At 73.7% G+C, this 55,769-nt stretch carries 49 protein-coding genes and 1 pseudogene (1 of these 50 running past the window's edge); 19 read left to right on the forward strand and 31 right to left on the reverse strand.

The window, feature by feature from the left end; genetic code table 11:
• Positions 1 to 197 precede the first annotated feature (197 nt).
• Together hemC and ACFC1T_RS22240 are read left to right on the forward strand one after the other, a co-directional pair.
• Positions 198 to 1,133, forward strand: a complete 936-nt coding sequence (hemC, locus tag ACFC1T_RS22235; protein WP_375891122.1) for a hydroxymethylbilane synthase — start codon at positions 198 to 200, stop codon at positions 1,131 to 1,133.
• Between the two features lie 182 nt (positions 1,134 to 1,315).
• Entirely contained in the window at positions 1,316 to 3,196 is a 1,881-nt protein-coding gene (locus ACFC1T_RS22240; RefSeq protein WP_375891124.1) for a serine/threonine protein kinase, read from the forward strand.
• A gap of 7 nt (positions 3,197 to 3,203) precedes the next feature.
• On the opposite strand, the gene ACFC1T_RS22245 is transcribed toward ACFC1T_RS22240, so the two are convergent.
• Together ACFC1T_RS22245 and ACFC1T_RS22250 are read right to left on the reverse strand one after the other, a co-directional pair.
• Positions 3,204 to 3,740, reverse strand: coding sequence for a hypothetical protein (locus tag ACFC1T_RS22245; RefSeq protein ID WP_375891126.1), 537 nt, complete (start codon positions 3,738 to 3,740; stop codon positions 3,204 to 3,206).
• Between the two features lie 54 nt (positions 3,741 to 3,794).
• Positions 3,795 to 4,352, reverse strand: coding sequence for a helix-turn-helix domain-containing protein (locus tag ACFC1T_RS22250; RefSeq protein WP_375891128.1), 558 nt, complete (start codon positions 4,350 to 4,352; stop codon positions 3,795 to 3,797).
• A 57-nt stretch (positions 4,353 to 4,409) separates the two neighbouring features.
• Here ACFC1T_RS22250 and def point away from each other — a divergent pair, with 57 nt between their 5' ends.
• From def to ACFC1T_RS22270, 4 genes are all read left to right on the forward strand, one after another.
• Positions 4,410 to 5,000, forward strand: a complete 591-nt coding sequence (gene def, locus ACFC1T_RS22255) for a peptide deformylase (protein WP_375891130.1) — start codon at positions 4,410 to 4,412, stop codon at positions 4,998 to 5,000.
• Complete coding sequence (locus ACFC1T_RS22260) at positions 4,997 to 5,665, forward strand: class I SAM-dependent methyltransferase (protein ID WP_375891131.1); 669 nt, start codon at positions 4,997 to 4,999, stop codon at positions 5,663 to 5,665. Before def ends, ACFC1T_RS22260 begins: the two co-directional genes overlap by 4 nt.
• Positions 5,666 to 5,813: 148 nt before the next feature.
• Positions 5,814 to 7,022, forward strand: a complete 1,209-nt coding sequence (locus ACFC1T_RS22265; protein ID WP_375891132.1) for a serine hydrolase domain-containing protein — start codon at positions 5,814 to 5,816, stop codon at positions 7,020 to 7,022.
• A gap of 110 nt (positions 7,023 to 7,132) precedes the next feature.
• Positions 7,133 to 7,651 carry a hypothetical protein gene (locus tag ACFC1T_RS22270; RefSeq protein WP_375891134.1) on the forward strand — a complete coding sequence of 173 codons (519 nt, stop codon included), beginning with the start codon at positions 7,133 to 7,135 and terminating at the stop codon, positions 7,649 to 7,651.
• A 58-nt stretch (positions 7,652 to 7,709) separates the two neighbouring features.
• On the opposite strand, the gene ACFC1T_RS22275 is transcribed toward ACFC1T_RS22270, so the two are convergent.
• On the reverse strand, positions 7,710 to 8,729 hold the full coding sequence (locus ACFC1T_RS22275; protein WP_375891136.1) for a hypothetical protein: 1,020 nt from the start codon (positions 8,727 to 8,729) through the stop codon (positions 7,710 to 7,712).
• Positions 8,730 to 8,860: 131 nt separating this feature from the next.
• Between ACFC1T_RS22275 and ACFC1T_RS22280 the strand changes: the two genes are divergently transcribed.
• On the forward strand, positions 8,861 to 9,451 hold the full coding sequence (locus ACFC1T_RS22280) for a TetR/AcrR family transcriptional regulator (protein ID WP_375891138.1): 591 nt from the start codon (positions 8,861 to 8,863) through the stop codon (positions 9,449 to 9,451).
• Here ACFC1T_RS22280 and ACFC1T_RS22285 read toward each other — a convergent pair.
• Positions 9,448 to 10,047: a TetR/AcrR family transcriptional regulator gene (locus ACFC1T_RS22285; protein ID WP_375891139.1), complete on the reverse strand. Its 600-nt coding sequence runs from the start codon at positions 10,045 to 10,047 to the stop codon at positions 9,448 to 9,450. The genes ACFC1T_RS22280 and ACFC1T_RS22285 overlap by 4 nt on opposite strands.
• Positions 10,048 to 10,175: 128 nt before the next feature.
• Here ACFC1T_RS22285 and ACFC1T_RS22290 point away from each other — a divergent pair, with 128 nt between their 5' ends.
• Together ACFC1T_RS22290 and ACFC1T_RS22295 are read left to right on the forward strand one after the other, a co-directional pair.
• A complete protein-coding gene (locus ACFC1T_RS22290) occupies positions 10,176 to 10,919 on the forward strand; it encodes an SDR family oxidoreductase (protein ID WP_375891141.1) in 744 nt (247 codons plus the stop codon).
• Positions 10,920 to 11,002: 83 nt separating this feature from the next.
• Positions 11,003 to 11,428, forward strand: coding sequence for a hypothetical protein (locus ACFC1T_RS22295; protein ID WP_375891143.1), 426 nt, complete (start codon positions 11,003 to 11,005; stop codon positions 11,426 to 11,428).
• 21 nt (positions 11,429 to 11,449) lie between these two features.
• Here the strand turns inward: ACFC1T_RS22295 and ACFC1T_RS22300 are convergent.
• The 3 genes and pseudogenes from ACFC1T_RS22300 to ACFC1T_RS22310 form a co-directional block, all read right to left on the reverse strand.
• A pseudogene (locus tag ACFC1T_RS22300) lies at positions 11,450 to 12,856 on the reverse strand (SDR family NAD(P)-dependent oxidoreductase).
• Positions 12,857 to 13,079: 223 nt separating this feature from the next.
• Entirely contained in the window at positions 13,080 to 14,576 is a 1,497-nt protein-coding gene (locus tag ACFC1T_RS22305; protein WP_375891145.1) for a carbohydrate binding domain-containing protein, read from the reverse strand.
• Between the two features lie 229 nt (positions 14,577 to 14,805).
• Positions 14,806 to 15,417: a choice-of-anchor C family protein gene (locus ACFC1T_RS22310; RefSeq protein WP_375891147.1), complete on the reverse strand. Its 612-nt coding sequence runs from the start codon at positions 15,415 to 15,417 to the stop codon at positions 14,806 to 14,808.
• Positions 15,418 to 15,842: 425 nt separating this feature from the next.
• Here ACFC1T_RS22310 and ACFC1T_RS22315 point away from each other — a divergent pair, with 425 nt between their 5' ends.
• Positions 15,843 to 16,796, forward strand: coding sequence for an aldo/keto reductase (locus tag ACFC1T_RS22315; protein WP_375891149.1), 954 nt, complete (start codon positions 15,843 to 15,845; stop codon positions 16,794 to 16,796).
• A 31-nt stretch (positions 16,797 to 16,827) separates the two neighbouring features.
• Here the strand turns inward: ACFC1T_RS22315 and ACFC1T_RS22320 are convergent, their stop codons facing one another.
• The 4 genes from ACFC1T_RS22320 to ACFC1T_RS22335 form a co-directional block, all read right to left on the reverse strand.
• Positions 16,828 to 17,430 carry a GNAT family N-acetyltransferase gene (locus ACFC1T_RS22320; protein WP_375891151.1) on the reverse strand — a complete coding sequence of 201 codons (603 nt, stop codon included), beginning with the start codon at positions 17,428 to 17,430 and terminating at the stop codon, positions 16,828 to 16,830.
• A 120-nt stretch (positions 17,431 to 17,550) separates the two neighbouring features.
• Positions 17,551 to 18,225: a nitroreductase family protein gene (locus ACFC1T_RS22325; protein WP_375891153.1), complete on the reverse strand. Its 675-nt coding sequence runs from the start codon at positions 18,223 to 18,225 to the stop codon at positions 17,551 to 17,553.
• A gap of 83 nt (positions 18,226 to 18,308) precedes the next feature.
• Positions 18,309 to 19,946 (reverse strand): ABC-F family ATP-binding cassette domain-containing protein, encoded by a 1,638-nt coding sequence (locus ACFC1T_RS22330; RefSeq protein ID WP_375891155.1) that lies wholly within the window; start codon positions 19,944 to 19,946, stop codon positions 18,309 to 18,311.
• 113 nt (positions 19,947 to 20,059) lie between these two features.
• On the reverse strand, positions 20,060 to 21,265 hold the full coding sequence (locus ACFC1T_RS22335; RefSeq protein ID WP_375891156.1) for a trypsin-like serine peptidase: 1,206 nt from the start codon (positions 21,263 to 21,265) through the stop codon (positions 20,060 to 20,062).
• A 545-nt stretch (positions 21,266 to 21,810) separates the two neighbouring features.
• On the opposite strand from ACFC1T_RS22335, the gene ACFC1T_RS22340 reads away from it, so the two are divergent.
• Positions 21,811 to 23,418: an ABC-F family ATP-binding cassette domain-containing protein gene (locus ACFC1T_RS22340; RefSeq protein ID WP_375891158.1), complete on the forward strand. Its 1,608-nt coding sequence runs from the start codon at positions 21,811 to 21,813 to the stop codon at positions 23,416 to 23,418.
• A gap of 9 nt (positions 23,419 to 23,427) precedes the next feature.
• Here the strand turns inward: ACFC1T_RS22340 and ACFC1T_RS22345 are convergent, their stop codons facing one another.
• The 9 genes from ACFC1T_RS22345 to ACFC1T_RS22385 form a co-directional block, all read right to left on the reverse strand.
• Entirely contained in the window at positions 23,428 to 24,957 is a 1,530-nt protein-coding gene (locus ACFC1T_RS22345; protein WP_375891160.1) for a S41 family peptidase, read from the reverse strand.
• Positions 24,958 to 25,191: 234 nt separating this feature from the next.
• The gene (locus ACFC1T_RS22350; protein ID WP_375891162.1) at positions 25,192 to 25,845 is read right to left on the reverse strand and encodes a Pr6Pr family membrane protein; all 654 of its coding nucleotides are present in this window, start codon (positions 25,843 to 25,845) and stop codon (positions 25,192 to 25,194) included.
• Positions 25,846 to 26,014: 169 nt separating this feature from the next.
• Positions 26,015 to 26,632 carry a response regulator gene (locus ACFC1T_RS22355; protein WP_375891318.1) on the reverse strand — a complete coding sequence of 206 codons (618 nt, stop codon included), beginning with the start codon at positions 26,630 to 26,632 and terminating at the stop codon, positions 26,015 to 26,017.
• A gap of 104 nt (positions 26,633 to 26,736) precedes the next feature.
• The gene (locus tag ACFC1T_RS22360) at positions 26,737 to 28,005 is read right to left on the reverse strand and encodes a sensor histidine kinase (RefSeq protein WP_375891164.1); all 1,269 of its coding nucleotides are present in this window, start codon (positions 28,003 to 28,005) and stop codon (positions 26,737 to 26,739) included.
• Entirely contained in the window at positions 28,002 to 29,066 is a 1,065-nt protein-coding gene (locus tag ACFC1T_RS22365) for a hypothetical protein (RefSeq protein WP_375891166.1), read from the reverse strand. The genes ACFC1T_RS22360 and ACFC1T_RS22365 overlap by 4 nt, the downstream gene beginning before the upstream one ends.
• Before the next feature lie 87 nt (positions 29,067 to 29,153).
• On the reverse strand, positions 29,154 to 29,693 hold the full coding sequence (locus ACFC1T_RS22370) for a GNAT family N-acetyltransferase (protein ID WP_375891168.1): 540 nt from the start codon (positions 29,691 to 29,693) through the stop codon (positions 29,154 to 29,156).
• A gap of 74 nt (positions 29,694 to 29,767) precedes the next feature.
• The gene (locus tag ACFC1T_RS22375) at positions 29,768 to 30,481 is read right to left on the reverse strand and encodes a hypothetical protein (protein ID WP_375891170.1); all 714 of its coding nucleotides are present in this window, start codon (positions 30,479 to 30,481) and stop codon (positions 29,768 to 29,770) included.
• Positions 30,482 to 30,862: 381 nt separating this feature from the next.
• Positions 30,863 to 32,992 (reverse strand): hypothetical protein, encoded by a 2,130-nt coding sequence (locus ACFC1T_RS22380; RefSeq protein WP_375891172.1) that lies wholly within the window; start codon positions 32,990 to 32,992, stop codon positions 30,863 to 30,865.
• Positions 32,993 to 33,013: 21 nt separating this feature from the next.
• The gene (locus ACFC1T_RS22385) at positions 33,014 to 33,487 is read right to left on the reverse strand and encodes a hypothetical protein (RefSeq protein ID WP_375891174.1); all 474 of its coding nucleotides are present in this window, start codon (positions 33,485 to 33,487) and stop codon (positions 33,014 to 33,016) included.
• Positions 33,488 to 33,803: 316 nt separating this feature from the next.
• Here ACFC1T_RS22385 and ACFC1T_RS22390 point away from each other — a divergent pair, with 316 nt between their 5' ends.
• The 4 genes from ACFC1T_RS22390 to ACFC1T_RS22405 all read left to right on the forward strand — a co-directional run bounded on the left by ACFC1T_RS22390 (position 33,804) and on the right by ACFC1T_RS22405 (position 39,643).
• Complete coding sequence (locus ACFC1T_RS22390) at positions 33,804 to 34,946, forward strand: CaiB/BaiF CoA transferase family protein (protein WP_375891320.1); 1,143 nt, start codon at positions 33,804 to 33,806, stop codon at positions 34,944 to 34,946.
• A gap of 2 nt (positions 34,947 to 34,948) precedes the next feature.
• Complete coding sequence (locus ACFC1T_RS22395) at positions 34,949 to 36,091, forward strand: acyl-CoA dehydrogenase family protein (RefSeq protein WP_375891176.1); 1,143 nt, start codon at positions 34,949 to 34,951, stop codon at positions 36,089 to 36,091.
• Positions 36,092 to 36,202: 111 nt separating this feature from the next.
• Positions 36,203 to 37,417 carry an acetyl-CoA C-acetyltransferase gene (locus ACFC1T_RS22400; protein WP_375891177.1) on the forward strand — a complete coding sequence of 405 codons (1,215 nt, stop codon included), beginning with the start codon at positions 36,203 to 36,205 and terminating at the stop codon, positions 37,415 to 37,417.
• A 39-nt stretch (positions 37,418 to 37,456) separates the two neighbouring features.
• Positions 37,457 to 39,643 carry a 3-hydroxyacyl-CoA dehydrogenase NAD-binding domain-containing protein gene (locus tag ACFC1T_RS22405; RefSeq protein WP_375891179.1) on the forward strand — a complete coding sequence of 729 codons (2,187 nt, stop codon included), beginning with the start codon at positions 37,457 to 37,459 and terminating at the stop codon, positions 39,641 to 39,643.
• Between the two features lie 136 nt (positions 39,644 to 39,779).
• On the opposite strand, the gene ACFC1T_RS22410 is transcribed toward ACFC1T_RS22405, so the two are convergent.
• The 4 genes from ACFC1T_RS22410 to ACFC1T_RS22425 all read right to left on the reverse strand — a co-directional run bounded on the left by ACFC1T_RS22410 (position 39,780) and on the right by ACFC1T_RS22425 (position 44,319).
• Positions 39,780 to 40,598, reverse strand: coding sequence for a MerR family transcriptional regulator (locus ACFC1T_RS22410; RefSeq protein WP_375891181.1), 819 nt, complete (start codon positions 40,596 to 40,598; stop codon positions 39,780 to 39,782).
• Positions 40,599 to 40,807: 209 nt separating this feature from the next.
• A complete protein-coding gene (locus ACFC1T_RS22415; protein ID WP_375891182.1) occupies positions 40,808 to 41,854 on the reverse strand; it encodes an isopenicillin N synthase family dioxygenase in 1,047 nt (348 codons plus the stop codon).
• 414 nt (positions 41,855 to 42,268) lie between these two features.
• A complete protein-coding gene (locus ACFC1T_RS22420; protein ID WP_375891184.1) occupies positions 42,269 to 42,916 on the reverse strand; it encodes a response regulator in 648 nt (215 codons plus the stop codon).
• On the reverse strand, positions 42,868 to 44,319 hold the full coding sequence (locus tag ACFC1T_RS22425; RefSeq protein ID WP_375891186.1) for a histidine kinase: 1,452 nt from the start codon (positions 44,317 to 44,319) through the stop codon (positions 42,868 to 42,870). The genes ACFC1T_RS22420 and ACFC1T_RS22425 overlap by 49 nt, the downstream gene beginning before the upstream one ends.
• A gap of 271 nt (positions 44,320 to 44,590) precedes the next feature.
• Here ACFC1T_RS22425 and ACFC1T_RS22430 point away from each other — a divergent pair, with 271 nt between their 5' ends.
• Complete coding sequence (locus ACFC1T_RS22430) at positions 44,591 to 45,316, forward strand: ABC transporter ATP-binding protein (RefSeq protein WP_375891188.1); 726 nt, start codon at positions 44,591 to 44,593, stop codon at positions 45,314 to 45,316.
• A complete protein-coding gene (locus ACFC1T_RS22435) occupies positions 45,313 to 47,703 on the forward strand; it encodes an FtsX-like permease family protein (RefSeq protein ID WP_375891190.1) in 2,391 nt (796 codons plus the stop codon). Before ACFC1T_RS22430 ends, ACFC1T_RS22435 begins: the two co-directional genes overlap by 4 nt.
• A gap of 200 nt (positions 47,704 to 47,903) precedes the next feature.
• Here the strand turns inward: ACFC1T_RS22435 and ACFC1T_RS22440 are convergent, their stop codons facing one another.
• Positions 47,904 to 48,668, reverse strand: coding sequence for a MerR family transcriptional regulator (locus ACFC1T_RS22440; RefSeq protein WP_375891191.1), 765 nt, complete (start codon positions 48,666 to 48,668; stop codon positions 47,904 to 47,906).
• Between the two features lie 269 nt (positions 48,669 to 48,937).
• The gene (locus ACFC1T_RS22445) at positions 48,938 to 49,828 is read right to left on the reverse strand and encodes a LysR family transcriptional regulator (protein ID WP_375891321.1); all 891 of its coding nucleotides are present in this window, start codon (positions 49,826 to 49,828) and stop codon (positions 48,938 to 48,940) included.
• Between the two features lie 153 nt (positions 49,829 to 49,981).
• On the opposite strand from ACFC1T_RS22445, the gene ACFC1T_RS22450 reads away from it, so the two are divergent.
• Entirely contained in the window at positions 49,982 to 50,935 is a 954-nt protein-coding gene (locus tag ACFC1T_RS22450) for a DMT family transporter (RefSeq protein ID WP_375891322.1), read from the forward strand.
• Complete coding sequence (locus ACFC1T_RS22455; protein ID WP_375891193.1) at positions 50,928 to 52,397, forward strand: MFS transporter; 1,470 nt, start codon at positions 50,928 to 50,930, stop codon at positions 52,395 to 52,397. The genes ACFC1T_RS22450 and ACFC1T_RS22455 overlap by 8 nt, the downstream gene beginning before the upstream one ends.
• Here the strand turns inward: ACFC1T_RS22455 and ACFC1T_RS22460 are convergent.
• From ACFC1T_RS22460 to ACFC1T_RS22480, 5 genes are all read right to left on the reverse strand, one after another.
• Positions 52,312 to 52,692 (reverse strand): hypothetical protein, encoded by a 381-nt coding sequence (locus tag ACFC1T_RS22460; RefSeq protein ID WP_375891194.1) that lies wholly within the window; start codon positions 52,690 to 52,692, stop codon positions 52,312 to 52,314. The two genes, ACFC1T_RS22455 and ACFC1T_RS22460, sit on opposite strands and share 86 nt — an antisense overlap.
• A 56-nt stretch (positions 52,693 to 52,748) precedes the next feature.
• On the reverse strand, positions 52,749 to 53,933 hold the full coding sequence (locus tag ACFC1T_RS22465; protein ID WP_375891196.1) for an SUKH-4 family immunity protein: 1,185 nt from the start codon (positions 53,931 to 53,933) through the stop codon (positions 52,749 to 52,751).
• Positions 53,934 to 54,260: 327 nt separating this feature from the next.
• Positions 54,261 to 54,713 carry a hypothetical protein gene (locus ACFC1T_RS22470; RefSeq protein WP_375891198.1) on the reverse strand — a complete coding sequence of 151 codons (453 nt, stop codon included), beginning with the start codon at positions 54,711 to 54,713 and terminating at the stop codon, positions 54,261 to 54,263.
• A 143-nt stretch (positions 54,714 to 54,856) separates the two neighbouring features.
• On the reverse strand, positions 54,857 to 55,447 hold the full coding sequence (locus ACFC1T_RS22475; protein ID WP_375891200.1) for a DinB family protein: 591 nt from the start codon (positions 55,445 to 55,447) through the stop codon (positions 54,857 to 54,859).
• An 88-nt stretch (positions 55,448 to 55,535) separates the two neighbouring features.
• On the reverse strand, positions 55,536 to 55,769 hold the 3' portion of the coding sequence (locus ACFC1T_RS22480; protein WP_375891202.1) for a DUF6191 domain-containing protein. Its footprint extends 75 nt past the window's final position; the window shows 234 of its 309 coding nt (coding positions 76-309); the start codon falls outside the window, past its right edge — the gene reads right to left on this strand; the stop codon is at positions 55,536 to 55,538.

Below are 55,769 nucleotides of genomic sequence, written 5' to 3' on the forward strand. Positions count from 1 at the left end.
GGGGGGGGGGGGGGGGGGGGGGGGGGGGGGGGGGGGGGGGGGGGGGGGGGGTGGGTGGGGGGGGGGGGGGGGGGGGGGGGGGGGCGGCGGGGGGGGCCCCCGCCCGCCCCCCCCGCCGTGGGCGGAACCGCCGCGCCGTTACGCCGAGTACGTGACGCGGTCACGGCCGTGGCCGTAGGGGCGCCTATCATCGCGCCATGGCCACCGCTGAGCTGATCCGCATCGTGTCCCGCTCCTCACCCATGGCACTCGCCCAGGTCGACCGGGTCCGCGCCGAACTCGCCGAGCTGCACCCGGGGTTGCGCACCGAGGTGGTGCCGGTCACCACCTCCGGCGACCGCTGGACCGGGGACCTCGCCGCCCTGGGCGGCAAGGGCGCGTTCACCAAGGAGGTGGACGCCGCGCTGCTCGCCGGGGAGGCCGACGTCGCCGTGCACTGCCTCAAGGACGTGCCCGCCGACCGCCCGTTGCCCGCCGGCACCGTCTTCGCCGCCTACCTGCGCCGCGACGACATCCGCGACGCACTCGTCCACCCCGGCGGCCTGACCCTGGCCCAACTCCCGCCCGGCGCCCGGATCGGCACCTCCTCCGTCCGCCGGATCGCCCAGCTCGCCGCCTCCCACCCGCACCTGGAGTGCGTGCCGATCCGCGGCAACGCCAACAGCCGGCTCGCCAAGCTGGCCGCCGGGGACGTCGACGCGCTGCTGCTCGCCGTCTCCGGGCTGGAGCGGATCGGCGAGCGGGCCAGGATCACCGAGGTCCTGCCGGTCGAGGAGATGTGCCCGCCGATCGGTGCCGGCATCCTCGTGCTGCAGTGCCGCGAGGACGACGCGGCGACCATCGAGGCCGTCACCGGGCTCTGCCACCACGACACCTGGCGCGAGGCGGCGGCCGAGCGGATGTTCCTGCACGTGCTGCAGGGCCACTGCAACAGCCCGATCTCCGGCTTCGCCAAGGCGGAGGCGGACGGCCGGCTCTCGCTGCGCGGCCGGGTCTTCACCCCGGACGGCAAGCGGGTGCTGGACGCCCACGAGTGGGCCGGCGCGCTCACCCCGGAGGACCTCGGCACCTCGGTCGCCCTCGCGCTCAAGCGGCAGGGGGCGCACGAGCTGATCTCCTCGATCCCGCACTGAGGCCCGTGCGGGCCGCTCCTCGCCCCGAGTGCCTTTCCTTCGGTTCTTTGCCTTCGTGATCTGGCCCCGCAGGCGTGCTGCTGAGATGATTCCCCGTGCGGGGCACGGCAACTGACATGTGCTCAACTGCCGTCGTCCCCGCGGAACGTGGAACGCGCACGCCGGGGGTGGACGTGGAGGCGTTGAGACCCACCGACCCGAGGACGGTCGGTGGCCGCTACCGGCTGCTGGCCCGGCTCGGCAGCGGTGGGATGGGGACCGTGTACCTGGGGCGCTCGCCCGGCGGGCGGCTCGTCGCGGTCAAGTGCGTGCACTGGGACCTCGCCACCGACCCCCACTTCCGGCTCCGCTTCACCCAGGAGATGGAGGCCGCCCGGCGGGTCGGCGGCTTCCACACCGCCCAGGTGGTCGACGCCGACCCGGACGGTGACCCGCCCTGGCTGGTCACCGCCTACATCCCCGGCCCGTCCCTGGAGTCGGCCGTCGCCGCCCACGGCCCGCTGCCCGAACCCGTCCTGCGGGTGCTCGGCGCCGGACTGGCCGAGGCCCTGGCGGCGATCCACGCGGTCGGACTCGTCCACCGCGACCTCAAGCCCTCCAACGTGCTGCTCAGCGACGACGGGCCGCGGGTCATCGACTTCGGCATCGCCCGCGCCCTCGACGGCGCCTCGATCACCCGCACCCAGACCGTCATCGGCACCCCCGGCTACATGGCGCCGGAACAGATCGCGGGCGAGCCGCTCAGCCCCGCCTGCGACCTGTTCAGCCTCGGCCGGGTGCTCTGCCACGCCGCCGGCAGCGCCCCGTACGGGCACGGCGGCAACCCGCAGGTGCTGCTCTACCGGATCATGCACACCGAGCCCGACCTCGGCGAGGTGCCCGAGGCGCTGCGCCCGCTGGTCGCCGCCTGCCTGGCCCGCCGCCCGGAGGACCGGCCCACCCCCGCCGAGCTGGTGGAGCGGCTCGGGCCGCCCGGGTACGAGGGGCCGACCGGCTCATGGCTGCCGGAGGCGCTGCGGGTGCGGCCCGCCGTCCCGGAGGCACCGCTGCTGGCGCCCGGCCCGGGCCCCGGGGTGGCGCCGCCCGGGCGGGTGCCGTCCACCCGGGTGCCGACCCTGCTGGGCGCGGACCCGTACGGCGCCGGTGGCTGGGTGCGCACCGAGCCCTCGGAGGCGGCGGCCCGGAGGCGCCGGGCGCGGCGGCTCCGGATCGTGCTGCCGAGCGCGCTGGTGCTGATCGCGGCCGCGGTGCTGGTGCCGGTCTACCTGCGGCACGAGGGCGGCGGCGGCACCGGGCTGGACAACGGCGGCTTCGTGGTCGCCAAGGACGACGGCGGTTCGCCGGACTGCGTGACCGGCGGGTCCTCCGGCGCGTCCGGTTCCGCCGGCGGTACGGGCGGTGACGCGAGCGCCTACCAGGGCCCGCCCGCGGCGGTGCCGAACGGCACCCCGCACGCCTCCGGCCTGCTCACCCCCGCCGACCGGGACACCCTGACGCTGGGCCGCTCGCTGACGCTCAGCTGGGACAAGGCCGGCGCGGTGACCAAGGTCTTCACCCGGCGCGGCAGCCTGCCCTGGCAGGCCTCCGGCTGGCTCACCTCCGCCGCCTGCACCTTCAAGCCCACCGAAGCGGGCGTCTACCAGTGGGCCGTGGTCGGCGCCAACGCCTCCAGCGGCAGCATCGGCAGCGGCTGGAGCGCCACCCGCTACCTCAACGTGCAGACCGACCAGGACCAGGCGGCCAACCCGGTCAAGGCCGCGCCCTCGGCCCCCATCCCGGTCTTCCCGAAGGACCAGCAGGTGGTCCCGGTGGGGAAGCCGGTCGAGTTCAGCTGGGCGAGCGCCGGCACCACCTCCACGGTGAACATCCTGACGCCGGGCGCCACCGACTGGGACCACCGGCCCTGGCAGACCGCGCTGAGCATCACGTACACGCCGAAGCTGCCCGGGGTGTACATCTGGACCGTCTTCACCTCGGGGCCGGGCGACTGCACCGGCGGGCCGGCCACCGGCGGGGGCTGCGTCAGCGGCGGGAGCGAGCAGCGCTACCTGGTCGTGCAGTGACGGCCGCTCAGGGCGCCGCCGCCCGGGCCCGGGCCACCCGCCGGACCACCGGTGCCAGCGCCAGCCCCACCGCCGCCCCCAGGACGACCCCCTGCACCCCGTCCCAGACGTTCTGCACGTCGCAGGCCCGCCCGATCGACGGCACCGCGTACTGCACCGCCGACACCGCGAACGGCAGCACCGCCGCGCCCAGCAGCGCCACCACCGCCCGCCGTCTGGTCCCGGCCAGGGCGGCGGCGAAGCCGACCGGGGCGTAGGTCGCCAGCTTGAGCTCGATGTGCCGCACGTGCAGCAGCTCGTACGGCGAACGCGGCCGCGCGCCCTGGACGGTGCAGTGCCGCACGGCGTCCGCGGACAGCCGGAACGCCTCCGGCAGCAGCGTCGCCACCAGGACCCCGCCGAGCCCGAGCAGCAGCAGGAAGCCCACCACCCAATGGGCCCGCAGCAACCGCCCCACCGGCCGGTTCAGCAGCGCGGCCGGTACCAGCGAGAGCAGCAGTCCGGGCCAGAACATCGGCATCCCGCCGAGCACCGCACTGATCACGCCTCAAACGGACGCACCGAACGTCCGTCCGGTTCTGGTGCCGCGCCGGTGGCCTCAGTGCCCTTCCAGCAGGGGGAACAGCCGGGTGACGGCGGCGACCGGTCGGGCCCCGGCGGGGCGGGCGGCCGGGTCGGCCTCGCGGTCGCGGTAGCGGGCGAGGATCCGGCGCACCTCCGCGCCGACGGCGGCCAGTTCGGCCGGGGTGAGGTGGACGACGGCGCTGAACGCCTCGTCCCGCTGCCACTCGGCCGGGGCCTCGGAGCGCCGGGCCAGCCAGCGCCGATGGCTCTCGTCCTCCAGACCGCGGGCGAGTTCGCCGAACTCCTCCTCGCCCGGCTCCGGGCCCTGTGCCGGGTCCTGTGCCGTGTCCTGCTCCGGTCGGGCTCGGGGGAGGCGCCAGGGCCGGGCCCGGCCGTCGAGGGCGGGCGCCTCCTCGATCAGCCCGTAGTGGGCGAGCCGGCGCAGGTGGAAGGAGCAGAGTCCGGAGCTCTGCCCCAGGTGTGCGGCGGCCTCGGTGGAGGTGAGGGTGCCGTGTTCGGCGAGGAGTGCCAACAGGGCGGTGCGCACCGCGTGTTCGGCGAGGGCCTCGGATCTGACGACGTCTTCGGTCACTTTGCAAAGTCTGCTACTTTGCAAAGCTGACAGCAAGTCCATCGAAGGGGAGCACCCGTGTCCGAGCTGCGCGAGCGTCCGACCGTCCTGAGGATCACCGAGGTGGGGGAGGAGATCCTCCGCCGCACCTGCCGCACGGCGACCGAGCAGGACTTCGGCAGCGAGTGGCTGGCCCGGCTGGTCGACGACATGTTCGCCACCATGTACGTCGCCGACGGCTGCGGCCTCGCCGCCAACCAGGTGGACGTCGACCTCAGGCTGTTCGTCTACGACTGCACCGACGAGGACGGCGTGCGGCACGTCGGACACGTGCTCAACCCGGTGGTCGAGGCGCAGGAGCCCGGCCGCCGGCTGGTCGAGGACGTCGAGGGCTGCCTGTCCGTGCCGGGCGCCAACACCCAACTCGCCCGCCCCGCCCACGCGGTGGTGCGCGGCGTCGACCAGCACGGCGAACCCGTGGTGATCGAGGGCGCCGGCTACTTCGCCCGCTGCCTCCAGCACGAGACCGACCACCTGAACGGCGGCCTCTACCTCGACCGGCTCTCCGCCCGCGACCGCAAGCGGATGATGAAGCAGACCGCCGACCGCCGCGAGAAGGTCTTCGCCGAGCGCGCCGCCCGGGCCGCGAAGCCTGGCGCGGCACGGTGAACCACCCCACCCACCCTGACCACTCCGACCACCCCGCCCACCTCGCCGCCGTCCGCGACTCCTACGACACCGTGGCCGCCGACTACCTGCGCCGCGTCGTCCCGCCCGAGGGCATGGACCCGCTCTCGCGCGCGATGCTCGCCGCCTTCGCGGAACTGGTCCGGGAGGCGGGCGGCTCCGAGGTCGCCGACCTCGGCTGCGGACCGGGGCGGGTGACGGCGTACCTGAACGGGCTGGGGCTCCGCGCCCACGGCGTCGACGTGTCGGGCGCGATGATCGCCCTCGCCCGCGGCGCGTACCCCCGACTGCGCTTCGCCGTCGGCTCGATGGCCGCCCTGGACGCCGCCGACGGCAGTCTCGGCGGCATCCTCGCCTGGTACTCCGTCCACCACACCCCGGAGGCCGAACTGCCCGCGCTGTTCGCGGAGTTCCACCGGGTGCTGGCCCCCGGCGGGCACCTGCTGCTGGGCGGGCACACCGGCGACGAGGAGTCCCGGCCGAGTTCGGCGTACGGGCACCCGGTGACCTGGGCCTCCCACCTCGTCCCGGCCGACCGGCTGGTCGCGCTGCTCGCGGGAGCCGGGTTCACCGTCACCACCCGGCTGGACCAGGCCCGGCCGGAGCGCCCGGACCGGGGGTACGTCAGCCTGCTGGCGCGGGCGTGACCCGGGGCGCTCTCGGGGGTGCACCCCGACGGAAGATCAGGGGGCGGCGGCGGTCCGACCCTGATGATCGGGGCGCGGCGGGTCGGCAGACTCGTCGGTGAGCCGGACGCGCCGGCTCGCCGACGACCAGTCTGGAGCTGCAGAACCCGTGAACGCCTCCACGCACCGCACCCGTTGGGCCGCCGTTGCCGCCGCCGGAGCCCTGGCGGCCGTGCTGACGGTCGGGGCCGGTGCACCCGCCCTCGCCGCCCCGGCCGCCCCCACCGCGGGCGCGGCCGGGGCCGGAACTCCGGTACCGCTGGACCGGGCGGCCGTCCGGGCGGCACTCGCCGGGCGGCCGGCCGCCGACGTCTCCGCCTCCTTCGTCCGCGTCACCGGCTCCACCGGCCGCTTCGAGGGCAGTTCGGCGGAGGACGGCATGGCGGTGGACCCGCACGGCAGGTTCCGGATCGGGTCGGTCTCCAAGGTCTTCACCACCACCGTCGTCCTCCAACTCGTCGCCGAGGGCCGGATCGACCTGGACGCCGACGTCCGGCGGTACCTGCCGGACTTCCCCTACCAGGGGGTCGAGGTCGGCCAGTTGCTCAACCACACCAGCGGGCTGCCGGACGGCTCCAACGCGCCCTGGGGCGACGGGACGACCACCTGGTTCGAGGCGCACCGGTTCGACTCCTTCACCCCCGAGCAGGTCCTCGCCACCATGCACGGCTACCCGCTGGGCTTCACGCCCGGCACCGAGCAGCAGTACAACGGCATGAACACCTTCGTCGCCGGGCTGGTCGTCGAGGAGGTCACCGGTCGCAGCTTCGCCGACGAGCTGAACGACCGGATCATCCGGCCGCTCGGCCTGCACGACACCGCCCTCCCGGACGCCGACGACCCCTCCCTGCGCCATCCCGCCACCCGCCCCTACCTGACCGTCCCCGACGCCGGCGGCGGCACCCACCGGGCGGACGTGACCGAGCAGAGCGCCTGGCCCTGGGTCGAGGGCGGCATGGTCTCCAGCGCCGACGACCTGGACCGCTTCATGACCGCCCTGTTCCGCGGGCGCCTCCTCCCCGCCGCCCAGCAGGAACTGCTCTTCACCGTCCCCGACGTCCCCACCGCCGCCCACAGCACCCACTGCCCCGGCGGCAAGGCCTGCATGAGCACGGGCCTGGAGCGCCTCCAGGCCCACGGCATCACCGCCTGGGGCAAGACCGGCTCCCGCCCCGGCTCCACCAGCGGGGTCTTCGCCACCCGCGACCTCTCCCGCAAGGTCGTCTACTCCGTCGACCCGACCTCCCTGAACGGCGCCGAGTCGACGTACGTCCTCGGCCTGGTGGCCGCCTCCTTCGGCATCAGTTCCGTGTTCTGACGCCCCCGCGCCCTCCTCCCGCAGGGTGAACCGCGGTTGGCTCTCCCGGGGGAGGAGCTCCGGCCGCGCGGTCGAGGCGGGGGAGGGGCGGTGGCGGCGAGGGTGGACGCATGGTGATGAACATCCCGGTCGGTGACACCGAACGCCCCGTCCCCCGTTGGGCCCTGCGCCTCGCCAAGGCCCTGCCCTTCGTCCTCCTGCCGCACTGCCTGTGGCGGCTGCCGTTCGCCTTCGACTTCGCGATGGGCACGGTCGATCCGGACCGCCCGCCGTGGGTCTGGTGGGCGACCCCGTACGTGTTCGGACTGAGCCTGGTCACCGAGGGGCTGGCGCTGCTCACCCTGGGCCTGGTCAGCGGCTGGGGCGAGGTGTTCCCGCGCTGGGTGCCGTTCCTGCGGGGGCGCCGGGTGCCGCCGCTGGGGCCGCTGGTCGCGACGGTGCTGGGCGGGCTGGTGCTGTTCGGACTGTTCGGGCTCCAGCCGCTCGCCTGGGCCGGCGTGCTGGACGAGGTCGGGTTCAGCAACGGCTGGTGGGAGGCGCTGTGCCGGGTCTGCGTCAGCCCGGCGGCGCTGTGGGGGCCGATCACCATCGCCCTCGGTGTCGCGTACTACCGCCGCCGCACCGCCTGAGCGCCCGGTCGGCGCGGGAAGCCGGACCGGCCGGCCTCCCGCGCCGACCGGGTGGGCGTCAGTGCGTCCGGTAGTACTCGCCGACCGCGGTGAAGGCCTCCTTCGGGTCCCAGGGCAGGCCGGGGAACCTGCTGCCCGGGCGGTCCTCGTACACCTTGACGATGCCGTAGCTGGCCTGGTCGAGGTCCTCACGGGGGTCGCCGTCCGGGCGGTGGACGAAGTCGTACAGCGCGAAGGTGAACACGAAGGCGGCGTCGATGCCGCCCTCGTCGAAGGCCGTCAGCAGCTCGCGGACGTACCCGGCCTGGGCGGGCTCGTCGCGCTCGTACCTGCCGTCGAGGCGCACCGGGCCGTCGGCGTCGTACTCGACGACCTCCAGGCCGAGCGCGCCCCGGTCGCCCGCGCCGCGGTAGGTGGCGGAGCCGAACTCGGTGACGGCGACCGGCTTGCCCTGGGCCGTGAGGTCCCGGACGCCGTCGGCGAAGCGGTCGGCGATCCCGGCGGAGCGGTACAGGTCGAGGGAGATCCGGTCGAAGGGCGTCCAGTCGACCCGCTCCAGCGGGACGGCGGCGTAGGTGACGGGCCCGTCGAAGTGCGCGCGGACGGTGGCCACCGCCTCGCCGAGGAAGGCGTTGACCTCGGCGCTGACCGCCCCGAGGTGCTTGCGCACCTCCTCCGGCCGGGCGAGCAGCGCGACCCGCTCGTCCGTGGTGGCGCCGGGCAGGAAGCCGGGGTTCATCAGGCTCAGTTCGGCACCGGCCACGAACACCACCTCGGCCCCGCCGCGCCGCAGCCGCTCCGCGCGCCCGGCGCAGTCGGCGAACAGCCGCAGCATCTCCTCGGTGGTCAGCTCCAGCGGGTACGGGGAGAACCAGACCTCCAGCCCGAGTCCGGCGGCCAGCCCGGCGGCGAGCTCGATCCGGTCCGGATCGCCGCCCATGATCCGGACGGCGGTGCAGTGCAGTTCGTCGCGGATGATCCGCAGCTCGCGTTCGACGGTCTCCGGGTCGAACAGCTTGCGGGAGTACGACCCGTCCCTGACGAAGCCGGTGTCGTAGCTGATTCCCTTGGCGCGCATGGTCCCCTGCCTTCATGGCGGATCGGAAACGTACGGAATTTACGGTACGGCCAGTACCGTAGTTGCCGTCGGGGCCGGAGGGCAAGTAAGCATGGGGGCGGTACGGGCGACAGCGAGGGCGGAGCGGGAGCATGGCCGGGCAGACGCGGCGGCGCGGGGCGGCGCTGGAGGAGGCGATCCTGGCGGCCGCGGTCGCGGAGCTCGCCGGGTCCGGGTACGCCGGGCTGACCATGGACAAGGTCGCCGCCCGCGCGGGCACCAACAAGAACGCCATCTACCGGCGCTGGCCGAACCGCCTGGCCCTCGGCATCGCCGCCTACAAGCAGCTCGCCAAGGCCGCCCCGCTCCCCGACACCGGCGAACTGCGCGGTGACGCGCTGGAGTTGCTGCGCCAGGCGAACCGGCACTGGAGCTCCCCGCTCGGCGGAGTGCTGCGCGAACTGCTGGCCGCCGCGGGCGGCGCGAGCGAGTTCCTGGCGCAGTTGCAGGACCAGTCCGGCGACGCCGCGGCCGCCCCCTGGCTCACCGTGCTGGGCCGGGCCGTCGCCCGCGGCGAGGCGGAGCCCGAGGTGCTGCACCCGCGGGTGGCGACGGTGGCGGTGGTGCTGCTGCGCAACGAGTTCGTGGTGCGGGGGGTGCCGAGCGCGCCCGACGACGTGCTGGTGGAGATCGTCGACGAGGTGTACCTGCCGCTGGTGCGGCGCCGGGGCGTGCCCGGTTAGTCGTTCCCGGTGACCAGGGTGTCGGCGAGCCGCTCGGCGACGGTCGGGTCCAGCGGGCCGTGGCCGAGCAGGAAGCGGTACCAGAACACCCCGTAGACCTGGTCCACGATCAGGTCCAGGTCGGCGTGCTCGGCCAGTTCGCCGCGCTCGCGCCCCCGGGTGAGCAGCTCGTGCAGCGCGTCGCGCCGGGTGGCGGTGAAGGCCTGCATCAGTTCGGCCAGGTGCGGGTCGCGGGCGGCCTCGCGGACGAGGGTGCGCAGCGCGGAGGCCGTGGTGCTCTGCTGGGCGGCGTCGAAGGTGGTCTCGACGAAGGTCCGCAGGTCGGTGCGGAGTGCGCCGGTGTCCGGGTGGTCGGTGACGTCCTGGTCGGCGCGGTCGGTGAGGGCGTCTAGCAGGACGGCTCCCTTGGAGGGCCACCAGCGGTAGACGGTCTGCTTGCCGACGCCGGCCGCGCGGGCGATGGCGTCGATGGTGACGGGCGTGCCGTCGGATTCCGCGAGCAGGTGCAGTGCCGCGTCCAGGATCGCCCGGTGGGCCGCCTCGTTGCGGCGGCGGCCGGTGTGCGGCCGGGCGGCCTGGGGGTCGGTCTCGCTCATGGTGGTGTCCCTTTCCTCCGGTCCCCGTTCTTCCTCCCCCACTTGACAAGACTAGCAGTCTCGGCAAACATCATTACCGGAACCTATGGTCTCGACAAGTTCCTGATCAAGCCGGAAGGGCCAGAACCATGAGCACTGCATCGAACCTCTTCGCCGGACAGCGCGTCGTCGTCATGGGCGGCAGCTCGGGCATCGGCGAGGCGACCGCGACCGCCTTCGCGGCCGACGGCGCCGAGGTCGTGATCACCGGCCGCGACCGCGCGAAGCTGGACGCCGCCGTCGCCCGGATCGGCGGAAAGACCGAGGGCGCACAGCTGGACGCGACCGACCCGGCCGCCCTCGCCGCCTTCTTCACCGGCGCCGGCACCGTCGACCACCTGGTCGTCGCGGTCAGCGGCGCGGCCGGCAGCGGCCCCTTCGCCCAACTCGACCTCGCCGACCTCGCCCACGGCTTCGACGCCAAGTTCTGGCCGCAGGTGCGTGTCCTCCAGGCCGCCCTGCCGCACCTGCGCGAGGACGGCTCGGTCACCCTGATCACCGCCGCCTCGGCCCGCGCCGCCATCCCCGGCACCGCCGGACTGGCCGCCATCAACGGCGCCCTGGAGGCGATGGTCCCGCCGCTGGCCGTCGAACTCGCCCCGCTGCGGGTCAACGCCGTCTCGCCCGGCGTCATCGACACCCCGTGGTGGGACCGCGTCCCCGCCGAGCAGCGCACCGCGCTCTTCGACGGCCTGGCCGCCACCACCCCGGTCGGCCGGGTCGGCCGCCCCGAGGACGTCGCCCGGGCGATCCAGATGTTCGCCGCCAACACCTTCGTCACCGGCGTGGTGCTCGACTGCACCGGTGGGGCCAACCTGCCGACCGGCCGCTGACCGCTGACCGCTGTACGGCGCGACGGCCCGCCCGGGAGCACCCCGGGCGGGCCGTCCTCGCAGGTCGGGCCTAGGGTTCGAGCATGAACGTACCCGCACTGATCCCGATCCGGCGCGAGCCGGACTGGCGCACGGACACCATCGGCCGCTGGCAGGGCGGCCAGTTCCTGGCCTCGGCCGTCGTGGCCGAGGGCCGACCGTACGCGGTGCTGCACCGTTTCGACCCGGCGGGGCAGCACCTGGAGTCGAGCATCCGGGCCGTCGGCACGGCGGCGGAGGCCCGTCGGCTGCTGGACGAGTGGCTGGACGCCCTGCCCGAGCGCGCTTACGGGGACATCGCGATCGCGCAGTTCTCCGTGGAGGTCGACGGCGTGCTCTTCGGGCTCCTCCTCGACGAGGAGGAAGCCGACGAGGACGACGAGGAGGGCGAGGAGGAAGGGCCCTGGGTCGAGCTCCGCCCCGACGGCCTCGGCTTCCACGCGCCGTGGGACGGCTGCTACGACACCTGAGCCGTCACCGCCTGCGGGCCGTCACCACTCCGCGACCCGGTAGTCCTTGAGGAACACCCCCGACACCGGGTGGCCCGCCTCGCCGCGCACGATCGGGTCGTACACCCGGGCCGCGCCGTCCACGATGTCCAGCGGGGTGCGGAAGCCCCGGGCGGCGATCCGGGTCTTCGCCGGCGCCGGGTTCTCGTCGGTGATCCAGCCGGTGTCGACGGCGCACATGTGCACGCCCCGCGGGGCGAGTTCGGCGGCGCTGGTGCGGGTGAGCATGTTGAGCGCGGCCTTGGCCATGTTGGTGTGCGGGTGGCGCGCGGTCTTGTTGCGGACGGAGAACCGGCCCTCCACCGCCGTCACGTTGACGATGTAGCGGGCGGGGTGCGGGGAGGCCAGCAGCAGCGGCAGCAGCCGGTCGCAGAGCAGGGCCGGGGCCAGCGAGTTGACCAGCTGGGTCTCCAGCAGCTCCGCCGGGTCGAGCGAACCGAGCGTGGCGGACCAGGAGTTGGCCGGTGCCAGGTCGGGCAGCAGCCCGGCCTCGTCGGTGAGGTCCAGCAGGGAGCCCGCCCCGGACGGGAGTTGGGCCGCAATGGCGGACGGCCGGAAGCCGGGAGCGTGGGTGACGGCCCGGCGGTCGGCGCCCGGCAGGGCCGCGGCCTCGCCCGCCGCCAGCAGGGCGTAGGACTCCGGGGGGCGGCGCAGGGTCTGCGCGGCGTTGTTGACCAGGATGTCCAGCGGTCGGCCTTCGGCGCGCAACTGCTCGGTCAGGCCCAGGACTTGGCGCGGGTCACGGAGGTCGATGCCGACCACGGTCAGCCGCTCCCACCACTGCGCGCTGCCCTCGGCGGCGCGGAAGCGGCGGACGGTGTCCTGCGGGAAGCGGCTGGTGACGGTCAGCTCGGCGCCGTCCCGCAGCAGCATCAGCGCGAGCTGGAAGCCGATCTTCACGCGCCCGCCGGTGAGCAGCGCCCGTCGGCCGCGCAGGTCGGTGGAGAGGCCGCGGCGGGCGGTGTTGTCGGCCGAGCAGTCCGGGCAGAGCATGTGGTAGAAGCCGTCGACCCGGCGCTACGCCTGCTTGCAGACGTAGCACTTGCGCGCGACGACCAGTTCGCCGACCGGCCCTCCCGGAGCCGGGGCGAGCGGTGCGTCCTCGCGGCGCTGCCGGGCGCCGGTCGCGGTGGCGGCGAGCAGTGCGGCGTCGGCCTGCCGGACGGCCTCCTTGGCCTCCTGGCGGCGGCGCTTGCGGCTCTCCATCACGAAGGAGCTGAGCTGGCGCTCGGCGACAAGCCGGGTGCGGTCGTGGGAGGGGAGGCCGCGCAGCCGGCCCAGGGTGCGGCTGAAGGCGCTGAGTTCCTCGGGGGTGAGGCCTGCCGCGCAGGCGGCTTCGCTGGTCGCGGTGTTGGTGATCAGCTGTTTGTGGTCGTCCCGGACCGTCATGTCCGCCCCCTCGTTCCGTACAGGTGGGAGGGACTGTAGTTGACGGTCCGGGAGGATGAGATGCCAATTTCTTCCGGTTGCCCGAGCTGCCCGAGCTGCCCGTGCCGCCCGTGCCGCCCGTGCCGCCCGTGCCGCCCGTGCCGCCCGAGAGTGTCGGCCCTGCCCTGACGCACGGAGGCGCCGACGGCCCCCTGGCCCGTCGGCGCCCCGAATCGTCGTGGCGTCAGCCCGTGTACTTGCTGAAGATCTTCGCGAACTCGTACGGCTGCTGGGTGATGTTGGTGCACTTGGCCAGCGAGCCGGTGCAGGCGTTGGCGTCCCGGGTGGCGTCCCAGAAGGCGAGCAGGCCGAGGTGGTTCTGCTGGGCGAAGGTCGTCAACTGCTGGGCGGCGGCCTGGTTGTAGATCTGGTGGTCGTCGTTCTCGCCGATCATCGGGGTGACCCCGACCATGGCCCACAGCTGGGCGTCGGTCTTTGCCGGGTAGAGCGCCTTGAGCTGGCCGAAGGTCGCCTGCGCGGCCTGGACGGCGGCGTTGCCGTAGTCGCTGCCGGAGCGGTAGTAGTCCATCGCCATGATGTTCACCAGGTCCAGGTTGACCCCGGCGTCCCGGGCGGACTTGACGATGGCGACGCCGTCGCTGGTCAGGCCCTCGGGCAGGACGGGCAGGGTGAGCGAGACCTTGAGGCCGGGGTGGGCCTGCTGGAGCTTGGCGAGCGCGGCGGAGCGGCGGTCGTTGGAGGCGGTGTCGGCGATCGCCGCGCCCTCGATGTCGTAGTCGACGTAGCGCAGGTTGTAGGCGTTGACGACCGCGTCGTACTCGTTGAACAGCGAGTCCACCGAGGTGCAGGCGGCGGCGAGTTCGGTACCGCTGGCGCCGCCGAAGGAGAGCTTGACGTCGCCGCCGGCCGCGCGCAGCGCGTCGACCTGGTCCTTGGCCCAACCGGTGCGCGGGTCGTAGGCGTTGAACCAGCTGGCCTTGCAGCCGACGCCGGTGACGAAGCCCATGGTGTAGCCCTTGACGCCGCCGGCCTTGGCCATGTCGGGCATGGACGGGGTGGGCCAGGCGCCCATGTCGATGTACGGGGCGACGGGGAGGGCGACGTTCGGCGGCGGGGTGGTCGGACCGCCGGTCGGGGTGGAGGTCGGCGGGGTGGTCGGGGGAGTGGTCGGTCCGCCGCCGCCGGGGCCGGTGAGGGTGACGTCGTCGGCGAGGTAGGCGCCCTGCCCGTACCAGCCGTGCAGGTAGACGTTGACGCTGGTGGTGCTCGGTCCGGTGGTGAAACTGGCGGACAGCTGCTGCCAGTTGGCGCCGCCCGGGGTCCACACGGCGGGGTCGGTGACGCCGCTGCCGGTGGCGCCGAGGTAGACGTACTGGCCCTGGACCCAGGCGCTCAGGGTGTAGGTGGTGTTGGGCTGGACGCTCACGGTCTGGCCGCACTGCGCGGTGTCGCTCGCGCTCACCGCCCCCTTGAGGGCGTCGGTTCCGCTGTGGGCACCGGAGGTGACGATGCTTCCGGTGCCGGCGGAACAGCTCCACGGGGCGAGCGTGCCGCTCTCGAAGCCGCCGTTGGCGAGCAGGTTCGCGTCCGCGGCGCCGGCGTTCCCGGCGAGGGTGGTGAGGCCGCCGGCCGCGAGCGCGGTGGCGGCGGCGAGGCTCAGCAGGGTGGTCCGGCCGGCGGGGCGGCGGCGGGTGGGGGCGTGCTGGGGCGCGCTGGGCATGGGGGTGCCTCTCGGAGCGTGGGGCCGCCCGCGCCGCGAAGGGGGGAGACGCGGGGCGGGCGGCAGCATGGGGGCTGTTCCGGTGCGGGAGGAGCGCGGTGCTGAGGATCAAACTGGACTAGACCAGCTGTGCACGTCAAGCACTTCCCGGGGTTCGGGAGCCTTCCGAGAGCAGGTTTTAGGGAGGGTTTAAGGAGGGCGGGTCGGCCTGTGACGGCCCGTCAGCCGGTCAGCCGCCGCAGCAGGGCTTGCACTCCTTCACCTGGATGTCGTCGAGCACCGGACCGCGCGGGCCCGCGACGGTGCTCTCGAAGGACAGCGTGGTGGACGCGTTCTGCGCGACGAAGGTGAACTGCCGTCCCACGTAGCCCATCGCGGCACTCGTCCGGCCGGTGACGTCGAAGGTGAAGTCCTGGAAGTCCTGCCCGTCGATCAGCGCCCGCCCGGTCCGCAGCGCGGGCGGGCCGCTGGGGTTGCCGGCCAGCGCGTAGGTCACCGAGTAGGTGGCGCCGGGGGTGGTGGTGAAGGTCTGGGCGATGGTGCCCGGGCCGTTGCCGTTGAGGTCGAGCGACTGGTCGCCCTCGGCGGCCTGCCAGAACCCGGCGCCGATCAGGTCGACGCTGCCGCTGGTGACCAGCCACGGGCCGATGCTCTGGCCGGCCACCGGCTCGGTGAAGGTGTTCGGCGCGACCTTGGGGGACTCGAAGCTGCCGTCGTCGAAGCGGCTGAGCGCGCGGTGGCCGGCCGCCTGGGCCGGGGTGGCGAGGCCGGCGGTGGTCAGCGCGGTGGCGGCGGCGAGGGTGAGGGCGAGGGCGGCGGTGCGGGTGCGCGAGAGCGACATGGGTTCCTCCCCGAGGCGGGCGACGTCTTCGGTCGCCTCCGTGGTGGCGGGCCGGGTCGACCGGCCGCGGACCGAGCCTCGACCGTCGCGGCGAGCCGTGCCAAGACCGGACCGGCGGCGCCAGGTGGCGCGATGATCCCGCGACCGGGCCCCCGCGCGCCGGTTTGGCGCAGGAGGCGTCCACGGGGCGGGGCCGGACCGTCCGGGGGCGAACGCCCGGGCCGACGGCCGGGTGCGGGAGCCCGGTGGTGAAACCGGAGGCGCGCGCCCCGTTCGCGCCGCACGGCGGTCCGATGACCGTACCGGAGGCTGGGGTTGACCTCGGAAGGCTTGACCTCGAGTGCACTCCAAGGGGGAAGCTGGCGGTGTTGATCCACTTCGGCTCAGCGGAACCACAGAGCGGAACCACAGAACGGAGCACCGTCATGCGCAGCGCCTTCTTCGGCAGCGGCGGCCCGGAGGTCGGCGTGATCGGCCTCGGCTGCATGGGGATGACCCACGCCTACGACGTCCGGAGCCGGGACGACGAGAGGTCCGTCCGGGTCATCCACCAGGCCCTGGACCTCGGCGTCACCCTGATCGACACCGCCGACGTCTACGGCCCGTACAGCAACGAGGAGGTGGTCGGCGCCGCCCTGGCCGGCCCGCACCGCGAGCGCGCCTTCCTCGCCACCAAGGTGGGCATCGTCCCGGGCGGCGGCGGCCCGAACGTGCGCGACGGCCGGCCCGAGCACGTGCGCCGCTCGATCGACGACAGCCTGCGCCGGCTCGGCACCGACCACGTCGACCTGTACCAGCTGCACCGGGTCGACCCGGCCGTCCCGATCGAGGAGACCTGGGGCGCGCTCGCCGAGGCCGTCCGGGCCGGAAAGGCCCGCCGGATCGGGCTCTCCGAGGTCGGCGTCGAGGAGATCCGGCGCGCCCAGGCGGTGCACCCGGTGGCCTCCGTGCAGTCCGAGCTGTCGCTGTGGACCAGGGACGTGCTGGCCGAGGTGCTGCCGTACACCGAGGAGCAGGGCATCGCCTTCCTGCCCTTCTCGCCGCTCGGCCGGGGCTTCCTGACCGGCAGCATCTCCTCCTTCGACGAGCTGCCCGAGGACGACCTCCGCCGCCGCCTGCCGCGCTTCCAGCAGGACGCGCTCAAGGCCAACCTGGCGCTGGTCGGCCGGGTCCGGGAGATCGCCGAGCGGCTCGGCACCACCCCGGCGCGGGTCGCGCTGGCCTGGGTGCTGGCGCAGGGCCGGTACGTCCTCCCGATCCCGGGCACCAAGACGCCGCGCTACCTGGAGGACAACGTGGGCGCGGCCGCGGTCGAGCTCTCGGCGGCCGACCTGGCCGAGCTGGACACGCTGCCGGCCCCGGAGGGCGGGCGCTACTGAGCGCCCCGGGCGCCGCTCCCCCGAGTGGCCGTCACCGCTCCATGACCCAGACCAGCTGCCGTCCGGTCTCGCCCGGGGCCCGGACGGCGGCCTCGGCGACCCGGTCCAGCCGGTAGCCGAGCTTGCGCGGGACGGCCGCGCTGGCGGCGTTCGCCCGGTCGCAGCGGATCTCCACCCGGGCGATCCCGGGCAGCGCCAGCGCGGCCTGGGTCAGCGCCCCGGCCGCGGCGGTGGCGATGCCGCGGCCGACGTGCCGGGCCGCGACCCAGTAGCCGATCTCCAGCGCGCCCGGGCCGAGCCGCGCGTGCAGCCCGAGGGCGGCGACCACCCGGCCGGGGGCCTCGTCCAGGTCGGCGAGGTACATGAAGTCCGTCCCGGCCTCCCAGGCGGCGGTGCCGGCCCTGGTCCGTTCGGCGGTTCGGGCCCGGGTGGGGACCTCGGCCGCCCAGTCCAGCCAGGGCCGCAGGTGCTCCAGGTTGGCCCGGACGGCCCGGTGCAGCGCGGGTGCGTGGGCGCTGCGGCGGCGGTGCAGGCAGAGGCCGCCGGGCAGCCGCAGCAGTTCGGGCGGCCGCCCGGTGGTCACCTCGGGTGCCGCCCGGACGGGCTCGCAGGACTGCGGCAGTGCGGGGCTCATGGCGGCGATTATGTCCTTGGCCCGGACCTGCCACATCCGGACGGGGGCGCATCCCGTCCCGCCGACCGGCGGGGGCGGGCGGGAGCGGGAGAGGGGCGGGAGGAGGCGGCCTCCGGCGCGTCAGAGCCGGACCATCACCTCGTCCAGCTCCTTGCGCCGCAGGTCCGGCACCCGCGCCCCCTCGGCGGGGTAGCCGACCGGGATCACGTACGCGGCCCGCTCCTCCGCCGGGCGCCCGCACACCTCGTTGAGGAACCGCATCGGGCTCGGCGTGTGGGTCAGCGTGGCCAGCCCGGCCTGGTGCAGGGAGGCCAGCAGCAGTCCGACCGCGATCCCCACCGACTCCTTGGTGTAGTACGGGCGCGGCGAGTCGGGGCCCTTGTGCACCTCGAAGACCACGATCACGGCCGGCGCGTCCTCCAGGAACGGCTTGTGCCAGTCGGTGCCGATCGGCGCCAGCGCGGCCAGCCACTCCTCGGACGCCCGGTGGCCGTAGAACTCGCGCTCCTCCGCCTCGGCCGCCTCGCGCAGCAGCCGCTTGCGCTCCGGGTCGGTGATCACCACGAACCGCCAGGGCTGGACGTGGGCGCCGCTGGGCGCGGTGCTCGCGGTGCGGACGGCCCACTCGACCACCCCGTCCGGGATCGGTTCGGTGGAGTAGTCGCGGACGGTCCGGCGCTGCGCCATCACGTCGTGGAATGCCTTGCTGCGGGCCTCGGCCTGGTGGGCCGGCACCGTCATCGGGGTGAGCGGGACGGTCGGGTGGGGCGTCCCTGCCACTGCACTGTCAACCATGGCCGACAGCACAGCACATGACGGCCGCTCCGGGAAGAGGTAGAGACCAATTCCCGGAGCGGCCGTCCGTGTCTCGAAGGAGCCTAGAGCTCGTGCACCCGGCCGCCCCGGACCTCGATCCGCCGGTTCACCGCCACCGTGTCCAGCATCCGCCGGTCGTGGGTGACCAGCAGCAGGGTGCCGGTGTACGAGCCGAGCGCGGACTCCAGCTGCTCGATCGCGGGCAGGTCCAGGTGGTTGGTGGGCTCGTCCAGCACCAGCAGGTTGACCCCGCGGGCCTGCAGCAGCGCCAGCGCGGCCCGGGTGCGCTCGCCGGGGGAGAGGGTGCCCGCCGGGCGCAGCACGTGCACCGCCTTGAGGCCGAACTTGGCCAGCAGGGTGCGCACCTCCTCCTCGGTGAGCTCCGGTACGGCGGCCGCGAAGGCGTCCGCCAGCGGCTCGCCCCCGAGGAAGAGCCCGCGCGCCTGGTCGACCTCGCCGACCACCACGCCGGAGCCCAGCACGGCACTGCCGGAGTCGAGTGCGAGCCGGCCGAGCAGGGCCGCCAGCAGGGTGGACTTGCCCGCGCCGTTGGCCCCGGTGATCGCGACCCGGTCGGCCCAGTCGATCTGCAGGTCCACCGGGCCGAAGGCGAAGTCGCCGCGCTGGGCGACGGCCGCCCGCAGGGTGGCCACCACCGAGCCGGAGCGCGGCGCGGTGGCGATCTCCATCCGCAGCTCCCACTCCTTGCGCGGCTCCTCGACCACGTCCAGCCGCTCGATCATCCGCTGGGTCTGCCGGGCCTTGGAGGCCTGCTTCTCGGTGGACTCGGTGCGCTTCGCCTTGGCGTTCTTGTCGTTGTCGCCGCCCTTGCGGCGGGCGTTGCGGACCCCGTGCTCCATCCAGTTGCGCTGCATCTGCGCCCGGGCCTCCAGCGAGGACTTGGTGTCGGCGTAGTCCTCGTACTCCTCGCGGGCGTGCCGGCGGGCCACCGCCCGCTCCTCCAGGTACGCCTCGTAGCCGCCGCCGTACAGGTTGACCTGCTGCTGGTGCAGGTCCAACTCCAGCACCTTGGTCACGGTGCGGGCCAGGAACTCGCGGTCGTGGCTGATCAGCACGGTGCCGGCGCGCAGGCCCTTGACGAAGGCCTCCAGCCGCTCCAGGCCGTCCAGGTCGAGGTCGTTGGTGGGCTCGTCCAGCAGGAACACGTCGTAGCGGGAGAGCAGCAGCGAGGCCAGGCCCGCGCGGGCGGCCTGGCCGCCGGAGAGCGCCGTCATCGGCAGGTCGAGGGAGACCTTGAGGCCGAGCGAGTCGGCCACCTCCTCGGCCCGCTCGTCCAGGTCGGCGCCGCCGAGGTCCAGCCAGCGGTCCAGGCTCGCCGCGTAGGCGTCGTCGGCGCCGGGGCGGCCCTCGACCAGGCCCTCGGTGGCCTCGTCCAGCTCGGCCTGGGCAGCCGCCACGCCGGTGCGCCGGGCCAGGAAGCCGCGCACCGACTCGCCCTCGCGCCGCTCCGGCTCCTGCGGCAGGTGGCCGACGTTGGCGCTCGCCGGGCTGAGCCGCAGCGACCCGCCCTCGGGGGTGTCCAGCCCGGCCAGCAGCCGCAGCAGGGTCGACTTGCCGGCGCCGTTCACGCCGACCAGGCCGATCACGTCGCCGGGGGCGACGACCAGGTCCAGGCCGGTGAAGAGGGTGCGTTCGCCGTGGCCGGCGGCGAGGTCCTTGACTACGAGTGTCGCGCTCATGATGGAGCCGATTGTAGGAGGACCGGGCCCCGAGCCGGAAAAGGCGGCGGGGCCGCGGCTGCGCTCCGGCAGTCGCGGCCCCGCACGGGACCGGGGCGGGTCTCAGCCGCCGATCACTTGGCCTTCTTGGAGAAGTAGTCGAACATGTGCGCCGCGACGTCCTCCAGGTAGGGGCCCGCCTCGTAGGTGTTGGCGCCGTTGCCGACGGAGGTGTCGCTGACCAGGGCCGGCTTGCCGTCCTTGGTGGTGTACCAGCCGCCGCCGCTGCTGCCGCCGGTCATGTTGCAGCCGATCATCAGCATCGCCGGGCGGCCCGGGTCACCGGGCTTCGCGGCCGGCTTGCCGCCGTCGCAGTGCTCCAGCTCGACGCCGTCGAAGGGCTTGCCCTCCGGGAAGCCGTAGTTGGCGACGGAGGCGAGCTGGTCGCGCGGGGCGTTGAACCACAGCGGCACGGAGCCGCCGACGGTCTCCTCCAGCGACTTGCCGCTCGGGTCGGGGTTGGTGACCTTGATGATGCCGAAGTCGTACTGGCTCCACGGGCCGCCCTTCTCCGGGTCGGCCTCCTGGGTCCACTGCGGGGAGACCATGCCGGCGGTCGCGCCCCACTCGCCGTACGGCTCGGCGTCGTCCAGCTTGGACTTCTGCTTGTTGCCGTTGCTCAGCACGCCGCTGCTGTTGAAGGCGGGGGCGAAGGTGATGTCGGTGTAGTACTTGTTGCCCTTGCCGCCGTGCAGGCAGTGGCTCGCGGTCCACACCAGGTTGCTCTTGCCCGGGTTGGCCGGGTCGGAGACGACGGTGCCGGAGCAGACGTAGTCCTCGTTGCCGTCCTTGAAGAAGATCTTGCCGTTGACGTGCATGTTCTTCGGGAAGGGGTGCGCCACGGGCTTGGCGGCGACGACCGGGGGCAGCTGGTCCGGGCCGGTCGGCGGCTGGGCGGCGGTGGGCTGGGCCGGGGCCGCGCTCGTCGGCTGGGCGGTCGGCTGCCCGGTGGGCTGGGCCGGCGCCTGCGGCAGCGGCTTCGGCTTGGCGTTCAGCAGCTTCTGCAGGGTCCAGTAGCCCTTGGCCGCCGGGGTGATCACGTTGGCCTGGGCCCACTTGTCCCAGTCGTCGAGCTTCCAGGTCTTCAGCTCTTCGACCGTCGGCAGCTTGATCGGAGCCGCGCCCGGCTTCCCGGAGGCAGTGGCCGCGACCGACGGCGCGGAGGTCTGGGCGCCGGCCGGGTCGCTGTTGTCCGGGCCGCAGCCGCTGGCGACCACCATGGTGAGCGCGGCGACGGTGGCGCCGAGGACGGCACGGCTCGGCCTGGATATCGGTGACATGAGTTCAAATCCCCCTGTTGACTACCGCCATACGGCCCGGTCCTCGGGTGCGGCCGACCGGGGCCGCAGGTATGGCAGGTGAGGAGTCTGCCATGAGGATAAGGAACTCCTTACAGGCGCCCCCGGCCGGTACGAGGCCGTCACCGGATCGGCACCGGATCGGCACGGGGCCGCGTTCGGCCCGGCGCGCGGGCGGCCCGGAAAACCGGTTGCGACCGTTCGCCGACGTGCCTAGCGTGGTTCGCGTCATCCGCCAGACAAGGAGAAGGCCGTTGCTCTACTGAGGTCCCGGGACACCGCCCCCGCCACGCAGGCCCCGCTGCCGCTGTCGTTCTGACGGCCGCAGTTGTCGCCGCAGTCGCAGTCGCAGCCGTAGTCATAGCTGTAGCTGTGGCCCTTGCCGCGTGGTGTGCGAGTGTGCGACCTCAGTCACGGCCCGTGGCGCGTCATCGCGCCGTCCTGTCCTCCGGCCGTCCCGGTTCCGCACCCGCGGTGTCTCCCCGTGTTGCTCGTCACCCCTTCAGCAACCACCCGGGAGGCCTTGCATGGCACAACCCACCACCGCCGTCCTCTGCACCGACCTCGCGTTCGAGTGGCCCGACGGCAAGTCCGTCCTGGACGGCTTCCACCTCGCCGTCGGCCCCGGCCGCACCGGACTCATCGGCCTCAACGGGGCCGGCAAGTCGACCCTGCTGCGGCTGATCGCCGGCGAACTCACCCCCACCGGCGGCACCGTCCGGGTCGAGGGCGAACTCGGCCACCTGCCGCAGGGCCTCACCCTCGACACCGGCCTGCGGGTCGACGAGGCGCTCGGCATCCGGGCCGCCCGCGAGGCCCTGCACGCCATCGAGTCGGGCGACACCGACCAGCGGCACTTCGACGCCGTCGGCGACGACTGGGACGTCGAGGAGCGCGCCCGCGCCACCCTCGACAAGCTCGGCCTGCGCCGCCTCGGCCTCGACCGCACCACCGGCGAACTCTCCGGCGGCGAGGCGGTGTTGCTGCGACTGGCCGCCCTGCTGCTGAGCCGCCCCGACGTGCTGCTGCTGGACGAGCCCACCAACAACCTCGACCGGGCCGCCCGCGAGCGGCTCTACGAGACGGTGGCCGGCTGGCAGGGCGCCATGGTGATCGTCAGCCACGACCGCGAACTGCTCCGGCACGTCGACCAGATCGCCGACCTCCGGGACGGCGGGGTGACGTGGTACGGCGGCAACTACGACGACTACGAGCGCACCCTCGCCGCCCAGCAGGAGACGGCCGAGCGGCTGCTGCGCAACGCCGAGGCCGACGTCCAGCGCCAGAAGCGGGACTTGGCCGAGGCCCGCACCAGGCTGGACCGCAGCGCCAGCTACGGCAAGAAGCGCGCGGTCACCCGCAACGACCCGCACATCTTCGCCGGGATGCTCAAACGCAAGGGCCAGGAGACGGCCGGCCGGCTCACCGGAATGCACGCCGAACGCCTGGAGGAGGCCAGGGCACGGCTGACCGCCGCCGAGGAGGCGGTGCGCGACGACGCCGAGATCCGGATCGACCTGCCGCGCACCGAGGTGCCGGCCGGGCGCACCGTGCTCACCCTGCAGAAGGTCCGGCTGCCCTTCGGCGCCACCGTCGACCTCGACCTGCGCGGCCCCGAACGGATCGCCCTGGTCGGGCGCAACGGCTCCGGCAAGACCACGCTGCTGCGCACCATCGCGGGCGAACTCTCCCCGCTGGAGGGGCAGATCACCACCCCGGAGGGGCTGCGCCACCTGCCGCAGCGGCTCGACCTGCTGGACGACGCACTCACCGTCGTGGAGAACGTCAAGCGGTTCGCCCCCGCCGCCGGGGACAACGCGATCCGCGCCCGGCTGGCCCGCTTCCTGTTCCGGGGCGCCCGGGCCGAGCAGCCGGTCGGCACGCTGTCCGGCGGCGAACGCTTCCGGGCGACGCTGGCCGCCCTGCTGCTGGCCGACCCGCCGCCGCAGCTGCTGCTGCTCGACGAGCCGACCAACAACCTGGACCTCGCCAGCGTCCACCAGCTCACCCAGGCGCTGGCCGCCTACCGGGGCGCGCTGATCGTGGTCAGCCACGACCTGCCCTTCCTGCGCGGCCTGGGCCTGACCAGGTGGCTGGAGCTGGACGGCGAACTGAGGGCGGTGGATCCGATGTAGCGGCTCCTGCTACCGCTGCCGCAGGGGGCCCTGGTCGCCCCGGGCGTCCTCGGCGAGCACCCGGCGGGCCGTGCTGAGGGCGGAGTCCTTGAGCGCGGCCAGCTCCTCGGGGCTGTACACCGGGGTCCGGAGGTCCGGCGCGATGCCCGGGCCGTCGAAGGTGCTGCCGCTGCGGGTGAGGTACTCCTCGTTCGGCAGGACGACCGCGAAGTCCGGCGAGAGCGGCTTGATCAGGACGTCCGAGTAGACGCCCTGGGTGTTCTCGCCGATCCGGGTCACGTGCGGGGAGCGGCCCATCAGCGCCTGGGTGAAGGTCTCCGCCGCGCTGGCCGAGATTGAGGAGGTGAGCAGGGCCACCGGCCCGGTGAAGTGCTCGCCGTCCGAGGGCTCCACGGGGACGGGCACGGGCCGGGTGAACTTCGTCGGGTCGGCCGGGTCGTTCCGCGCCACCTTCCGGTAGGCGAGGTACGGGCGGTCGGTGAGCCGGGCGGCGATGTGCAGCCCGAGCGCGTCCGAGCCGCCGCCGTTCAGCCGGACGTCGAGCACCAGCCCGGTGAGCCCGTCCGGGTCGGCGAGCAGGGCGTCCAGCGCCCTGTCCAGCTCGGCGACCTGGCTGCGGTAGTCGCCGCCGGTGTAGCCGTCGAAGCTGCCCACCCGCAGGTAGCCGACGTCGTCGGGAAGCCGGCCCACGCCGAGCTTCCCGCCGGCGAAGAGCTGCTCCGGCCCGGTGAGCTGGGCGGCGACGGCCTCCCCGGCCCGGGTGGTCAGCTCCTTGGTGCGCACCGTCGAGCCGGGCCGCCGTCCGCCGAACACCCCGGTCGGCTGCCCGTCGACGATCCGGGCCAGCCCGGTGTGGGCGTCGCCGAGCGGCCGCAGCATGTCGACGAACACCTCCTGCAACTGGTCGGTGGTCGTCGTGGGCGTGATCCGTCGCCGCTGCTCGTCCCGGACGGCGTGCCAGTCGATCCCCTTGGCCGCGAAGAAGGGGTAGTTCTCCTCGAAGTCCTCCCAGAACCGGTCGAAGACCGCGAGCGGGTCGTTCGGTGCCGGGGTGGTGCACAGGGCCGGCAGGGCGGGGAGCCGGTACAGGTCCTTGGTGCCGACCCCGCCCTCCTCGCGGTCGACCAGCCGGTCACGGCCCTTCGGGGTGAGGGTCACCGCGTTGCTGCCCACGACGTAGCGGACGGTGCCGTCCGGTCCCGGCGGGCCGGCCTGCGTCGCGGTGATCCAGCCGGGCACGCAGCTGTGCGCGGTCACGTCGTAGGTGGTCAGCTTGTCCCCGTCGACGGCGACCACCGTGCCGTAGCCGTCCATCCGCCAGACTCCGGTCGGACTCCCCGGCCGCCCCTCGGCGGCGGCCGCCGTCCCCGCCGCCGGCCCGACCGCCGTGGCGAGCACCAGTGCCGTCGCCAGCGCCGTGGTGGTGGCCGCCGCCCTGCCGGCCTTCCGGGACCTCGCCCCCGGCCCCCGCCGTCCCTGTTCGATGTCCGGCCTCCGCCGACCCTGCTCGATGTTCGACCCCCGCCGACTCTGCTGCATGTCCGGCCTCCGCCGAGTGTCCGGCCTCCCCCGCGGAACCCCTCCGCCACCGTGCCCACGACGCTACGGTCGCCCGCACCGCCCGGTCGTCATCCGACGCGCCGCTCCCGTCCCCTCCTCCGGGCCCACTCGCACGCCCGGTCGAACCACCTCGGGAGGGATGGACGGCAAACCCTTTTGACGGCGGGTGGAAATCCGTCGTGGCGGATCCGAGGCCGGCCGCGTCCGCCTCTCCTACTCCTGCGCCTCTTCCCGCTTCCACCTGCCCGCGACCAGGGTGCCCAGCCGGTCCAGCCCGACGACGGCGGCGCCGAGCACGATGAACTCGACCGTCAGCTGGGCTATCTGGCCCCAGACGTAGCCGTAGCCCTTGGTCGTCGGGTCGAAGAAGAAGTACGGGTAGGGCCTCGGGAAGTCGGAGAACAGCGCGTTGCGGGCGAGCACGATCGCCGCGTAGCCGAGCGGGAAGGCCAGCCAGAGCGGGAGGTTCTTCCAGGCCGACGCATTGCGCGGCTTCAACGCCACCCAGTCGACCAGCACCATCACCGGCGTGACGTAGTGCAGGAAGAAGGAGGACCAGTGCGCCAGCCGGTCCGGCCCGTCGACCAGTCCGGGCAGCGGGCTGGCGCCGTGCTGGAGCAGGACGTGCGAGACCAGTCCGGTGATCAGGATGTACAGCGTGGCGGCCCCGCGCAGCCGGGGCGCGGGTGCGTCCACGGTGTCGCGCTGGAGCATCCAGTACACCGCGCCGATGAAGTAGCCGAGCACGATGACGTTGCTCTGCACGGTGAAGTACACCAGCGACGCGTCCCCGAGGGTCAGGCCGAGGCCCGCCGAGAGCACGATGCCCATGCGCCACCACAGCGCGGGACGGGTCCGGACGGTCATGCGGCCACCAGTTCGTTCCAGGCGATACGGGAGGTATCGGACGTTCGGAGGGGAAGATCGCACTCTACTCGGTGGTACCCATCGAGGGAACTTGTGTACGAACTTCCGCCGCCGAGCCGCCGCCGTACCGTCGCGGAACCGCTGCGGAACCGTCGCGGACCCCCTTCGGTCACCCCGGCAGGACGAAGCCCGACTCGTAGGCCGCGATCACGGCCTGGGTGCGGTCCCGGGCGCCCAGCTTGGCCAGCACGCTGCCGACGTGGGTCTTCACCGTCTCCTGGCTCACCACCAACTGCCGCGCGATCTCCGCATTGTTGAGTCCGGTGGCCATCAACCGCAGCACCTGGCCCTCCCGTTCGGTCAGCCGCCCGATCGGCCCCCGGTCCGCGGCGGCCTCCCGGCGGCCGTCCGCGCCGTGCCGCAGCGCGAGTTCGCGCACCGCCGCCGGGAACAGCAGCGAGTCACCGCGCGCGACCAGTCGCACCGCCTGCACCATCTCCTCGGCCCGGGCCCGCTTCAACAGGAAGCCGGCCGCGCCCGCGCGCAGCGCGTCGTACACGTGGTCGTCGTGCTCGAAGGTGGTGACCACCAGGATCCGCGGCGGCTCGGCCATCCCGCGGACCAGCTGCTCGGTGGCCCGGATCCCGTCGATGCCGGGCATCCGAACGTCCATCAGCACCACGTCCGGGCGCAGTTCGCGCGCCAGCGGTACGACCTCGGCGCCGTCGGCGGCCTCGCCGACCACGGAGAGGTCCGGTTCGGCGTCGATCACCACCCGCAGGCCCATCCGGACCAGGCGCTCGTCGTCCGCGATCACCACGCGGATGGGCCCGCCTTCCGTGCCGCCCCGCGCGCCGTCCCCCGTGCCGCCCCCCGCACCGTTGCCGTCGTTCATCCCCCAGTCCCTCCCAGCGGCAGCCACACGGCCAGCCGCCACGTTGTCCCGTCCTCGCTCGGCCCGACGGCGCTCCCGCCGCGCAGGGCCGCCGCCCGTTCCCCGATCCCGCGCAGCCCGCGCCCGCCGCCGGGGCGGCTCGGGCGGGCCGCGCCCAGCGGGTTGGTCAGTTCGATCTCCAGTCGGCCCGCGTCCAGCGCGACCCGCAGCCCCGCCGGGGCGGGCCCGGCGTGCCGGAGCACATTGGTCAGCCCCTCCTGGACGATCCGGTACGCCTCGCGGGAGACCCCGGCGGGCAGTGCGCCCAGGCCGGGCGCCAGCTCGGCGTCCACCGTCACGCCGGTGCGGGCGAGTTGGCGCAGCAGGTCGTCCAGCCCGGCCAGCGTGGGCCCGGCCGGTCCGGTGCCGCCGTCCTCCTCCTCGCGCAACAGCCCCAGCACGGTGTCCAGTTCGGCGACGGCCCCGCGCGCGGTCTCCTCGATCGCGCGCAGCGCCTCCGCGGCGAAGTCCGGGTCGGTGCGCAGCACCCGGGCAGCCGCCGAGGCCTGGATGCCGACCGCGCTGAGCGCGTGCCCGACCGAGTCGTGCAGTTCCCGGGCCAGCCGGTTGCGCTGGGCGAGCACGGTGGCACGCCGTTCGGCGGCAGCCAGCCGCTCCTCCGGGGTGGGGCCGAGCAGCCTGGGCGCCCAACGGGCCAGCAGCGCACCGCAGCCGGCGTTGCTGACGACGATCAGCAGCAGAACGGCCAGGCCCAGTGCGGGGCCGGTGAGCATCCAGCCGGGGAAGCGGTCCGTCCAGTAGCCGGAGAGGTCCTCGGACCCGATGAGGCCGAACATCAGCACCACCGCGAAGGGCGCCCCGGCCAGCGTCATCCCGGCGACCACCCCGCCGGTGAACAGGTGCAGCACGAAGAACGCGGCGGTCCGCCACCGGGCGGCCCAGGACCGGGACGGCCCGGTGGCCAGTTCCTCCGGCCGGGCCACCGCGCACAGCGCCCGGGCGGCCGCGCCCTCCAGCCCCCGGACGGTCGGCACCAGCGCGGTCACCGCGGCCATCGGCAGCGAGGTGAACAACGACAGCATCTGCAACAGCAGTTGGCGGGCGTGGCCCTGGTTCGGGTTGAGCGCCCCGAGTCCCACCGTCGACAGCAGGTAGTAGGGCATCAGCAGCGCGCCGCCCAGCACCAGGTGCACCCAGCGCAGTCGGGCCCGCCGTCCGAACAACACCTCGCCCGCCCGCCGGATCCGGCGGCCCCCCGTACTCACCCGGGCGACTTTACGTCAGCGCCGCCGGGGCCGTCAGTGCCGCGGGGGCCGTCAGTCCTGCTGCGGTCGTCAGTGCCGTCAGTGCCGTCGGGTCCGGCTCCCCGGCCGGGCGCGGCCCCCCGTTCGGTCAGGGCCACCGCGCCCGCGGCCAGTATCAGGGCCCCGGCCGTGAACTGCCCGGCCTCCACCAGGGCCAGGAACCCCGGTACGGCCCGCGGCAGGTCCGGCACCGTCGTCGAGGTCCCGAACGCCACCAGCAGGAAGCCGCCCCAGCCGAACAGCGAGCCCGCGCCGGTCCAGGCCACCAACAGCGGCACCCGCAGCCGCCGTCGCGGTCCGATCCGGAAGACCAGCACCAGCAGGGCCAGGGCCGCGGCGACGGCGGTCACGGCGGTGGCCGCGTCCATCGTCGCCATCGACCGGTCGTACTCCTCGGCCATCCGCAGCGGCAGTCCCACCGTCCCGCCCGCCGCCCAGTACGCCCGGGCCGTCGCGACCCCCAGCGCGACCAGCGCGGCCACCGCGGCGAAGGCCCGCTGCACGTTGCGGGTGGGGGAGTCGGGCAGGTCGCCGATCCGGTCGTGGAGCAGGCTCGTCCAGCGTCGGCGGGCGTACAGCGCGAACGCGGTGAACAGGGCGGCGCCCTGCACCCCGAAGCCCCCGTAGACCACGGCGTACACCCATCCCGCCAGGCCGTCGTCGGCCTGCTGCGCCGCCGTCCGGTGCTCCGCCCCGAACACCAGCGAGCCGAGCAGGTCCAGCGGGACGACCACCAGGATCGTCCCCAGCAGGCCGGTCGCCACCCACATCGGGAACGCCACCAGCGCGGCCGGGGCCCGCCACCCCCACGGCCGGACGAAGGCGAGCGCGAGCAGCAGCGCGACCACCTCCATGCCGAAGGTGAGGAGGTTGAGCGTCCACAGCCCGTCCAACGCCTTCGCGTCGCGCGCGCCCACGGGGGAGCCGGACAGCCACAGCAGTTTCAGCGTCAGATAGGGCACCGTGGCGGCCATCGCGATCCCGGCCGCCGCCCCCCGCACCACGTCTTCCTTGCGCCTCATGCCCCCTACGCTGCCGCCCCACCCCGGGCCGCGGCCTCGGCCCGGGGTGCGATCCCCCTCCCCCGGCGGGGGATCTCCGGGCCCTCCCTACGCCATCCGGTGGATCAGCCGGTCCTCCTGGTCGACCCGCCCGTCCGGGTCCGGCACCAGCCCGAGCCGCTCGGCCAGCCGGCGCGACGGCAGGTTGTCCGCCCTGATCAGCGCCGTCACCGGAATCCCGGGGAACCGCGGCAGCGCCTCCGCTATCGCCGCCCGGCACGCCTCCGCCGCGTACCCCTTGCCCCACGCCGACGGCCGGAACCGGTAGTACAGGTTGAACACCGGCTCCCCGTCCAGCGAGTGGAGGAACAGCCCGGCGACCCCGATCACCACCCCCGGCTCCTCCCGGGTCGCCACCATGCAGTACCCCACCCCGTCCCGCGGCCAGTCCGCGATGAACCCGGCCAACTGCTCCCGCGCCGCCCCGAGATCCCGCTGCGGCCCGTCCGGGTTGTACCGGTTGGTCTCCGGATCCCCGTGGATCGCGAACATCGCCTCCGCGTCCCCCTCCTGCGGCCGGCTCAACACCAGCCGCTCGGACACGGCGACGACCGTGCGGGCATCGGTGGGCAGATCAGTGGTGGTCATGGAGGCTCCCCCTGCGGTGCGTAATGGTCCGATGGCACGATAGACCATTACGCCGACACTCGCCCGTCCATTTCCTACAGGATCGGCTCACACCCGATCGCCTTGCCCCCGGCGACGAGGAACTGCCGCACCAGGTCGTTCTGGTCGGGGAAGAGGAAGGGCTTTCCGGGGGTGTCGATGTACCCGCCGTTGACGGTGAAGAACACGTCCTTGCCCTGGCAGTCGGCGACGAGGGTCCCATCGGCGACCCACCGGGCCCGCCCGAACGAGGACGGCTCATGGCCGTCCTGCCGGGTCAGCGCGGTGGTCCGTGGATCGGTGGTGATGGCGAAGACCTGTGTCCGGCTGCCGTGCTCCGGGTCACCGCCGATCCTGCAGGACCAGATCGGGCCGGACCTGGTGGTGGCCTGCTGTGACATGTGCCACCGGGCGTCGGGGTTCTTCGCGGGTGCGAACCCGGGCAGGCCGCAGAGGTTGGCCCAGTCCGGTTCCGTCTCGGCTCCCCTCGCCGACAGGTCCTTCGGCGTCGGCAGTGTTCCCGCCGAGCATCGGCTCGCCTTGGCGGCAGCGTCGGCGAACCCCACGGCCAGCCGGGCCCTGGCCTCGTCACTGCCCTGCCCGGTGGTGCGCACCTCGGCACGCAGACCCTTCTCGCAGCCTTCGGGGAGCAGGGCCCATGCCTTCTCCGAGGTGACCGAGCCGGCCGGGTCGCCGGAGAACAGTCGGGCATCCGAAGCGGCCAACTCGCCCGGCCCGTCCTTGGTGTTGCGTTCGAGGTGGAACCACACGGTTTTCTCGGTCCTCGTGAACAGGCCTGTGCTGACCGAGGCGGAACAGTTGTACGGGGACGAGGCGGCCGAGCCGCTCCCGTCCTTGCTCTCAGTGATCCGCCCGGATCCCAGGACATCGTGTACCTGGTCCGCCGTGGCCGCGCCGTCACACACGCTGTCCGGCCCGCCGAGGTTCGTCAGCCGGTACAGCACGAATCCCGCCGCTCCGACCGGGACGAGGGAGAGTGCCAGAACCATGGCCGCGGCCCGGACCCGTAGCTTCCGGGTGGTGAGCCCGCGTGCCGTCAGTGCGACGGCCAGGCGCCCACCCGGGCGCGGCCCGTCACCAGGCTCCCCTTCGGCTGCCCGATCTGTCCCCTGCTTCATGTCGCTCACGTCTCAGCGTCCGCCCAGTGCATTGCGGTAGGTGTGGTTGACGCCTGTCCCGTAGCTGTCGGACACACCGCGAAGGAGCACCTGCGGCACACCACCGGTCGTGGCGATCTCCGCATCGGTCAGGCCGGCCTGTTCGGCCCTCAGGGTGATCATCTTCTTGAGCTGGTTCTCACCGGAGCTGAACATCTTGGACAGGTCCGCCTGGGTGTCCTGGTCCGCCTTGCTGTTGAGCCCGTTCGCCCACTCCGAGGTACCGACGTCGACCACTCGCTGGGCCAGGTCACCCACGACCGGAATGGGAGTCAGTGGGGTTCCGATGAGGTGGTAGTTCATCTTCGCCTGCCAGTTGTTCTGGAACACCACGTCGTCATGGTGGTGGGTCATGACATCCGACTGGGTGCCACTCAGCGCACCCAGAACCTGCCCGGCTTCGTGGACGAAGCCGTCTACGCCGGGCTTGGGGCGACCGGTACCGTCCGGCTTGAACGCGTCGGCCGGGTAGGTGTCGAGTCGTCGGGCGATCTCCTGGCTCTCGGCGTAGTGGATGGCCTTGAATGCCTCCGGGTCCTCGGCCACACCCCGGATGGTCCGGATGAGCTTGTCCCGGTCGATGGTCAATCCGCTGGTCTCGGAGTGCCCGGCGAGTTCCTTGCCGATGATTTCGTAGGTGTCGGCCGAGTAGTCGGCGATCATGTTGCCGAACGGTCGGCGCAGCGCGGCCGGGAGTTCGGTCGTGTGGCCGGCGGAATCGCCCCCGAAGTGATTGATCGTGTCGGACATGATCCGCGCCATCGCCGCGTCATGAGGGCGGACGGGCGGCTGGTTGCCGTGCGGATCGCGACCGGTGGTGGCGGCCTCCAGGGCATCGCCGAACGCCCCGCGTGAGGTGTCTCTCGCGAGTGCGTCCAACTGGTTGTGCTCGTTGCCCTGGTTGGGCCACTGGCGTTCGTTCAGCAGGTAGTCGAGGTTCCCGTTGGCGGCTGGGTCGAAGAACGCCTTCGAGGCCTCGGGGCCGCGACTCATGACCTGCATGAGGTTCCGCATCGGGTCGCCCTGGTGGCCGACGACGTTGTTCCAGTCCGGGCCCCACAGCTGCTCGCCCTTGAGCTTGCTCCCGCGCTCGTAGTCGACGAGGTCCGTGCCGACCTTGGTCAGGAAGCCCTTGTCGAAGTCGCCCTTCGCGTTCATCAGGGCGGTCAACGCCGGGTAGTTGTCGTTCCACCCCGCCGCGTTGCCGCCCGGGCGGCGGGCGGCCGCCAGCAGCCCGTCCTCCCACCCCTTGCCCATGCCGCCGTCGCGGGTGGCGGTGGCGAGGACCACCGACAGGTTGCCGTAGACGTCCTGGTAGCCCTTGGCGTTGTGGTTGCCGTGGGCGAGGTCGCCGTAGGCCTTGCTGTACCCCAGGAGGGCTTCCGGGCCGGTCTTGCCGCCGTAGTTGAGGCCGTTGAGCAGGGTGGTGGAGAAGTCCCTGTTCTCCGCGTTGGCGGCCAGCAGGGCCTGCAACTGCTTGAGCTGGTCGTCGGAGAGGCTGCCGCCCTTGGACATCAGGTCGGTCGCGCGCTTGGCATCGGCGACCGGGCCGCTGCCGCCGGGGGTGGGGTTGAAGGCGGTGGTGCTGGTGCCGATGTCGGCCTGGAGGTCGACCGAGGCGCGCTGGTCGGCGGCGGTGGCCTTCTGGACGGCCTTGGTCAGGCGGGCCGAGATGGCCTTGGCCTTGGCGTCCAGGTCCTGGGCCAGCAGCCTGCTGTCCGGATCGTTCCTCGCCTCCTTCGGCAGCGTCCAACTGACGGTGCCGTCCGCCGACACCGTCAGGTCCTGCGTCTGGGCGTCGTGGAGTGCCGTGTCGAGGTCGCGGCGGGCGGCGGCGAAGTCCTCGGCGGCGGTCTTCATGATCGCGGCGAGGGCGGTGGCGACGGCCGAGGCCTGCTTGAAGTCGCCGTCGATGCCCTGCATCACCTTGGTCGCCTCGTCGGCGGCCGCGCCCTTCCAGCCGGCCCGCTGCGGGGTGCTGGTGAGGTCCTTGGTGACCCGGCCGTCCAAGGCGGTGAGGGCCTTGGCGACCCCGGCCCACGCCTCGGCGGCGTCGGAGACCGCGGAGAACTCGGCCTCGTGAAGTTCCTTGAAGGACACCATCTCTCTGTTCCCCCTGTCTTTCTAGCGGGCCGCGCGGAGGTCGGCGACGGTGGTGATCTCGTTGCCGTGGTAGTACTCGCGGGTCCGGTCGAGGCTGTTGGCGGCACCGGTGACCTTGTCGTGCAAGGTCTTGCACTGCTGCAGCCACCGTTCGGTGCTGCCGGTGAGGGCGCCGCCGAAGGAGAAGCCGCGGATCTTGGTCGAGGCGGTGCTCGCGTACTCGGTGAGGCTGTGCGCGCCGGGCCCGGCCTTGCTGTTGGCGCCGTCGAGGTCGGTGGCGATCTGGCGGGCCAGTCCGGCCGAGGCGGTGAGCTCGTACGGGGTGTCCAGTTGGGTGGTCGGCTTGCCCGGGGGGATGAGCGGGAAAGGGGGCACGGTGTTGCCGCCGTCGCCCGGGGCCGCCGGGTTCGCGTACGGCGACTTCTTGGCCGTCGTGCTCGGCATCGGGTCCGTGGCCGGGGCGACCGGCCCGGTGGTGAAGTACGGGCTGCCCATGTCTGCGTGTTCCTCCCCTGGTCGGCGGGGGTTCGCACACCCCCTTCGGCATGACGACCGTACAGGTCGGCTCCGTCAGTACACCGACGCACCCTCCGTGCCGCCGGTTGCACCGGCTGTGACCGGCTCCATCAAGGTTTCGTCAGGGGGGAGTTGGCGGGTGTCCGGCGACGCGGCCGCGGGGCCGAGGGCTTGTTACCGGCCGGTCGCTTCCCTATCATCGCGAGTGTTACAGCTTTACTGTCAAACCCCGGAGGGTCTGCAGCCAGTGCGTGACACAACCAGTACGGCCGCCGGCTCCGGCCCGTTGGCAGGGGTGCGGGTGGTCGAACTCGCCGGGATCGGGCCGGGGCCGTTCGCGGCCATGCTGCTGGGTGACCTCGGGGCGGACGTGGTGCGGGTGGACCGCCCGGAGCCCTCGCCGCTCGGGACGGACCCGGCGTACGACCTGACCAACCGGAACAAGCGGTCGGTGCTGGTGGACCTCAAGTCGCCGGAGGGGCCCGGCCTGGTGCTGGACCTGGTCGAGCGGGCCGACCTGCTGATCGAGGGCTACCGGCCGGGGGTGGCGGAGCGGCTCGGGGTGGGCCCCGAGGTGTGCCTGGCGCGCAATCCGGCCCTGGTGTACGGGCGGATGACCGGGTGGGGCCAGCACGGTCCGCGGGCCGCCACCGCCGGGCACGACCTCGGGTACGCGGCGGTGGCCGGGGTGCTCGGGCTGGTCGCCGCGGAGGGCGGGGCCGAGGCGCCGCCCGGGATCCCGGCGAACCTGCTCGGCGACTACGCGGGCGGCTCGCTCTACCTGGTGGTCGGCCTGCTCGCCGGGCTGCACCATGCCCGAGTCACCGGCGCCGGGCAGGTGGTGGACGCCGCGATCGTGGACGGCGCGGCGCACCTGGGCAGCATGCTCTGGGGCCTGCTCGCGGCCGGCCACTGGCAGGACCGCCGGGGCGTCAACCTGCTGGACGGCGGCGCCCCGTTCTACGCGCTCTACCGGGCCGCCGACGGCGGGCACCTCGCGGTGGGCGCCCTGGAGCCCCGGTTCTACGCGGCGTTCGCCCGCCTGCTGGAGCTGGGCCCGGACGCGCCCGGCCAGTACGACCTCGCCCGCTGGCCCGAACTGCGGGCCCTGATCGCCGCCCGCTTCGCCACCCGGACCAGGGCCGAGTGGGAGGCCGTCTTCGCGGGCTCCGACGCCTGCGTGGAGCCGGTGCTGACGATGCGTCAGGCAGCCGCCGAGGAGCACCTGTTGGCGCGCGGTACGTACGTCGAGGCGGATGGCGTCACCCAGCCCGCCCCCGCCCCGCGGTTCTCCGCCACCCCCGGGGCGCTGCGCCGCCCGCCGGCCCGCCCGGGTGCGGACACCGCGGAGGTGGCCCGGGACTGGGGCCTGTCGGCGCTCCACCCGCCGGCCGCCACCACCGAACCTCTCAACTCCGCGACCGAACAAGGGGAGTAGCGTTGCAGCGCGAGATCTTCACCGAGCAGCACGAGGACTTCCGGGCCACCGTGAAGGCCTTCCTCGCCAAGGAGGTGCTGCCGCACTACGACCGCTGGGAGAAGGCGGGCATCGTCGACCGCTCGGTCTGGCTGGCGGCGGGCCGGCAGGGCCTGCTGGGCATCGCGGTGCCCGAGGAGTTCGGTGGCGGCGGTTCGCCCGACTTCCGCTACGCTGCCGTGGTGGCCGAGGAGTTCGCCCGGGCCGGTGCGTCGGGGCTGGCGATCGGGTTGCACAACGACATCATCGGCCCGTACTTCACCTCGCTCGCCACCGAGGAGCAGAAGCGGCGCTGGCTGCCCGGCTTCTGCAGCGGTGAGCTGATCACCGCGATCGCGATGACCGAGCCCGGCACCGGTTCCGACCTCCAGGGCATCCGCACCCAGGCGGTGGACCGGGGCGACCACTTCGTGCTGAACGGCGCCAAGACCTTCATCTCCAACGGCATCCTGGCCGACCTGGTCGTCGTGGTCGCCCGGACCACGCCGGAGGGCGGTGCGCACGGGCTGAGCCTGCTGGTGGTCGAGCGCGGGACGCCAGGGTTCGAGCGCGGCCGCAACCTCGACAAGATCGGCCAGAAGGCCCAGGACACCGCGGAGTTGTTCTTCGAGGACGTCCGGGTGCCGAAGGAGAACCTGCTCGGCGAGCTCAACGGCGGCTTCGTCCACCTGATGCAGAATCTCGCCCAGGAGCGGCTCACCATCGCCGCCGCGGCGATCGCCGGTGCCGAGTACCTGGTCGAGATCACCACCGACTACGTCAAGCAGCGCGAGGCCTTCGGGCGGCCGCTGTCCAAGCTCCAGCACGTGCGCTTCGAGATCGCCGAACTGGCCACCGAGTGCGCGATCACCCGGACCTTCGTCGACCGCTGCATCACCGAGCACAACCGCTACGCGCTCACCCCGGCGGACGCCTCGATGGCCAAGTGGTGGGCCACCGAACTGCAGAAGCGCACGGCCGACCGCTGCCTCCAACTCCACGGCGGTTACGGGTACATGAGCGAGTTCCCGGTCGCCCGGGCGTTCACCGACGGCCGCATCCAGACGATCTACGGCGGCACCACCGAGATCATGAAGGAGATCGTCGGCCGCTCCATCCTCGGCTGACCCCTCCGCCGAGCCCGCTCAGCTCCGTCCCGCCCCGTTCAGTCAACCCCGCTCCGCTCCGGCCCACTTCGTTCCGCTCCGCCCGGCCCCGCCCCGAAAGGCATCCCCATCGTGACCACCGAAGCGTACGTCTACGACGCGATCCGCACCCCGCGCGGCCGCGGCAAGGCCACCGGCTCGCTGCACGGCACCAAGCCGATCGACCTGGTCGTCGGCCTGATCCACGAGATCCGTCGCCGCTACCCCGAGTTGGACCCGGCGGCGATCGACGACATCGTGCTCGGCGTGGTCAGCCCGATCGGCGACCAGGGCTCCGACATCGCCCGGATCGCCGCCATCGCGGCCGGCCTGCCCGACACGGTGGCCGGCGTCCAGGAGAACCGCTTCTGCGCCTCGGGCCTGGAAGCCGTCAACCTGGCCGCCGCCAAGGTCCGTTCGGGCTGGGAGGACCTGATCCTGGCCGGCGGCGTGGAGTCGATGTCCCGGGTCAAGATGGCCTCGGACGGCGGCGCTTGGTTCGCCGACCCGATGACCTCGTACGAGACCAACTTCGCCCCGCAGGGCATCGGCGCCGACCTCATCGCCACCATCGGGGGCTTCTCCCGCACCGACGTGGACGCCTTCGCCGCCGAGTCCCAGGCGCGCGCCGCCAAGGCGCAGGCGGACGGCCTGTTCGACCGCTCGGTGGTCCCGGTGCGCGACCGCAACGGCCTGGTCGTGCTGGAGCGCGACGAGTTCATCCGCCCCGGCACCACCGTCGAGACCCTGGCCGGCCTCAAGCCCTCCTTCGCCGCGATCGGCGAGGCCGGCGGCTTCGACGCCGTCGCCCTGCAGAAGTACCACTGGGTGGAGGCCATCGACCACGTCCACCACGCGGGCAACTCCTCCGGCATCGTGGACGGCGCCGCCCTGGTCGCGATCGGCAACCGCGAGGTCGGCGAGCGGTACGGGCTGCGCCCGCGCGCCCGGATCGTCTCCGCGGCCGTGTCCGGCTCCGAGCCGACCATCATGCTGACCGGCCCCGCCCCGGCCACCCGCAAGGCCCTCGCCAAGGCCGGGCTCACCGCCGCCGACATCGACCTGGTCGAGATCAACGAGGCCTTCGCGGCGGTCGCCCTGCGCTTCATCGGCGAACTCGGCTTCCGGCCCGACCAGGTGAACGTCAACGGCGGCGCGATCGCGCTCGGCCACCCGCTCGGCGCGACCGGCGCGATGCTGCTCGGCACCGTCGTCGACGAGCTGGAGCGGCGCGACCTGCGCTACGGCCTGATCACCCTGTGCGTGGGCGGCGGCATGGGCGTCGCCACCATCGTCGAGCGCGTCTGATCCCCCTCTCCCCCCGGTAGACCTGGAGACCTTGAACCCATGAGCGACACCACCACCATCCGCTGGGAGCAGGACCGGGACGGCGTGGTCACCCTCGTCCTCGACGACCCCACCCAGTCCGTCAACACCATGAACGAGGCCTTCACGGCCGACTTCGAGGCCACCGTCGAACGGCTGGCCGGCCTCGGCGACGCGTTGCGCGGCGTGGTGGTCACCTCCGGCAAGAAGACCTTCTTCGCCGGGGGAGACCTGCGGATGCTGTCCGCCGCCCGCCCCGAGGACGCCGAGGCCGTCTTCGAGAAGTCCATGCGGATCAAGCGCTCGCTGCGCAAGCTGGAGACCCTCGGCAAGCCGGTCGTCGCCGCCGTCAACGGCAGCGCCCTCGGTGGCGGTCTGGAGATCGCCCTCGCCTGCCACCACCGGATCGCGCTGGACACCCCCGCCAGCCGGATCGGCCTGCCCGAGGTCACCCTCGGCCTGCTGCCGGGCGGCGGCGGCGTGGTCCGCACGGTGCGGCTGTTCGGCATCACCGACGCCCTGCTGAAGTTCCTGCTGCAGGGCCGCCAGTACCGCCCGGCGCAGGCGCTGGAGCACGGACTGGTGCACGAACTGGTCGACACCCCGGAGGAGTTGACGGCCCGGGCGAAGGCCTGGATCGAGGCCAATCCGACCGCCGTCCAGCCCTGGGACGTCAAGGGCTACAAGATCCCCGGCGGCACCCCCGCCACCCCCGCCTTCGCCGCCAACCTGCCCGCCTTCCCGGCCAACCTGCGCAAGCAGCTCAACGGAGCGCCCTACCCGGCCCCGCGCAACGTGCTGGCCACCGCGGTGGAGAGCAGTCAGGTCGACGTCGACACCGCGATGGTGATCGAGGCCCGCTACTTCACCGAGCTGGCCTGCGGGCAGACCAGCAAGAACATGATCCAGGCGCTGTTCTTCGACATGCAGGCGGTCAACTCCGGCGCGGGGCGGCCCAAGGACGTCGAGAAGCAGCTGGTCCGCAAGGTCGCGGTGCTCGGCGCCGGGATGATGGGCGCCGGCATCGCGTACGCCTGCGCCAAGGCCGGCATCGAGGTCGTGCTCAAGGACGTCAGCACCGAGGCCGCCGAGCGCGGAAAGGCCTACTCCGAGGGCCTGCTGAACAAGGCGATCGCCCGCGGCCGCTCCACCGAGGCGCAGCGCGACGAGCTGCTGGCCCGGATCACCCCCACCGGCGACGCCGCCGACCTGGCCGGCTGCGACGCGGTGATCGAGGCCGTCTTCGAGAACACCGAGCTCAAGCACAAGGTGTTCCAGGAGATCGAGGGCGTGGTCGCCCCGGACGCGCTGCTCTGCTCCAACACCTCCACCCTGCCGATCGGCGTGCTCGCCGAAGGCGTCCGGCGCACCGGCGACTTCATCGGCCTGCACTTCTTCTCGCCGGTCGACAAGATGCGCCTGGTCGAGATCATCCGGGGCCCGCAGACCGGCGACGAGGCGCTCGCCCGCGCCTTCGACCTGGTCCGGCAGATCGACAGGACCCCGATCGTGGTCAACGACTCCCGGGGCTTCTTCACCTCGCGGGTGATCGGCCAGTTCCTCAACGAGGGCGTCGCCATGGTCGGCGAGGGCATCCACCCGGCCTCCGTCGAGCAGGCCGCCGCCCAGGCCGGCTACCCCGCCAAGGTGCTCTCCCTGATGGACGAGCTCACCCTCACCCTGCCGCGCAAGATCCGCGACGAGTACCGGCGCGCGGTCGAGGCCGCCGGCGGCACCTGGACCCCGCACCCGGCGGACGCGGTGGTGGACCGGATGGTCGACGAGTTCGGCCGCCCCGGGCGCAGCGGCGGCGCGGGCTTCTACGAGTACGGCGCGGACGGCAAGCGCGGCCGACTCTGGCCGGGGCTGCTGGAGCACTTCGCCGGTGGCGCCGGACCGGTCGACCCCGCGGAGGTCCCGTTCGAGGACCTCAAGGAGCGGCTGCTGTTCAGCGAGGCGATCGACTCGGTGCGCTGCCTGGAGGAGGGCGTGCTCACCTCGGTCGCCGACGCCAACGTGGGCTCCATCCTGGGCATCGGCTTCCCGGCCTGGACGGGCGGCGTCTTCCAGTACATCAACGGCTACCCGGGCGGCCCGGCCGGCTTCGCGGCCCGCGCCCGCGAGCTCGCCGCCGCCTACGGCGAGCGGTTCGCGCCGCCGGCCCTGCTGGAGCGGATCGCGGCGGAGGGGCGGACCTTCACCGACTGATCCTTCACCGACTGATCGTCACCGACTGATCGTCACCGACTGATCGTCGCTGACTGATCCTCACCGACTGCCCGGGACAGGGCGGGTGGGTCGGGTGGGGGCGTGCGCGCGAGGGCACGGCCCCACCCGGCTCCTGCTAGTTGCCGGTTTCCCCGCCCGACTCCCCGCCCGACTCCTCGCCCGACTCCTCGCCCGACCTCTCGCCCGACTTCTCGATCGGCTCCTCGCCCAGCTCGTCGCCCAACTCCTCGCGCAGGAAGCGCTGGAACGCGGTGACCAGTGCCTGCGCCACCATCGGCTGGATGTGGTCGGTCAGCTCCTTCATCCGGGCCAGCTCCGTCGGATCCGGCTCGCTCTCCCGGTACGGCTTCCAGACCGTCTCCCGGAACAGCCGCTGCAACTCCCGCGCGGTCGCCCGGCTGTGCTCCACCACCACCGCCCGGGCGGCCAGCAGCGTCTCCAGCGGGATCGGCACGTCCAGGATCCGCACGCCCAGCGGCAGCAGGCCCGGATCCGTCCGGAACACCTCCGGGTCGGCGGTGCGCTCCAGCGCCCCCATTGCGACCAGGCGTTCCACCTGCTCCTCCGACAACCCCCGACCGGCCCGCCGCTCCAACTGGGCGCGGCCCACCTCCTCGGCGGTCTCCGGCGTCCAGGACGCCACCAGCGCCCGGTGGATGGCCAGGCCCAGCGGGGTGCTGTCCTCCGGCAGCCGGGCCAGGTAGCGCTCGATCGCGGCCAGGGTCAGCCCCTGCCGCTGCAACTCCTCGATCAGCCCCAGCCGGTCCAGGTGCGCGGCCCCGTACAGCCCCACCCGCCGCGGGCCCAGTTCCGGCGGCGGGAGCAGCCCCTTCGTCCCGTAGAACCGCACCGTCCGCACCGTCACCCCGGCCCGCGCCGCCAACTCGTCCACCGTCAGCCGCACCTCGCCCACCCCGGCGCCGTGCTCCCCCATCTGCTGCCTCCCGCGCTGGCACACTCCTGCTGTGACAGCTGCAGTGTGACAGTGCGGTGCGATCAGGTCCATCGGACGGGGTGGGCGGCCCGGGGACGGCGAACCGGCGCCGGCCCCGGTGTCGGGGCGGGCGCCGGTTTCGAGTCGCCTGTGGGTCCCGCGCAGGGGGTGGGTCCCTCGCGGGTGGTGGGTCCCTCGCGGGTGGCGGGTCAGGCGAGGGCGGCGTGGTGGCGGCGGGTGACCTCGGGGTGGGCCCGGGTGTAGCCCTTCCACTCGTTGAAGCCGAAGTCGGCGAAGAGGGGGTTGGCCGGGTCCTCGGTGGCGCCGGGGGCGTGGTGGGCGAGGGGGAAGTCGAGCGGCTCGACGTGGGCGTCGAGGCGGGGGTTGTAGAAGAACGGGACGGAGTAGCGCTCGCGGGCTCCGGCCGGGCTGACCACGCGGTGGCTGGTCGCCTTGAGGTAGCCGTCGGTGGCCACCTCCAGCAGCTCGCCGAGGTTGACCACGAAGGCGCCGTCGAGCGGCGGGACGTTCAGGAAGGTGCCGTCCGGGCGCTCCACCTGGAGGCCGCCGACGGTGTCCTGGAGGAGCAGGGTGATGAACCCGTAGTCCTTGTGGGCGCCGACGCCCTGGCCGGCGCCGTCCGGCGCGGTGCCCGGGTAGCGGACCAGCTTGAGCCGCAGGTGGGGGTGGCCCGCGAAGGCGTCGTCGTAGAAGTCGGGGCGGGCGCCGATCGAGGCGAGGAGCTCGTGCAGCAGGCGGCGCGCGACCGCGCCGAGGTGGTCGATCCAGCCGAGCGCGGCGGTGCGCAGCTCGGGCAGCGCCGTCGGCCACTGGTTGGGGCCTTCCAGCCACCAGTACGGGGGCTCGCCGCTTCCGGGGGTGTGCGGGGGCAGCTCGGCGCCGATGTCCAGCTGGTCGCGCCAGTCCTGGCTGCCGCCGGTGCGCTCGTCGCCGGTGCGGGTGTAGCCGCGGTAGTGGGGGGAGTTGAGGTTGCTCACGGAGAGCCGGTCGGCCTCGGGGAGGGCGAAGAAGGCGCGCATGGCTCCGGTGAGCGCGGCCGTCTCCTCCGGGGTGATGCCGTGGCCGACGAGCTGGAAGAAGCCGACGCCGGTGGCGGCGGCGCGGAGCTCGTCGTGCAGGCGGCGGCGGTCCTCGGGGCTGCCGTCGGCGAGCGAGAGGTCGATCACCGGGAGAGCCTCGGGGTGCGCCTCCGGGGTGGAGCCGGTACCGGATATGGGCGTGTACTGCTGCGTCATGTGTGACATCCGCTGGTCTCGTCCCGGCTGGTCCCGGTGGTCGACCAGGGAAGGCCGGAGCCGCGCCTGGTGCGGCGGGTGCTCCGGGTAGCCGGGAGGTGGTGGCGGCCGCGTCGGGGCTGCCGTGAGGGTGGGTGGCGCGAGGTTCAGCCGGAGCGTCGACAGGACATGGTCGTCACGCGGAGCAGGTCCACGTGGCGGCGGCGAACAAGGATGAGCACCTCACCAGGGTAGATGACCCGTTCGGTGGAGGGCGAGCCCCCTGGCGCGGAGGGGCACCCCTCACTTGTCCGTGCTCAATCAATCACAGCTGCTTCCCTTCCTGTCTGCTTGGTCCCGCTTCCTCCCGTCCTTGCCTCCTCCCTCGTGCTCCTGTCCTTCCGGGGACGTCTCCTTCCGGGGCCGTCGAGGCCCTCAGGAGTTGTTGAGGTAGGCCAGGACGGCCAGGACCCGGCGGTTGTCGTCGTCGGAGGGCTGGAGGTCGAGACGGACGAAGATCGACGCGGTGTGCTTGGCGACCGCCCGCTCGGTGATCACCAGCTGCTGGGCGATCGCCGCGTTGGAGCGGCCCTCGGCCATCAGCGCCAGCACCTGCCGCTCGCGCGGGGAGAGGGTGGAGACCGGGCCGGCCGAGGAGTTGTGGGTGAGCAGTCGGGTGATCACCTCCGGGTCCATGGCCGTACCGCCCTGGGAGACCCGGCGGACGGCGTCGAGGAACTGGGCACCGTCCAGCACGCGGTCCTTGAGCAGGTAGCCGATCCCGCCGGAGCTGCCGGCCAGCAGCTCACGGGCGTAGAGCTGCTCCACGAACTGTGAGAGCACCAGTACGGGGAGGCCCGGGTGGGCCTGCCGGGCCGCGAGTGCCGCGCGCAGCCCTTCGTCCGTGAAGCTCGGCGGCAGCCGCACGTCGACCACGGCGATGTCGGGCCGGTCGGCGGCGATCGCGGCGAGCAGCTGCTCGCCGTTCTCGACCGCCGCGGTGACCTTCATGCCGTTGGCCTCCAGCAACCGGGTCAGCCCGTCCCGGAGGAGGAAGAGGTCTTCGGCGATGACAACGCGCACGGGATCTCCAGGTTCACGATGGTCGGTCCGCCGGACGGACTGCTGATCGCGAGTACCCCGTCGAAGGCGGCCAGTCGGCGTTCGGTTCCGCTGAGGCCGGTGCCCTGGGACGGGTCCGCGCCTCCGCGCCCGTCGTCGGTGACCGATATCCGCAGCAGCCCGTCACTGTGCCCTATCTCGATCCACAAGTGCGAGGCCCCGGCGTGTTTCACCGCGTTGGCCAGCAGTTCGCTCACTGCGAAGTAGGCGGCCGACTCCACCGGGGCCGGCGCCCGGCCGGGCAGCCCGCCGGTGAAGGTGACCGGAAGGGGAAGGTCCAGCGCGGTGGCCTCCACCGCGTCGGCCAGGCCTCGGTCGGCCAGTACCGGGGGATGGATGCCCCGGACCAAGTCCCGTAGCTCGCTGAGCGCCTTCACCGAGGACGTCCGCGCCTCGGCGAGCAGCGGCCCGAGGGCGTCCGGGTCGTGCTTCACCTGCTCGGCGACGGTCAGCAGCATGCCCAGCGCCACCAGCCGGGCCTGCGCCCCGTCGTGGAGGTCCCGCTCGATCCGGCGCAGCTCGGCCGCCCCGGCGTCGATGGTGTCCGCCCTGGTGCGCGCCAGATGGCTGACCTGGCGGGCGAGTTCGGTCTGCCGGGAGGGCCCGAGCAGGGACCTGGCCGCCCTCTCGTGCACCCTCAGGACGGGCGGTGCGGCCCACAGGAGCGCGAACGGGGCCACCCAGAGGCCCATGCCGTAGACGATCATCAGCGGGAACAGCAGCCCGTTCCGGCCGAAGACCTCCATCGCGAGCGGTGTCAGCACCACGACCGCGGCCGTCAGCAGTACGGCGGATCCGGTGAGGAGCGTCCAGGCGAGGTCCCGCCAGGTCGCCGGGTCGGCCAACCAGCCGCCGGCCCGCAGGCGTTGCCAGGCGCCGGCGTCGCCGACCGGGCGGTGGTACGGCGCCGGGACCGGCCGCCCGCTCCACCGCTCGACGACGCGTCGGCTCTCGGTGGCGATCCAGCGCGCGCCGAACAGCCCGAGCACCAGCAGCGACGGTGCCAGCCAGAGCGAGACGGACCGGCCGCCGGGCGCGGCGCCGCCGTACAGGTGGGTCGCCGTCACCGCGAGCGCGCCCGGGGCGAACAGCACGGCCCCCACCGCCCGGCCGGAGCCGCCGGTGGCCCAGCAGAGCGCCCAGAGGGCGACCGGCCCCAGCGGCACCGTCAGGATCAGCGGCCCGCCCGGCCCGAAGTGCCCGGACTCGTCCGGGCCGAACAGCGCGGCACCCAGCACGATCGGCCCGGCCAGCAGCGAGATCAGCCCCGTCACGGCCATCGTCGCCACGTACCAGGCGCGTACACCGTCCGCGCAGGCCCGGCCCAGCCGTCGAGCCACCCCGGTGATCACTCCCGCCCCCATGTCGGCCCCCTTTCCGTCCCGGGCCCCGCGGGGCCCGAAGTCTGTGTTCCGGAGCCCTCGGTGGGCGTCCGTCCCGATCTTCCGCGGAGTCAGTCTGCCCGGCGTGATCGTCCGGCGCTCTAGGCCTGAACACCCAGTTCGGGGTGTATCTGGATACACCCCCAGGAGGCCGCCCAGACGGCTGTCCGGGCCCGGTCGCGGCTTCGTAGCGTGATGTTCCGTCAGCCGGTCCCGGGCCTCCCGGAGCCGGACCCCGAACCGTGGAGGGCCCGTGAACGCGCCGATCATCAGGATCCGCGGCGTCAGCAAGACGTACGAGCGATCCGACGCAGCCCGTCCCGCCCTGGCCGGGCTCGACCTCGAGGTGCGGGCCGGCGAGGCGGTGGCCGTGCTCGGCCGCTCGGGCAGCGGCAAGTCCACCCTGCTGAACCTGGTCGCCGGCCTCGACCGTCCGAGCGAGGGCGGCATCGAGGTGGACGGCGTGGCCGTCCACGAACTCGGCGAGGCCGCGCTCGCCGAGTACCGGCGGACCAGGATCGGCATGGTGTTCCAGTTCTTCAACCTGCTGGACGACCTGAACGTCGAGGACAACGTGCTGCTCCCGGCCCAACTCGCCGGGATGCGCCGGGAGGCGGCCCGGGCCCGGGCCGGGGAGCTGCTGGAGCGGCTCGGGGTGGCCCGGCACGCCAAGGCCTTCCCCGGTCGGCTCTCCGGTGGCGAGCGCCAGCGCGTCGCAGTGGCCCGGGCGCTGATGAACCGTCCGCCGCTGCTGCTGGCGGACGAGCCGACCGGGGCGCTGGACACCGCCTCCGCCGCCGACGTCCGCGAGCTGCTCCGCGGGCTCAACGCCGAGGGCCAGACGATCCTGCTGGTCACCCATGACACCGCGCTCGCCGAGGCCTGCGCCGACCGGACGATCGAGCTGCTCGACGGCCGCCTGGTCCGGGACACGGCCGCCGCGTCGCTCCCCGGCGACCGGAGCGGGGTGGGCGCATGAGTGTGATGGGCAAGGTGGTCCGGGCGGGGGTGGGCCGCAAGCGGGTGCAGACCCTGGTCATGGTGCTCACCACGATGATGTCCGTGACGGCGTGCATCCTCGCCCTCGGGCTGGTGGTCGCCGCCCAGGGCCCGTACGAGCGCGCCTTCGCCGACCAGCACGGCGCCCACCTCAACGTGCTGTACGACCCGACGAAGGCGAGCCCCGCCCAACTCGCCGCGGCCGCGCACGTGCCCGGGGTGACGGCCTCGGCCGGCCCCTACCCGGCGGTCACCCTCCAGCCGCGGGCCGGCCAGGACAGCAGGATCCCGCCGGCGGGCAGCCTGCTGCCGCCGATGACGCTGGTCGGCCGGGCCCAGGACGGCCCGATGGACGACCTGCGGGTCACCAGGGGCCGCTGGATCGCGGGCCCCGGCGAGGTGGTGTTCCTGAACGGGCGCTCCCCGCTGTCGGTGGGCGACACCGCGCAGTTCCCCGACCTGCCCGGGCGCCCGACGCTCAAGGTCGTCGGCCTGGCCGACTCGGTCTCCTGGAGCGCGGACGGCTGGGTCGCCCCCGAGCAGGCGGTGGGGCTGACGGCGCCCGGCACGACGCCCGCCGCCCAGTACCTCTACCGCTTCGCCCACGCGGGCAGTGACGCCGAGGTGGACGCCGACCACGCGGCGATCGCCGCCGCGGTGCCGAGCGGTGCGCTCACCAAGGCGACCACCTACCGGCCCGCCCGGGAGGAGGCCAACCGGACGGCGTCGACCTTCGTCCCGTTCGTCACGGCCTTCGGGGTGCTCGGCCTGGCCATGTCGGTGCTGATCATCGGCGTGGTGGTCAGCGGCGCCGTGAGCGCCGCCACCCGGCGGATCGGCATCCTCAAGGCCCTGGGCTTCACCCCGGCCCAGGTGGCGCGCGCCTACGTCGGCCAGGCGCTGATCCCCGCCGGGGTCGGCACCGCGCTCGGTGTGCTCGGGGGAAACCTGCTGTCCGTACCGGTGCTGGGAGTGGCCCGCAAGGCCCTGCGCGGCGGTCTGCTCGGCATCCCGGTCTGGGTGGACGTGGTGGTCGCGGGCGCGGCCCTGGCCGCAGTGGTCGGCACCGCGCTGGTGCCGGCGCTGAGGGCCGGACGGCTGCGCACGGTCGAGGCGCTCGCGGTCGGCCGGACGGCGCCCGGCACCAAGCGGGCGGCGGCCAGGGGTACGACGGGTCGGGCCGGTCCGGCGGGCCTCTTGTCCGCGGCGCAGGACCTGATCGGCCGGCTTCCGGGGCCGCGGGCGCTCAGCCTCGGGCTGGCGTCCCCGCTGAACCGGCCGGGCCGCTCGGCGACCACCGCCGCCGCGGTGGTGCTCGGCACGGCCGGGGTCACCCTCTGCGTCGGGCTGACGCTCTCCCTGGGATCGATCCAGGACGGCCTGGCGGCGGACGGCGCGGGCAAGGTCCTGGTCCAGGTCCCGGTCGACGGCTCCGCCCCGGTCGACCACGTGGACGAGGCGGCCGTGGTGAAGGCGATCGAATCCCGTCCCGGGACCAGGGCCTGGTACAGCAGCGTGCCCGCCGTGGCCACGGTGGCCGGGGCCACCGATCGCTACGAACTGGTCGCCTTCACCGGCGACGCCTCCTGGAGCGGCTTCCAACTGGTCACGGGCCATTGGTTCCACGGCCCCGGCGAGACGGTGGTCAGCGCCGCCTTCCTGCGGGCCAACCAGAAGAAGGTCGGTGACACCGTCACCCTCACCGACCACGGGCGCACCACCCCGGCGAAGATCACCGGGGAGGTCATGACCACCCAGGACGTGGTGTTCGTGGACCGCGCCTCGCTGGAGCCACTCGGTGGCGCGATCCACGCCGAAGCGGTCTCCTTCCACATCGACCTCATCTCGGGCACCGACGCGCCGTCCTACGCCGACGGACTGGACGCAGTGGTGAAGCCGATGGGGCTGAGCGCCGACCCCGGTGAGGGCCGCCTCAACATCGTGGTGCTGGCGATGAACACCCTGGCGGGCACGCTAACCCTGCTGCTCGCGGTGGTCGCGGGGCTCGGGGTGCTCAACACCGTGCTGCTGGACACCCGGGAACGGGTGCACGACCTGGGGGTGTTCAAGGCCCTCGGGATGTCGCCCCGGCAGACCGTCGGCATGGTGCTCACCTCCGTCGGCGGCAGCGGGCTGGTGGCCGGGCTGATCGGGGTCCCGATCGGGATCGGGGTGCACCACCTGGTGATGCCGGCGATGGCCCGCGCCGCCGGCATCGGGGTGCCGGACGCGGACCTCACGGTGTTCGCCCCGTCGGTGGTGGGGCCGCTGATATGCGGCGGGGTGGCGCTGGCCCTGCTCGGCGCCCTCCTGCCCGCGACCTGGGCCGCCCGCACCCGGACGGTCACGGCCCTGCGGACGGAGTGACGCCGGGGCGTCCCCGGGGCGACTTCCGGCGGGGTGGCCGACCAGGACCGGGGTGGCCGACCCGGACCGGGACGGCCACCCGGGGGGCGGGGGCTGCCGTGCGGACTGCTGTGCGGACTGCCCGATGGGGGCGGCTCCGCCGAGCCGCCCCCGCCCCACCGGGCGGGGTCGGGCCGCCGGTCCGAGCCCGGTGCCTCGGCTCAGGAGAGCCGAGCCGCCGCGTACGCCTCCATGGCGGCGCGCTGGTAGGCGGCCAGCCCGGGAGCGATGGCCTCGTACGCGGCGCTCCACTGCTCGTTCTCCGTGCACGAGCGGGCGAGGGCGAGGTACTCGTCCAGCGGAACACCGGTCCGCAGACCGATGAGTACTCGGTAGTCCTCAGCGACCATCTGCTGCGTGCGCTCGCCCTCGGCCGGGTGGCCGGCGGCCATCAGTTCCGCCAGGCGGACCATCCGCGCGGTCCGCTCGCGCTGGCCGGCTTCGATCTCCGCCGGGGTCATCCCGGCGGTCGCGAGCCGGGTGGCCTCGATGTGCTCGGGGAAGTCCCGCAGGCTGCTCTCGATGTCGGCGGGCTGGATGCCGTCGAACAGGTTCTCGGGCCGGTTGATGCTGGTCATGGGTGTGCCGTCCTTCCGGGAGCGTTCCAGGTCGGCGATCGTGCGCGAGACGGTGGCGGCCAGGGTGTCGAGCCGGTCGCGCTCGGCGACCAGTCGGCGGTGGTGGCCCCGCAGGGCCTCCAGTTCGTCGACCTGGGCGCCGACGATCCGGGAGATCTCGGTCAGCCCCACGCCCAGTGCCCGCAGCACGAGGATCTGCTGCAGCTGCAGCAACTGCCGCTCCTCGTAGTAGCGGTGGCCGTTGGAGCCGATCCAGGCCGGGGGCAGCAGCCCGATCTCGGCGTAGTGCCGCAGGGTGCGGGCCGTCACGCCCGACATCCGGGCGACCTCCGCGATCGGCCAGGCCATCGCCGTCTCCTCTCCTGCGGGGCTGTCGCCCCGTTCCGTCACCGTGCACGTCCGCTCGGACCGGGGCCGGTTCCTCCGGCCCCGGTCACGACCGTAGGAGCTGCCGCTGCGGCAACTTCAAGTCCGACCGCTGCAGCCCGATCACCGCCTGCGCCGCGCGCGCGATCACCGCCTGCGCCGCAGCCCGATCACCGCCCGCGCCGCGCGCCCGGTCACCGCCCGCACCGCCTCCGTCGCCCACTCCGCCGACAACCCACCCCCCCGGCCACCTACACCGTCCGCACCGCTGACACGGGAGCTGCCACCGATCGGAGTGCTGCCACCAGCGCCCCGAGCACCGGCTGCCCCCAGGCACCCTCCCGTACGGCGGCGTGCAGGGTCCGTACCGGCTCCGGGCTGCGCACCCGGCAGACCGTGACGCCCGGGTGGCGCTGCGTCAGGCCCAGTTCCGGAAGCAGCGACACTCCCAGCCCCGCCGCGACGAAGCCCTGCGCGGTGACGTAGTCCGCGCCGTCCACCGCGAGTGCCGGACGGAATCCGGCCGCGTCGCAGGCGTCCTCCACCAGGCTCCGACAGGGGCCGGGCGGCTCGGCGCCGACCCAGGGCTCCTCCGCCAGCTCGGACAGGTCCAGCACGCGCCGCCCGGCCAGCCGGTGACCCCGGGGCAGCACGACGCGGTACGGATCGTCCTGCAAGTGCACCAACCGGAGCCCGGTCGGGGCGTCCTCGGCCCGGAACACCACCGCGAGGTCGGCCCGGCCGTCCCGTACCTCGATGAGCGGGTCGACGGGGTCGGTCAGGCCCAGGTCGAGCCGCACGCCCGGGTACTCGCGGCGGAAGACGGCCAACGCGGGTGCCACCAGGGCGGAGCCGGCCGTGGTGAAGTACCGGACGGTCAGGCAGCCGGTGCGTCCGGCCCGCAGGTCGGCCAGTGCCGCGCCCGCCTCGGCGACCTGCCGGTCGATGGCTGCCGCGTGTCCGGCGAGCAGCAGTCCGGCGGCGGTCGGTCGCACGCCGCGCCCGATCCGTTCCAGCAGCGCCGTCCCGGTCTCCCGCTCCAGCGTCGCCACCTGCTGGCTGACGGCGGACGGGGTGTAGCCGAGCGCGCCGGCGGCCGCGCTCACCGAGCCGTGGTCGACCACGGCGCGCAGCACCTGCATCCGGCGGACGTCGAGTGAGGCAATCATGCAGCGCAGCTTAAAGGTGGTTCAGAACTTTTCGCTTGTGCTAAGTGATCACCGCGCGCGACCGTCATCGGGCACCCCGAAACCCGACCGACACCACCATCGACAAGGAGCTGGACCGTGCTGCGGATGGCCGTCCTCGCCCTGCTCTGGGGCTCAGGCTTCCTCTGGATCAGGATCGCGCTGCAACACGGGCTCACCCCGGTGCAGATCACCGTGCTGCGCGCCGCCCTCGGCGCCGCCGTCCTGCTGCTGCTCGCCCGCTCCGCCGGGCAACGTCTGCCACGCGGCGGCGCGCTCTGGCGGCGGCTCGCCGTGGCCGCGTTCTTCTGCAACGCCCTGCCGTTCCTGCTGACCGCCTACGGCGAACGCAGCGTCGGCTCCGGCCTGGCCGGGGTGCTGCACGCGACCACCCCGCTCTGGTCGCTGCTGATCGGCTTCGCCCTCGGGACCGAGCGGGCCCGGGGCCCACTGCGCCTCGTCGGTCTGCTGCTCGGCTTCGCCGGCGTGCTGCTGATCCTCGCCCCGTGGCGCGACGGCGGCGGAATCGGTGACGGGATCGGCGGCGGCGCCGGCGGGGGCATCAGTATCCCCGGGGCGCTCACCCTGCTCGGCGCGGCGGCGAGTTACGCCATCGCCTTCGCCTACATGGCCCGGGCATTCGCCGGGACGGACACCGCCCCGCTCGCCCTCTCCGCCGCCCAGCTCTCCGCCGCCGCCGGGCTGAGCGCGATCGCCCTGCCCACGGTCGGCCCGCTGAACCCGCTCGCCGGCGCCGATCCGCTCGGCCTGGCCGCCGTCACCGTCCTCGGCATCGCCTGCACCGGGCTGACCTTCCACCTCAACTACCGCCTGATCGCCACCGAAGGCCCGACCGGTGCCGCCACCGTCGGCTACCTGCTGCCGGTCGTGTCCACCGCGCTCGGCGCCCTGTTCCTCGGTGAGCAGCTGACCGCACGGGCGGTGGTCGGGATGGCCGTCGTCCTGGCCGGGGTGTTCCTCGTGAAGCACCGGCCGAAGCCCGCCCCTGCCCCCGTCCTCCCGGACCCCACCCCCGTCCTCCCGGACCTCGCACGTGACTGAACGGACCATGCGCCCCGACTCCCTTTGGCGGATCCCCGACTTCCGCACCCTCTTCACCGCCACCGCTCTCACCCAACTCGGCACCAACGTCGGCTACGTCGCCGTCCCCCTGGTCGCCGTCGAGGCCCTCGGCGCGGGCCCCGGCCAGGCCGGTCTGCTCGCCACCCTGAGTACCCTCGCCTTCCTGCTGATCGGGCTGCCCGCCGGTGCCTGGGTCGACCGGATGCACCACCGTCGCGTCCTGATCGTGGCCGACCTGGTGAAGGCCGCGCTCTACGCCTCCGTCCCGCTGGCCTGGTGGCTCGGCGGGCTCACCCTCGGGCAGCTGTACGCGGTCGCGCTGCTCACCGGCGGTGCCACGGTCTTCTTCGACGTCGGCTCGCAGAGCGTGCTACCAGGGCTGGTCGGCCGGGAGCATCTGGTGGACGCGAACTCCGCCGTGGTCGGGCTGATGGCGGTCGGCAACGTCGCCGGACGCGGTGCGGGCGGGATGCTGGTCCAGTTGCTCACCGCGCCACTGGCGATCGCGGTGACCGCGCTCAGCCACCTCGGCTCCGCCCTGCGGCTCACCGCGCTGCGCCGCACCCCCGCCGACATCCCCGCCGATGACGTCCCCACGGCCGCCCACCCCGACACCGCCACCCGCCCCGGTATCCCCGTCCCCGTCCCCGGCCTCGGCGCGCAGATCGCCGAGGGCCTGAGGCACGTCCTCGGCAACCCGGAGCTGCGGGCCCTGGCCGCCACCGCCTCCCTCAACAACCTCGGCTCGCAACTGGTCAACACCCTGCTCCCGGTGCTGTTCGTCCGTGAACTGAACCTCCCGGCCTGGGCGTTGGGCCTGTTCTGGGCGGTCGGCGGGGTCGGCATCCTGCTCGGTTCGCGCTGCGCCCGCCCGGTCTCGGCCCGGTTCGGTGACGGTCGCACCCTCGCCCTGGCGGGTCTGTGCCTGGCGCCCGCCGGACTGCTGGTGCCGATGATCGTCGGCGGGCCGTGGCTGTTCCTGGCCGGGGCGGGCTGGCTGCTGGTCTCGCTCAAGACCGGCATGGACAACGTGCTCGGGGTGAGCCTGCGTCAGCGGATGACCTCGGACCACCTGCTCGGCCGGATGAACGCCACTTTCCGTTTCCTGCTCTTCGGCGCGCTCGCGATCGGCTCCGCGCTCTCCGGGCTGCTCGGCGAACTCCTCGGCCTGCGCACCACGCTCTGGCTCGGCGGGGCCGTCCTCGCGACGGCCTTCCTGCCGGTCTACCTGTCCCCGCTGCGCACCCGCCGCCGACCGCCCGCAGCACCGGTGAGCACGGCCACCCGCACCGCCACCGCCCCCACCGGCACCCGTACCACCCCCACCGGCGCCGCCGGCACAACCACCTGCGCGCCTACCAGCCCGGCCCGGTACCGTGCCTCGGCTGCCAGTCCAGCCCCGGGTCCGGACGTGGACGGACGGTGTGCACCAGCGCGATGACCGACCAGACCACCACGGTCAGCAACGCGTAGAACAGCAGCAGCGCCCAGAACGGCGTGGTGGACAGGCTCCGGTCCTCGAACCGGCACCAGGCGTCCGGCGGGAGCCAGGAGGCGCCCGTCTCCAGCAGCCGACCGCCGCCCGATACCAGGCCGCGCTCGCAGCGCTCCCCGTAGTCCAGCGACCGCACGTACAGCAGGGCGTACAGCGCGCCCGCCGAGGTGAGGGAGAGGCCGGCGCCGATGCCGAGGAGCACCACCCGTCTTCGCCCGGCCGCCGTACGGATGTTCGTCACCGGGGCAGCGTACCGGCGCGGCGGCGCCGGCCGAGGGAGGAGCGTCCCCCCGGCGTTCAGCCGAGCAGCCCGCCCAGGTGCCCGTCCTCCGCGAGCAGCCGCCAGGACCGCCCGGGCGAGGCGAAGGCCTCCGGGTCGACGCCCTCGACCAGCCGGTCCACCACGGTGCTCAGCAGCGACTGCGGGTCGAACACCGCCCAGGTGTCCCGACCCCGGCCGTGCTCGCCACCGTGCTCGCGGCCGTGCTCGCCGCCGCGTTCCCGACCGTGCTCCCAGCGCTCCCACTCGGCGCGCAGCCGCTCGTACGTCCACAGGGCGTAGAGCAGGGCGGTCAGGTCGCGGTTGAGGTAGGCCTCGGGCTGCCCGTCGTCGTACCAGTCGGGCAGTTCGAGCCGCCCAGTGGCGCCGTCCAGGGCGATGGTGAGGTCGGACGGCCAGTCCCCGAGCGCGAGGTAGTCCCGCTGGTACGGGCGTTCCTCCTCGCCGTCGAAGTACTCGGGGTACGCCTCCGCCATGGTGACCAGCGGCTCCTCGCACACCCCGAACATCGCGCCGCCGAGCGGCAGGCCGATCTCGGTCAGCAGTCGGCGGGTCGGCTCGTGGGTGAGCGCGGCGGGCAGCGACTCCGGCCGGAACCGGTGCACCCGGCCCGCCCCGCCGTCCTCGTCGGTCAGCGCCGCGAGCTCGGCGACCAGTTCGGTGCCGACCCGGTACGCGGGGCCGCCCGGGCCGCCGGGCAGCGCGCCCCAGCCCAGTGCGCGGACCAGCAGGGCCGTACCCCAGTGCGCGGGCGTGGCGTCGCGCCCGAACAGCCCGGGGTCGATCTCCCGCATCCGCCGCTCGGCACCGGCCGTCACCTCGGCCACCACCGCGGGCCCGCGCCGTCCGTCCAGCGCCTCCGGGCGCCGGGCCGCTTCGCCCACGGCCTCCACCTCCCGTACCAGCGCGGCCAGCGCGGGCAGGTCGGAGGCCAGCAGGTCCCGTTGGGGGCCGCCATTGCCGAGGAGTACCTCGCCGGTGGTCCCGTCCAGCAGTACCAGATCGCCGACGGGGGCGAAGGGGGTGCAGTAGTCCGTCTCCCCGAGGATGAAGAGCCGCTCCGCGCCGGCGGTCGGGAAGGCCTTCAGCGAGCCGCCGCCGAGCACCCGGAAGTCCAGGAACGCCCCGGCCGCCGGCAGCCCCTCCCGCACCAGGAACTCCCGGCTCCCCTCGTGCACCACGCCACCCGGCACCCCGGCCACCCGCACACACTCCACGTGCCCCGCCCTTCCCCGTTCCGCCCCCTGTTCCACCCGACCCTAGCGGGCCGACCTGACAGCGCCACGGCGGTTTCCCCGGCCGGCAGCCGGCCCCCGGGCCCGCCCCCTCGAAGCTGCGAGTCCGCACCCACCCCTTCGTGCCGGTGCCTACGGGTGCACCACCTCGTCCACGTTCCACCGCTCCGGCAGGTCCGCGTCGCAGAAGACGCAGACGTGGTGCCCCTCCCGGACGATGCCGCACCGCCCGCCCGTCCAGGCGGCGAACTCGCCCTCGGCGCGTACGGGTCGGCCGCCCGGATTCCCGGGGGCCTACGGCCGCAACTCCGACGGCTGCATCCCCGCTGGCCGCAACTCCGCCGACCGCGGCCCCGACGGGTACAACTCCGGTGGCCCCACATAGCGGTACGCCCGCCCGAAGCCCTCCTCGACCTCCGCCGCGACACCCCGCTCAGCCAGCCGCACCTGCCACCACGCCATCTCGACGGCCGTCCCACTCATCCCGAACTCCCGCAGCTCGTCGAGCAGTTCGCGAGCCTCGCGGAGCGTGACCCCGGCCCCGTCCCGCAGCACCCGCAGGGCCGCCACCGGATCCCCGGGCGGATCCCCGAGCGGATCGTCGGGCGGACCGGAGAGCCGCAGTCGGGCCGGACCGTGGGCGGCCAGCAGCGCCGCTCGGACGTCCGTCGGCATCGCCTCCGGGCCCGCGTGCTCGCACAGGTGCAGGTCGCAGGGCGGGCAGTGCAGCTCGGCGTCCCACCACAACTCCCGCCCCTGGTGCAGGAACTGCCCGATGCTCCGGACGGCGGCGCCCCCGCACTGCGCGCACCGTACGGACGTCCTGACGCCCCGCCCCGTGTCCGCCCCCGTCCCCGTCCCTGTCCCCGCTCCCACTCCCGCCCCCGGGCTCAAGCGAGTCCGCCGGCCCGTCGGGCCGCCTGCTCCACCCGGTCGTGGTGGGCCCGCCACCACGAGGCGTCGCCGGGGGCCGTGTTGGCGCCGTCGGACCGCTGGCCGGTGGCGCCGTCGATGAGTTCGCGGACCAGATCGGCGTGGCCGGCGTGCCGGTGGGTCTCGGCGATCAGGTGGACGAGTACCCGGTGCAGGGTCTGCTGCGGGCGGTCGCCGAACGGGAGCCGGCCGACGGCGTCCAGCGGCAGTGCCTCGATGGTGGCGTCCGAGTGCGCCCAGACCCGGCGGTAGCGCCCGAGGACCTCCTCGGTGCTCTCTTCGGCCCGGGCCCACAGGTCGCCGTTCGGCTCGTCGGTGCCGACGAACCACAGCGGGGTCGGTTCGGGGAAGGGGCGCCCGAAGGTCTCGCCGAGGTACAGCGCCTCGGCCCCGGTGACGTGCTTGACCAGCCCCAGGAGGTTGGTGCCGGTGGGTGTGAGCGGTCGCCGGAGGTCGTACTCGGAGAGGCCGTCCAGCTTCCACAGCAGGGCGTCGCGGGCGTCCTGGACGTAGATCCGCAGGTCGTTCTTGTCGTCGTTCGCCGTCATGGGATCAGTCTGGTGACGGCCGGGAGCCTGTCCACCGGTTTAAGACCGACCGGTTCAAGCGTGACGGGACGTCAGCCCTTCTGCCCGGTCAGCCCCGCCGGATCACCGCCGTGCCCCGGGCGAGGTCCACCCCGGTGGGGTTGCGCGGTGCGCCGTTCTCGTCGTCGTCGCGCTGCATCAGCGAGGACTGCCGCTCCTTGAGCTCGTGCTGCTTGCCCGCCGAGAAGCTGGCGTGCAGCTGCTCGAAGCCGGTGGCGGAGATCTGGCCCTGTCGCGCCGGGGTCCGCCAGGGCAGCAGCCCGGCCCGTCCGGCGCGCAGCAG

Source organism: Kitasatospora sp. NPDC056076, assembly GCF_042266305.1.
Classification (GTDB): domain Bacteria; phylum Actinomycetota; class Actinomycetes; order Streptomycetales; family Streptomycetaceae; genus Kitasatospora.

Excerpts from the sequence above, each read along its gene's own strand:
- hemC (WP_375891122.1), top strand. The coding sequence starts at position 198 with ATGGCCACCGCTGAGCTGATCCGCATCGTGTCCCGCTCCTCACCCATG.
- ACFC1T_RS22270 (WP_375891134.1), top strand. The coding sequence starts at position 7,133 with ATGGTGATGAACATCCCGGTCGGTGACACCGAACGCCCCGTCCCCCGT.
- ACFC1T_RS22275 (WP_375891136.1), bottom strand. The coding sequence starts at position 8,729 with ATGCGCGCCAAGGGAATCAGCTACGACACCGGCTTCGTCAGGGACGGG.
- ACFC1T_RS22280 (WP_375891138.1), top strand. The coding sequence starts at position 8,861 with ATGGCCGGGCAGACGCGGCGGCGCGGGGCGGCGCTGGAGGAGGCGATC.
- ACFC1T_RS22285 (WP_375891139.1), bottom strand. The coding sequence starts at position 10,047 with ATGAGCGAGACCGACCCCCAGGCCGCCCGGCCGCACACCGGCCGCCGC.
- ACFC1T_RS22290 (WP_375891141.1), top strand. The coding sequence starts at position 10,176 with ATGAGCACTGCATCGAACCTCTTCGCCGGACAGCGCGTCGTCGTCATG.
- ACFC1T_RS22295 (WP_375891143.1), top strand. The coding sequence starts at position 11,003 with ATGAACGTACCCGCACTGATCCCGATCCGGCGCGAGCCGGACTGGCGC.
- ACFC1T_RS22305 (WP_375891145.1), bottom strand. The coding sequence starts at position 14,576 with ATGCCCAGCGCGCCCCAGCACGCCCCCACCCGCCGCCGCCCCGCCGGC.
- ACFC1T_RS22310 (WP_375891147.1), bottom strand. The coding sequence starts at position 15,417 with ATGTCGCTCTCGCGCACCCGCACCGCCGCCCTCGCCCTCACCCTCGCC.
- ACFC1T_RS22315 (WP_375891149.1), top strand. The coding sequence starts at position 15,843 with ATGCGCAGCGCCTTCTTCGGCAGCGGCGGCCCGGAGGTCGGCGTGATC.
- ACFC1T_RS22320 (WP_375891151.1), bottom strand. The coding sequence starts at position 17,430 with ATGAGCCCCGCACTGCCGCAGTCCTGCGAGCCCGTCCGGGCGGCACCC.
- ACFC1T_RS22325 (WP_375891153.1), bottom strand. The coding sequence starts at position 18,225 with ATGGTTGACAGTGCAGTGGCAGGGACGCCCCACCCGACCGTCCCGCTC.
- ACFC1T_RS22330 (WP_375891155.1), bottom strand. The coding sequence starts at position 19,946 with ATGAGCGCGACACTCGTAGTCAAGGACCTCGCCGCCGGCCACGGCGAA.
- ACFC1T_RS22335 (WP_375891156.1), bottom strand. The coding sequence starts at position 21,265 with ATGTCACCGATATCCAGGCCGAGCCGTGCCGTCCTCGGCGCCACCGTC.
- ACFC1T_RS22340 (WP_375891158.1), top strand. The coding sequence starts at position 21,811 with ATGGCACAACCCACCACCGCCGTCCTCTGCACCGACCTCGCGTTCGAG.
- ACFC1T_RS22345 (WP_375891160.1), bottom strand. The coding sequence starts at position 24,957 with ATGCAGCAGAGTCGGCGGGGGTCGAACATCGAGCAGGGTCGGCGGAGG.
- ACFC1T_RS22350 (WP_375891162.1), bottom strand. The coding sequence starts at position 25,845 with ATGACCGTCCGGACCCGTCCCGCGCTGTGGTGGCGCATGGGCATCGTG.
- ACFC1T_RS22355 (WP_375891318.1), bottom strand. The coding sequence starts at position 26,632 with ATGGGCCTGCGGGTGGTGATCGACGCCGAACCGGACCTCTCCGTGGTC.
- ACFC1T_RS22365 (WP_375891166.1), bottom strand. The coding sequence starts at position 29,066 with ATGAGGCGCAAGGAAGACGTGGTGCGGGGGGCGGCGGCCGGGATCGCG.
- ACFC1T_RS22370 (WP_375891168.1), bottom strand. The coding sequence starts at position 29,693 with ATGACCACCACTGATCTGCCCACCGATGCCCGCACGGTCGTCGCCGTG.
- ACFC1T_RS22380 (WP_375891172.1), bottom strand. The coding sequence starts at position 32,992 with ATGGTGTCCTTCAAGGAACTTCACGAGGCCGAGTTCTCCGCGGTCTCC.
- ACFC1T_RS22385 (WP_375891174.1), bottom strand. The coding sequence starts at position 33,487 with ATGGGCAGCCCGTACTTCACCACCGGGCCGGTCGCCCCGGCCACGGAC.
- ACFC1T_RS22405 (WP_375891179.1), top strand. The coding sequence starts at position 37,457 with ATGAGCGACACCACCACCATCCGCTGGGAGCAGGACCGGGACGGCGTG.
- ACFC1T_RS22410 (WP_375891181.1), bottom strand. The coding sequence starts at position 40,598 with ATGGGGGAGCACGGCGCCGGGGTGGGCGAGGTGCGGCTGACGGTGGAC.
- ACFC1T_RS22415 (WP_375891182.1), bottom strand. The coding sequence starts at position 41,854 with ATGACGCAGCAGTACACGCCCATATCCGGTACCGGCTCCACCCCGGAG.
- ACFC1T_RS22425 (WP_375891186.1), bottom strand. The coding sequence starts at position 44,319 with ATGGGGGCGGGAGTGATCACCGGGGTGGCTCGACGGCTGGGCCGGGCC.
- ACFC1T_RS22435 (WP_375891190.1), top strand. The coding sequence starts at position 45,313 with ATGAGTGTGATGGGCAAGGTGGTCCGGGCGGGGGTGGGCCGCAAGCGG.
- ACFC1T_RS22440 (WP_375891191.1), bottom strand. The coding sequence starts at position 48,668 with ATGGCCTGGCCGATCGCGGAGGTCGCCCGGATGTCGGGCGTGACGGCC.
- ACFC1T_RS22445 (WP_375891321.1), bottom strand. The coding sequence starts at position 49,828 with ATGCAGGTGCTGCGCGCCGTGGTCGACCACGGCTCGGTGAGCGCGGCC.
- ACFC1T_RS22450 (WP_375891322.1), top strand. The coding sequence starts at position 49,982 with ATGGCCGTCCTCGCCCTGCTCTGGGGCTCAGGCTTCCTCTGGATCAGG.
- ACFC1T_RS22475 (WP_375891200.1), bottom strand. The coding sequence starts at position 55,447 with ATGACGGCGAACGACGACAAGAACGACCTGCGGATCTACGTCCAGGAC.